Here is a 42,540-nt window from a genome sequence, read left to right as displayed (position 1 = left end):
CCGACACGCGGGCGGCCGGCACGTCGCTTGCGGCGGAATGCGCCGCCGGACTTCAAGACGAGATCAGGTCGAGATAGGCCTGGAAGGTCTTCGAGTGGTTGTTCTTGTACCACTCGGCGTTGATCTTTGCCTGCATCGCGGCGTTCGAGGGATCGGCAGGGTTCATGGCGCGCTGGTCTTGCGGGACCATGCTTTGTGCGGCCGGATTGGCCGGGCCGTTGCCCATCGCTGCCAGAAGCTTGATCTGACCCTCAGGCTGCTGCATCGACGCAATCGCCACGAACGCTTCCTTGCCGGCGGGGTTGCCTTTCGGCACGACCCAGAGGCCTGGCTGCAACAGGCCATCCTTGAAGGTATAGTCGACGCGCCCTTGAGTCTCGCGGCGCAGGATGTTGCCGCGGGTGTGCCAGAGCAAGCCCATCACGCATTCGCCGTCGCGCATCAAGCTTTGGCTTTCGGAGCCGCTGCTCCAGAACAGCAAGTCCTTCCGGATCGTGGCGATCTTCGCGAAGGCGCGCTTGACATCGAGCGGGTAGAGCTTGTCGAGCGGAACGCCGTCGGCGAGCAGCGCGAATTCCAGCATCCCTTGCGAGTCTTTGCGCATCATGCGCCGCCCCGGATACTTCTTCGTGTCGAAGAAGTCGGCCACCGTCGGCTGCTCCTTGATCTTGCTCTTGTCCCAGGCGAGAATCGTGCTGAACATGTAGTTCACGACGCCCTCGTCGTAGGCGAATTCCGGCAGGACCTTGGATTTGTCGACGATGCTGTAGTCGATCTTCTCCAGAGCCTTATGCGGCCCGAGCTCGGCGAGGGTGGTGATGCCCGCATCGCAGATATCCCAGGTGACATGCCCGGACTGGACCATCGTGAGGATCTTGCCGTTGAGCGCACCGCTGCCGTCGAGCACCATGCGGCCGCCTTGCGCGGCGAACGGTTTGACGAAGGCTTCGTCGAAAGCCTTTATCGCGTCACCGCCGAAGTTTACGACGACCACTTCCTTGCGGGCCTGCGCCTGAGCGGCCCGGCTGCCGGCCGCGAGAGCTGCGGGCGCGATGCCGAGCGCCAGCGCGGCGCGCAGCATGTCGCGACGAGAAAGGCCGTCGCGCCCGAGTTCGGATGCGACCTCAAGACAATCTTCGGCAAAGCTCTGTTTTTCCATGATGGTTCCCCTTTATTGTTGATGGCATTTTGCAGATGGCCGGGACCTAGCTTTCGGCAACCTGCATTCCTGCACGCGAGTCCCACCCGAGGGACAGCGTCTGGCCGATTGCAGGCGAAGATCCTGCATTCCAGGTCGGAACTGCGACGGCGATCGGTCCGAAATTTTGCGTTTCGACAACGAGCCGAAACTCTGAACCGAAGTAGTTCCACTCTGTCACCTTGCCGGTGAGGGTGTTGGCGGGATTATCGCCCGATCCTGAAATCGAGATTTTCTCGGGTCGCAGCGCGATGGCGATATCGCTGCCGACAGGGGGCACCGGGCCGCGGGCGCTCTGCGTGAAGCGCTCCTGGCCGTTGGCAAAGATGAAGCCGTCGGCCACGTGCGACTCGACCCGGCCGCGCAGGAAATTGCTCTTCCCGAGGAAGTCGGCAACGAATGTCGTCCTTGGCTGTTCGTAGACCTCCGTCGGGGAGCCATGCTGAATAAGCCTGCCGTCGCGCATGACCGCGATCCTGTCCGACATGGAGAGGGCCTCATCTTGGTCGTGAGTCACGTAAATGAACGTGAGACCGACCTTACGATGGAGGCGCTTCAATTCTTCCTGCAACTCGGCGCGAAGCTTCTTGTCGAGCGCGCTCAACGGCTCGTCGAGGAGCAGCAGGTGAGGGGTGAAAACCATGGCGCGCGCCAGCGCCACGCGTTGCTGCTGGCCTCCGGAAAGCTGCCGCGGGAGGCGGTCCATCTGAGTGGTCAGTTGCACCAGATCGAGCGCCGCCTTGACCTTCTCTTCGATCTCGGCGCGCGGTTTCTTGCGCACCTTCAACGGGAAGGCGACGTTCTCGAAGACGGTCAGATGAGGAAAGAGCGCATAGCCTTGAAAAACCATCCCGAAATTGCGGGCCTCCGGGGGCAGATGCGCGATGGGGCGGGAATCGAGGAAGATGTTTCCTCTGTCCGGTTGCACAAAACCGGCAATCATCATCAGAAGAGTTGTCTTGCCGGAACCCGAAGGACCAAGCAATGTCAAGAATTCGCCACGCTGAACCGTGAGCGACAAGTCATCGACCGCCTTGAAGGATCCAAAAACCTTCGTTGCATTTTCGATGCTTAGATTGCGGCTCGGATCCGCTGTCCTCATTGTAGAGCCAGCCCCTCTGCTTTATTTGCTCCAGTCCGGCGAACTCTTGGGAAGCCCGATGGGACGAGCGAAGGAGATACCGGCGTATATCTGAAGTCAAGTGCAAATTAGAAGTCGACTATAAAAAGCAACATCACTAGAATCGGAGGGAACATGTCGGACGTCTGGAGATCGCCGTGGCGGGCCTGAGGGGATTGAACAAACAGCTCCGCATCGAGCAGGTCCTCAATGCGGCCTCGGAACTCTTTGCCACGCAAGGCTATGAGGCGACGCATATCGAGGACATTGCGCGGGCCGCGCGCGTGTCACCGGGGACGATCTACAATTACTTTTTGACGAAGGCGAACATCCTGACGGCGCTGGCGGTCAGGCATGCCCGGCAATCGCTCCCGGCGCGGCGCGCACTGATCCGAAACCCGCCGGACGATCCGCTCGCCGCCGTCCAGGCTTTCGAGAAGCTCTTGGCCGATCAGGCCCTGAATACCCTCGGCCGGGAATGCTGGCGCGTGATCTTCGCTGCTCCTTATTCCCAGCCGGCAAGCCGGTTGCATCGGGCCGGGATCGTCTTCAACCGATTGATCCTCAGGCACTATGTCCAGATGCTGGCGGGCTTCCAGGATCGCGGCGCGATTGACGCGAAGGTGGAGATCAAGGAGTTGGCGGATCTGTTCACGGCGATCGGCACGCATCACTTCGGGCAATTCATTTCCAGCAACGCAATGACCGTCGAGGAGTTGAAGTCGGCAATCGAGAAGCATGTCTCGCTGATTTTCTCCGGGCTCCTCTCGCAGTCGCAAAAACCCGCGCGGAGGAACGGCACCCGCGCCGCGGTGATATCTCTCCCGCGCGGGGTAGCCTCCAAGCGAAAGCGTTGAGGCGCGCGTAGAAGAGCTACCGCCCGCTGGTCACCAGGTGGTCGACACGATCCGTCCAGAACGGGATGTCGTCGGTGCGCGGTGTCCAACTTCCGGTCGCAATCAGGCCCTCGATATGAGCCGCGATCTCGCGCATGGGAGCAAACCAAACGTCGCCCTTGGCCACCATATGCTCGATCAAGCGCACGATAGCGTCCGCGCGCGCCAAGCGTCCGGAAACGAACGGATGCCACACGGAAATCCAGAGGCCGCCATGAGTCCAGGCTCCGTCGAATTCCGCCTGGAAAACTTCCATCGCCCGTTGCGGAGACTGGATCGGCATCTGGCAGCCGAATTCCGGCATGTTCACGTACTGGATCCAGTCGTCGAGCGCGACATCCGAGGGGAGTTCCAGCAATGTTCCCCGCTTGGAGCGAAGGATGTAGGGCACGTCATCGCCCATGAGGGACGCATCGTAAGCGAAGCCCCGCTCGATCAAGAGATCCACCGTGTGCTCCGACAGGGCATAGGCGGGCGCGCGGTATCCGACGGGTCGCTCGCCGACGATTTTGTCGAAGGATTGCAGCGCCCGGTCGAGAACGCGTTCCTCGGCGTCGCGCGAGAGCGTATTGGGACGCTCGTGCAACCAGCCGTGATGCCCGATCTCATGACCTGCCGCGACGAGAGCCTCAACCGCATGGGGATAGGTCTCGATCGACCAACCCGGAATGAAAATCGTCTGGCGAAGATTGAAATGCTTCCAGATCTCGATGAGACGCGGGATCGCGACGAAAGGCCCGTACCGGAGAGCCGACGAGGTGGCGAGCCGGGATGCGGCGGCGTCGCGATGGTGAATGTGCAACAGGGACTCGACATCCATGTCGAACGAGAAGCAAACCGCACATCGTGCGCCGTTCGGCCAGGGTGGTGGATTGGCGATGAGAGACCGAAACATCATGAATTTGCCCTGTGTGTCTTCGTTCAGAGTTCAGTCCAGCACACACGAGCTCTCGATCGCGGCGGCGTGCAGGACGCTCGGTCATGTCCGCGTCGCGGCGATCTCGTGGTTTAGGAAGGCGCGTACTTTCGCGATCTCGATGCCGTGCGCAACGAAGCTCTGTCCGATTCCGCGAGCGAGGATGAAGGTGAGCGCGCCGGCTTTCACCTTCTTGTCCTGCGCCATCCCGTCGAGCAGTTCATCCACCGTGCCAAATCCGCCGGGTACATCCTGCAAACGGGTCGGCAAACCAACGGTAACGAGGTGACGTTCGACGCGCGTTGCGTCGTCGGCCGAGCAGAGCCCGAGAAAGGCCGAGAAACGGAAGGCGAGGCACATGCCGATGGCGACACCCTCGCCATGCACGAGCCGGGCCGAATCATATCGCGTGATTCGCTCGAGTGCGTGGCCGAAGGTGTGGCCGAGATTGAGGAGGGCCCGATCCCCTTCCTCGCGCTCGTCCCGCACCACGACCGCAGCCTTTGCGCGGCAGCTTTGAGCCACAGCTTCGTTGCGCTCGGGGCCGCCTGCGAACACGCCTTGCCAGTTGGCCTCGCACCAATCGAAGAAACCCGCATCGTCGATGAGGCCGTATTTGACCACCTCGGCGTAGCCGGCCCGCATCTCGCGGATAGGCAACGTGTCGAGCAGCGCGGTGTCGGCCAGGACGAGGCTCGGTTGATGGAAGGCGCCCACGAGATTCTTGCCGTGACGGGAATTGATGCCGGTCTTGCCGCCGACGGATGAGTCGACCTGGGATAGCAGGCTCGTCGGGACCTGGACAAACCGGACGCCTCGTCGCGCTACCGCGGCGGCGAACCCCGCCAGGTCGCCGACCACGCCGCCACCCAGCGCGATCACCAGATCACCGCGTTCGATGCGCGCTTCGAGCACGGCATCGCAAACCGTCTCAAGCGACGCATAGGATTTCGTCGCCTCGCCGGGCGCGACCGTGATGATGGATGCGCGCAATCCCCGCTGCTGCAAGGCGTCGGCCAATGCGCCTCCATAGAGCGCCCCCACATTGCTGTCGGTGACGATGGCGGCTGCGCGGGCGCCAAGCGCTGCAATGCGCGCGCCAGCCTCGCCGAGGAGGCCGCGTCCCACGAAAATGTCGTAGGCACGATCGCCGAGGGGCACGTGAACCGTGATGACAGGCGCGTCCGGCGCCCGAGCCGCTGCAATGGTCACGCGTTCGAACTCCGTGGTTGTTCAAGCCAGCGAGCGAGGGCATCGATGATATCGATCACGACACGATCGTGGGGGGCCTCGTGGGAATCGACCGTCAGATCCGCCGTGGCATAAACCGGGTGACGCGTCGCGATGAGCTGCCGCATCGTGCCTTCAGGATCGGGCGTCTGCAGCAGGGGTCGGGTGGCGCGTTTGCGCACCCGGCGCATGAGCACATCGAGATCGGCCCGAAGCCACACGGAGATGCCGTGCTGGGCAATCTGCAGCCGGGTCTCGTGGTTCATGAAGGCGCCGCCGCCGGTTGCCAGGACCATGGGTCCCTCCTGCAGCAGGCGAGCGATCACGCGGCGCTCGCCGTCGCGAAAATGGGCTTCGCCGTGAATGGCGAATATGTCGGCGATCGACATGCCGGCCGCGGTCTCGATCTCGTGATCGGCGTCGCGAAACAGCAAGCCGAGCTTCTGCGCCAGCCTGCGGCCCACGGTACTCTTTCCCGCACCCATGAGGCCGACGAGCACAAGGGATCGGGTGCCAAGGCGGGTCCTGATCGGGTCGCCGCCACGGCTGTCGTTATCCTGCTCGCCAGCTTCATCGAGCGGATTGAAGCGGCTGATATCGTTCATGGGACTGTCCTAACATGGAGGCGCGTTTCTGTCACAGAGGCTTGTGTTCGACATCGGCACCCGGCTTAGGACTTGCCTTGGCGGCGCATGCATGGTTGTAGCGAACAAAGCTTCACGAGGCGCCCGTGCCGACTTTATTCCGGTTCCTGTTGGTTGTTGCCGTTCTGGCCGCTCTCGGCTTCGCGGCGGTCTTTTCGCTGGCCACGATGGTCGATCCGGACCCGCGCGAGATTTCAACCCCTATTCCCGGCCACCGCCTGCCGTCGCCTTCGAGCCGATGAGGAGACGCATGTCATGACAGGCGCCCGGCACGCCGATTTGTTCATGGACATGCTCGCCTCCGAACGCGGGGCCTCGCGAAATACCCTCGACGCCTACCGCCGCGATCTCGAGGATTATCTCGATTACCTAACGGAACTCGGTGCCTCGCCCGACAAGGCCGACGCGGCGATGCTGCGAGGCTTCATGGGAAGCTTGGAGGAGAGGGGCCTGAAGGCGTCCTCGGCGGCGCGGCGATTGTCGGCGGTTCGTCAGTTCCACAAGTTTCTCTATGTGGAAGGCTATGCGCCGGTCGATCCGACGGCCGCGATCTCTGCCCCCAAACGGGGCCGGGTGCTGCCGAAAGTTCTGTCGGTCGATCAGGTTGATCGGCTTCTCCAGGTGGCTCAGGAAGCCGCAGTGCTGCCGAAAGCCTCGGCGCCTGAGCGCCTGCGTGCAGCGCGGATGGTCTGCCTGCTCGAACTTCTCTACGCGACAGGCCTTCGGGTTTCCGAGTTGATCGCGCTTCCCCGCAGTGCCGCGAGGACTCGCGAACGGTTTCTCGTGGTGCGCGGCAAGGGCGCCAAGGAACGTCTCGTTCCTCTGACAGAGGCGTCCCGTGACCGGGCGCGCGACTACCTGGCGCTTCTGGAGGAACAGGGAAAGGCAACGGGTCCGTGGCTGTTTCCCGCCGACAGTGAAAGCGGCCACCTCACGCGGCAGGCCTTTGCGCGCGACCTCAAGGCCGTTGCGTCAGCGGCCGGCCTGCGAGCCGATGCGGTGAGCCCGCACGTTCTGCGCCATGCCTTCGCAAGCCATCTGCTCCAGAATGGTGCGGATTTGCGCGTCGTGCAGGAATTACTCGGCCATTCCGACATTTCGACGACGCAGATCTACACCCACGTGCTCGACGAGCGCTTGAAAAGCATGGTGCGGGACCTCCATCCGATGGCAGACGGAAACAAATAGCCGGGGGCGCGATTTCAGCGCCGTTTCAAAAGAAACACGCCCTGTTCGCCGAGCATGTTCCAGGCCCACCATGGCAACGCCATGCGGACGGGTTTGCCGCCGGCATCAAGGGCCGCGGCCCGTTCCATCCGGGCGCCGACTTCCGCGCAGAGTTCGAGGAAGTCGCGGATGGTGCAGAAATGGATGTTGGGCGTGTCGTGCCACGAATACGGCATGTTGTCGGTCACCGGCATGCGGCCCTTGACCAGCAGGTCGAGGCGAACGCGCCAATGGCCGAAATTCGGAAACGACACGATCGCGCGGCGGCCGATGCGAAGGAGGTGCTCGAGCACCACCTTCGGCTGGCGGGTCGCCTGGATGGTCTGGGACAGGATGACGTAATCGAAGGCATCGTTCGGGTAGTCGGCGAGGTCGGTGTCGGCATCGCCCTGGATGACCGGCAATCCCTTGGCGAGGCACGCATTCACGCCTTCGCGGGAAATCTCGATGCCGCGCCCGTCAACGTTTTTTCGATCTCGCAGAAGCGCCAGGAGACTACCATCGCCGCACCCGACATCGAGCACGCGCGAGCCCGGCGCCACCATGTCGGCAAGCAGCAGGAAATCGAGGCGCGCCGGGGATATCTCGCTGTCCGGCAGGTTCATGAAAGACCCCTCGCGCGCGCCGCCGCGTCGATGAAGCCCCGCGCAGCGGAAAACATTTCCGGCTCGTCGAGCAGAAAGGCGTCATGGCCCTTGTCGCTCTCGATCTCGACGAAGCCTACGGAGGCCGCCGCCGCATTGAGCGCGTGCACGATGGCGCGCGAATCCGATGTCGGGAAAAGCCAGTCCGACGTGAATGAAATCACGCAGAACCGCGTCGCCGAACCCTTGAAGACACGGGCGAGAATGCCATCGTGCTCGGCCGCCAGATCGAAATAATCCATCGCCTTCGTCACGTAGAGATACGAATTGGCGTCGAAGCGTTCGACGAATTGCAGCCCCTGGTATCGCAGGTAGCTCTCGATCTGGAAGTCGGCGTCGAACGAAAACGTCGGAGCGCTGCGATCCTGGAAGTTCCGGCCGAATTTCCGGTGCAGAGCCAGTTCGGACAGATAGGTGATGTGGGCGCCCATCCGGGCGACGCCGAGGCCCTTGGAGGGGCGGGTGCCCTCATTCAGATAATTGCCCCCGCGCCAATCGGGATCTGCCATGATGGCCTGCCGGCCGACCTCGTGAAACGCGATGTTCTGCGCCGAATGCCGAGCCGCCGCGGCGATGGGCAGGGCTGAAAACACCCGGTCGGGATAGCTCGCGGCCCATTGCAGGACCTGCATGCCGCCCATGGACCCGCCGAGCACGCAAAACAGGCTCGCGATCCCCAGCCGGTCGATCAGCGCGGCCTGCGCCCGCACCATGTCGCGGATGGTCAGGACCGGAAAGTCGAGATTGTAGGGGTGGCCGGTCGCCGGGTTGATCGTCGCCGGGCCGGTGCTACCGGAGCAGCCGCCGATCACGTTGGCGCAGATGACGAAGAAACGATCGGTGTCGACCGGCTTGCCAGGTCCCACCATGGTGGTCCACCAGCCCGGTTTGCCCGTCACCGGGCTCACATTCGCCACGTGCTGATCGCCCGTGAGCGCATGGCAGATCAGGACGGCGTTGGACTTGGCGGTGTTGAGGGTGCCGTAGGTCTGGTAGGCGATCTGCCATGGTGCCAGCGCCATGCCGGCATCCATCACGAGCGGCTCATCGGCACCGAAACGTGCGACAGGACTCGACGGATCGTCGATCTGGCTGCGCGGTTCAAGGAACGAAGGGCTCTGAGACATCTGATCCGACGAACGAGTTCGGTCTTTCGAACAGCGGTAGTGCGGACCGGGCGGGAGGTCAACGAACATAAAGCCTCACGGCACCGGCAGACGACGGCCCGCAATCAGGGCTTGGCAGGCTTCTCCGACGCTGCGAAAAGAACGCCGCACGTGAGGAATGTCGCCTATGTCCGACAAGACACCCGCCGCCCCGCCCGCTCCGGCTCTCGCGGAACTGCGCCAGGAGATCGATCGCCTCGACGAGGGGATGCACCGCCTTCTCATGGAGCGCGGCCGGATCATCGATCGGCTGATTTCGGTCAAGAAGACCGGCGCTTCCGGTTCGGCCTTCCGGCCCGGCCGCGAGGCGTCGATGATGCGGGCGCTCGCCGAGCGCCATGAGGGCCTTCTGCCCCTCGACACCGTCGAGGGCATCTGGCGCGTCATCATCGCCACCTTCACCTATGTGCAGGCGCCGTATGCGGTACACGCGGACATCTCGGGCGGCGACGGGCCGATGCGCGATTCAGCGCGCTTCCATTTCGGGTTCACGGTGCCGTTCCTGAGCCACCCGAGTGCCGCCGCCGTGATCGACGCGGTCGCGGCCTCACGCGGCGATCTCGGCATCTTCCGGCTCGATCAGGGGGCGTCCAGCGGGGCGTGGTGGCGGATCCTCACCGAGCCCGACAGCCCCAAGATCATCGCGCGGCTGCCCTTCATCGAACGGCCCGGCCATCCGGCCGGCACCCCGGTTTTCGTGATTTCCAAACCGCTCGCCGACGCTGCGGTGCGGGATGTGGTGCTGTACGCGGCGCAGTTCGAACGCTGGCACAAGGGCGCCGGCGAAACGCTGAGGCGCCTCGGCGGCGAAGTGGTGGCGAGTGCCGCCGATGCCAGTGGACTCTCCGAACTGATCGCCATTCCGGGTGCGGTGGACGCCAAGGCGCTCCGGGCGGCCCTCATGGATGCGGGCGCCAGCCTCGACGAACTCGTCGAGGTTGGGGGCCATGCCGAACGTTTCCGGGTGAAATGAGCGCCAAGCTGCGCTAGATCACGATGCCCTAAGTTGCAGCATGATGTCGTCCGAAACCGCTACACACTTTTCGGCATCATGCGCTAGAGCCTTTCTGGCCACTCAAGAACTTTGCAGGAAACACTGATGGTTGCCCGTCCCGAACCCCGCCCCGGCATCATGCAGATCGAGGCCTATGTGCCCGGCAAGAGCGCTGCGTCGGGGGTGGCCAAGATCCACAAGCTGTCGTCGAACGAAACCCCGCTCGGGCCCTCCCCGAAGGCCATCGAGGCGATCCGGTCGTTCGAGCATCTGGAGCTTTACCCCGATGGATCGGCAACCCGCCTGCGCGAGGCGATCGCCGCCAAATACGGCCTCGATCCGGCTCGCATCCTATGCGGATCGGGCTCGGACGAGCTCTTGTCGTTGATCACCAGCACCTATGTGGGCGCCGGCGACGAGGGGATTTTCTCCGAACACGGATTCCTCGTCTATCGCATCGCGATCCTCGCCAATGGCGGCGTGCCGGTGGTGGCCAACGAGACCAATTACAGGGCCGACGTGGACGCCATGCTGGCGAAGGTGACGCCGAGGACCAAAATCGTCTTCCTGGCCAATCCCAACAACCCGACCGGAACCTACCTGCCGTTCGACGAGGTCAAGCGCCTGCATGCCGGCCTGCCGTCGCACGTGGTTCTCGTTCTCGACGCAGCCTACGCCGAATATGTCCGCCGCAACGATTACGAGGCGGGCCTCGAACTCGTCGCGACCGCGGATAACGTGGTGATGACGCGCACCTTCTCGAAAATCTACGGCCTCGCCAATATCCGCCTCGGCTGGATGGTCGGTCCCTCCCACATCGTCGATGCGGTCAACCGCGTGCGCGGTCCCTTCAACGTCAATGGACCCGCGATGGCAGCCGGGATCGCGGCGATCCAGGACGACGCTCATGTGGCGAACGCGGTGGTCCATAATGAGAAATGGCTCGCGTGGCTTACCCGCGAAATCGAGGCGCTCGGCCTCGAGGTGACGCCGAGCGTCGGCAATTTCCTGCTCATCCATTTCCCCAAGGATGCCGGCAGAACCGCCAAGGACGCCGACGCCTTCCTGACGGAACGCGGCCTCATTCTGCGCAGGGTCGATGCTTACGGGCTTTCCGGTGCATTGCGCCTGACGATCGGCAGCGAGGAAGCAAACCGGCTCGTCGTGGCGGCGTTGCGCGACTTCCTGAAAGGCGTGTGATGCCAAACCGTCTTGGTCCGCCGCTGGAAACCCCGCTCTTCGATCGCATCGCGCTGATCGGGCTGGGGCTGATCGGCTCATCCATCGCGCGTGCCGTGCGGCACCGCAACCTCGCCCGCACCATCGTGGCCATCGATCGCGACGACGCAACCTTGGCGCGCGTGCGCGAACTTCGGATTGCCGACGAGGTCACGTCGGACCTTGCGGCCGGGGTGCGCGGCGCCGATCTGGTGATCCTGTGCGTGCCCGTCGGCGCCTGCGAGACGGTGGCGAAGACGATGAAGGCGAGCTTGAAAGCCGGCGCCATCGTGTCCGATGTCGGCTCGGTCAAGGCCTCGGTGATCGCGCAGGTTCAGCCGCATCTACCGGACGGCGTATCGTTCGTGCCGGCGCATCCGGTGGCTGGGACCGAATATTCCGGGCCTGATGCGGGCTTTGCCACGCTGTTCCTCAAACGCTGGTGCATCCTCACGCCCCCCGAGGGGACGGACGAGGCGGCAATCGAGCGCATGCGCGATTTCTGGTCGGCGCTGGGCTCGGACGTCGAGGTGATGACCGCCCAGCACCATGACCTCGTGCTCGCCATTACCAGCCATGTGCCGCATCTCATCGCCTACAACATCGTCGGCACCGCCGCCGATCTCGAGACAGTGACGCAATCGGAAGTGATCAAGTTCTCGGCCGGTGGTTTTCGCGACTTCACGCGCATCGCGGCCTCCGATCCGACCATGTGGCGCGACGTCTTCCTTCACAACAAGGAGGCGGTTCTCGAAATGCTGGCGCGTCTCAACGAGGATATCGCGTTGCTGGCCCGGGCGATCCGCTGGGGTGAAGGCGACAAGCTGCACGATCTCTTCACGCGCACCCGGGCAATCCGTCGCGGCATCATTTCGCAAGGGCAGGAAACGCCGGAGCCAGATTTCGGCCGCCGGCGCGAAGATCCATAGGATCGGCTCAATAGAGCGGCGCGAACCTGACCCCGGGAACCACGAAAGGTCCCATGGCGAGCTTGCCGTTGTCCAATCGCAGCGGCGGCAGCGCGACGAGACTTGGTTGAGCCGCCGGCGCATCGCCGCGGGGCGCTTGGCCGAACAGGGCGCCCAGCAGGGCTCCGCCAAGGCGGCCCCCCACCACATTGCCGAGAAGTCCATCAAGCCCGGCCGCCGAGACCGTGAGTTGACCGGTCGGCCTGCGCAGGTCGTCGAGGCGGATGTCGCCCTTCGCTTCGGCGCGGCGCGCGCCCTTGGCAACCGACAGCATGATCACTTCAAGCGTCCCGCCGGCTATGCGCCAGCGTTCGAGCTCCTGATCGACCGGGCGGGCGCGGAAACCCTCGGCCTGCGTCACGGTCGCGTCGAGCGAGATGTCGGCAGGTTCCGCACCGCCGACGAGACGGTCGAGAACCGGGATCTGCGCCTCCGTGACCGAAAGCGCCACGTCATAGGCCTTGTCGGCGACCCGCGCCGGATCGGGGCGCACATGGATTTCCAGGTGGCGGCTGTTGCTGACGACGGCATCCTGGCCCAGTCCGGTCATGATGAAACGCGGCGCATCCGCGACGAGGGAGAACCGGTGCAGTCCGCGCGACGACGCGTGGATGCTGCTCTGCAGCAGGTCCCAGGAGCCTTCAAGGGTGGCGCGACCGTCGGAGACCCGAAGCGGGCCCGCGATTTCGGTGATGACGAAGGCGGGCTGGTAGACCTGCGACATGGAGGTGACACGCCCCAGGGACGCGGTGACCGGACCCTGCTTGAGGGTGAGCGAGCCGCAGGCCACCACGATGCGGAAGGGATAGCCGCCGATCTGGCGATCAGCGCATGCCCATTGCCGGCCTGCCCGCGTCTCGGTGGCAAGCCAGGCATCGAGGGAGTCGATCGCCCGGCCGCGGACCATCCACCACGCAACGCTCCAGGCGATGGCCACCAGCACAAGCAGGATGAAAGGCGTGTAGAGCCAGAAACGGCTGTTGCGGCGCTTGTAGGTCGTCGCGACCTCATCCATCCAGACTCTCCTGTTGTGTCGTCTCTTGGTAACTGCTAGCGCCCGATCCAGGCAAGGACAGGGCACGACCGAGGGGCAAGTCGCAGGACATGGAGCAGGGAGACGGCGATTTGTGGGTCTTTGGCTACGGCTCGCTCATGTGGCGGCCGGGCTTTCCTTATGTCGAGCGCAGCCACGCGCAACTCCATGGTTATCACCGCGCGCTCTGCATCCTGTCGCATGTGCACCGTGGCACGCCCGAAAAGCCCGGCCTCGTGCTCGGCCTCGATCGCGGTGGGCGTTGTCACGGCGTCGCGTTCCGCATCGCGGCTGTCGAGGCCGAGGCGACCATTCATTATCTGCGCGAAAGAGAGCAGGCGACGTCCGTTTATCTGGAGCGGCGTCTTTCCGTCCGGCTTCCTGATGGCCGTACCGTGCGCGCGCTATCCTACATCGCGGATCGGAAACACGCGCAGTATGCGGGCCGGCTCGATTTCGACGAGGTGTTGCGCCTGGTGCGCAGGGGTGTGGGCATTTCGGGCCAGAACCCGGATTATGTCCGCTCGACTTATGAGCATCTTCTCGGCATGGGCGTGGTGGATCCGCTGTTGCGGCGGATCACCGAGGTCCTGGCTGCTCCTGAGCCCTAACAGGCCGCCCTGTTGTCGTCCTGGTTCAGATCGGTAATGACGGCGCGGCGTTCCCGATCGTCATAGGCGAGCCGGTGCACATGCATTTCCGTGGCGCCGAGATGTTGAACCTTTGCAAGCCAGCCCGTCCGCGCCTCGTCGCCGGTTCGCGGCCCCACCGTGGTCATGTCGACGACGCTTGATGCCCCGCCGGCATCCCGCCTGACCGCGAGGATCACCGCGTCAGTGACCTCCATCAGTTCCGCGGCGCTAAGGGAATGCACGCCGACGATATAGCGCCGTCCGGATCGCCCGCGCCACGAACTCAAGGCCGGCGATGAACGAAGGCCCGCCGTGGCCCGCAACCGTTCCTCACGCACGCCAGCCCTCCGCGTTCGCTCGTTGCGGAGATCCCGCATCGCCATGGACCAAGACATGATTCGTTTGTTCGTCATTTGTTCCAAGGTAGGAATCGACGAACCGGGCGTCAAGAGCCGGCGCAGAGGCTTTGCCGGATCAGGCGGCGGAGGAATCGGGCGCGGTGCTGCCGGCGATCCGCGCGAGTTCGCTATGGCCCTCTGCCAAGAGCCGGTCGGAGGCGGTCTCGATCCGATCCTGCATTTCCTTGAAGAAGGCGTTGCGTGGCATGCCGGGCGGGATCACCTCGAGAATTTCGACGATGATCGTGCCGGGTCGGCGCAGGAATTTCCGGCGCGACCAGAAGAGGCCGGAATTGAGCGCGATGGGAAGGCAGGGCGCACCAAGGTGCTGATAAAGATGGCCAATCCCAAATTTGTAGGCCGGCGGTGCGCCCGCGGGCCGGCGCGTCCCTTCGGGGAAAATGAGGATCTGACGTCCCTTCTGGATCTCGCCCTTGGCTCGCGCCATCATCTGCAGGAGGGCCTGCGCCCCGCCCTTGCGGTTCACCGGAACCGAGCCGCCCTTCCACGTGTACCAGCCGAAAAACGGCAGCCACATCAGCTCTCGCTTGAGGATGAAGGCCGGGTCCTGAAACAAGGTCAGGAGCGCGAAAGTCTCCCAGACGGATTGGTGCTTTGATGCCACCAGAAGCCCGCCGGGCGGAATGCGCTCGAGGCCGCGGAACTCCACCTTGGTGCCGGCAATGACCCGCATGAGCCACATGGACGACCACGCCCAGAACTTCGCTCCGCGCATGAAAACGCGCCGCGGCAGCGGAAGGGCCGGCAGCAGGACGATCATCCAGAAGGCGAGGTTCAGATAGAACGCGATGTTGAACAGCAGGGAGCGGAGAATGAGCATGGTTCTTGATAAAAAAAGCGGGGCCTCATGCCCCGCGCCGGGTTTACTCTAAAGCATTCTCAGGAAAAGTGGACACCGGTTTTCCGTCCGGGAATGCGGCTCTTGAAGCATTCCCAGGAAAAGCGGACAGCGGTTTTCGGCTTGCTATTCCGCCACCGCGTGCTGGATCGGGCTTCCCATGATCTGGGCCACGGGCGAATCTTCCGGGTCTTCCTCGAACTGCGTGCGCAGCCAAACCGCGAGGAATTTGAGGTATTCGGAGAACAGCACGCGCGCGGTCGCCGGATTGTGCCACCACTCGTGCGGGTCGATGGTCGCGGCGACCGGATAGGGGATCTTCTGCATGTTCGGCAGGGCGTGGTTCAATTCCACCAGCGTGCGCGGCATGTGATAGTTCGACGTCACCACGATGAGGGCAGAGAAGTGGTTGCGCTCGGCCCAGCGACGGGTCTCGATGGCGTTGCCGATGGTATTGCGGGCCCGGTAATCCAGATCCACGCAGCATTCGAACAGCCGCCGCTGGCCCGGATTGAGCCGTGAGATCTCGTCGCGGCTGGTCTTTTCGTTGACGCCCGAAATCAGGAGGCGCTTGGCATAGCCCTGCGCCAGCAGGTCGATGGCATCCCCGATCCGTTGTGCTCCGCCGGTCATCGCCACGATGCCGTCCGCGCGGGTTTCCGGTTTCTGCTCGAAGCGATCGAGGCTGTAGACGAACACCAGGAAACCCAGAAAACCGATGACCAGGGAGGTCAGAAAGCCATAGAAACCACAGACCAGCATGTGCCGGATCATTGACCGCCTCATCGGAAGAACAGGCGATCCGGGCATCGTCCAGCCCCAACCCACGGCCTCTCTGCTGTCTGTGGCGCCGAAAATCGCCAGATTCTGCGTTTGCGAGGTCATCACTGCGGAAGATACTGCAAAATGAGGCACTGGAGAGGCAACCCCCTATCTGCATCCATCCTCAGCCATTACCGTTAAGAAATCGTCTCACGGTGAGCCGCGACACGATTCCGGTCACCAGCGCGACGACGAGCGCGATCAGAACGACCACCCCGTAGCCGCGCCACGAGATGCTGAAGGCACCGAACAGGGCCTCGATCTGGTCCCCTGTCGGGCTGGCCCGCCAGGATTTCGCCACCAGTCCCAAAATCGTCGTGAGAAGAAGCGCCGCCCCGGCCCCCGCCACGCTGCCGCGCAGGCCGAGATTGAAGAACCGGCGCTGGAACTCCTTGGCGATGAAGTCGTCGTTGGCACCCACAAAATGCAGCACGTCGACCACCTCGCGGTTACCCGCCATGGCGCCGCGGGTGGCGAAGGTCACGGCGAGGCCTGCCGCCACGAGCACCAGGGTAACGAGGACGACGCCGACTCCGATGATGGTGTTGGCCATGGTGGAGAGACGCGATACCCAAAGCGCATGATCGTCGAGGGTCGCGCCAGGGACCTGATCCTTGAGGGATTGCCGCAGCGGCGCAAAATCCGGCCGGGCTTCCTCCGCGAGCTTGATGACGATGAGGCGCGGGACGGGCAGGTCGTTGAAGTCGAGGCCGGTGCCGAGCCATGGCTCGAGCAGGCGCTCGGATTGCTGCTTGGTAAAGGGTTGCGCGCTCTCGACCCCCTTCGTCTGCCGGGCAAGTGCGACGGCACGGTCCACGTCGGCTTCGATCGAGCGTTGCGCATTGGGCCGAACCTGGATCGTCACCTCGCGGGCGATATCCGACCGCCATTGGGCCGAACTGGTGGCCACGAGCTCGGCCCCGCCGGCACAGAGCGCCGCCAGAAAGGTCAGAATGGCGATGACCGCCGCGAGAGCCTGGCCGCCGGCCGAGTCGACCGGAACGAGCGGCGCGTTGCGGCGAAGCGAGGTCGGCAAGGGTCGCTTCGCAGCCGCCGGTGCGGGTTTGTGGCGCGGCGCAATGCGCCTTTTGACCATACGGCTCATTCGTCGATGTGCAGCCGACCGTCGCCAAGCACGAGGCGGCGGACGTCGAGCTGGTCCATGAGGCTGAAGTCGTGGGTGGCGATGACCACCGAGGTTCCGAGCCGGTTGAGTTCGATGAAGAGGCGCAGCAGGCGTCGGGCAAGCGAAGGGTCGACGTTGCCGGTCGGCTCGTCGGCGAGCAGCAGGTCGGGCCGCACGATCAACGCCCGCGCAATGGCGGCGCGCTGCTTCTCGCCGCCCGACAGGACCGGCGGCAGCACGTGCATCCGGTCGCCGAGGCCAACCCAGCGCAGCAATTCCACCACCTCCGCCCGATAGGTCGCCTCCTCCTTGCCCTGCACCCGCAACGGCAGCGCCACGTTCTCATAGGTGGTGAGGTGGTCGAGCAGGCGGAAATCCTGGAACACGACGCCCATCCGGCGGCGCAGGCCGGTCAGGTTGTCCTTGGAGATGTCCGAGACGTCTTCGCCGAAGATCGAGATGAGGCCCCGGGTCGGTCGAACCGACATCAAGATCAACCGCAGCAGCGTCGTTTTGCCGGCGCCGGAGGGGCCGGTGAGAAACTGGAAGGAATTTGCCTCGATGGCGAATGTCAGATCGCGCAGGACCTCGGGCCCCATGCCGTAGCGCACGCCCACATTCTCGAGCTGCACGACCGGTGCGCCACCATAATCGTCAATGTCGTAGTCCGCTCTCACGCGCCGCGAGCCATCCTCTACGGGTTGAAATAAGGCGCCGCCAGATGCGTCGCCCGTGTGCGATTCGCCCGTTTATGGCGTATCCGCCTTAACAATCCGGTCATCATTCAGGCCGGCGGCGGCCGCGATGCTAGCGGATCTCCGCCGCCGGATGAACTGCTCTTGCGTGCTCTTGCGCGACTTTAAAGCCGCAGGGCCAGATGTCCGTTTGACTTCACTCGCGGGCCATGGTCGTGAATGAGACCTGTTTTCGCGGGCCGCGCTTCAGGTGGGCCCTCATTCTCTGGACGGACCGACGATGGCTGCCTCTCCCCGTATCCGTGTACTCTTCGACGAAAAGACGATCGCCAACCGCATCGAGGATCTGGCCCAGGATATTGCACGCGCGAAGCCCGAAAACCTGCTCGTCGTCGCGATCCTGAAGGGAAGCTTCATGTATGCGGCTGACCTGATCCGCGCGCTGCACCGGGCGGGGCTCGAGCCGCAGGTCGAATTCGTTCATCTTTCGAGCTATCTCGACGGCACGGTATCGTCCGGGCAGGTTGCGATCCTGCGGGACGTGGAAAGCGACGTGCGCGACCGCGACGTGCTGCTCGTCGACGATATTCTCGAATCCGGCCGCACCATCACCTTCGCCAAGGACCTGCTGATGGCGCGCGGCGCCAGGCGGGTCTTGACCACGGTTCTTCTCGAAAAGCCCGGCAAACGCGCGGTGTCCATCGAGGCGGAATTCGTCGGCTTCACCTGCCCCGATGTCTTCGTCGTGGGTTACGGCATGGACGTGTCGCATTCCTATCGCCAGCTGCCGTATGTGGGCGTTGTCGATCATCTCGACAGCGCGCCGGACCTGTTCGACCAACCCTGATCATCGGTCGAGGCGCCGCCTTCCACGGCCGATATAGATCGTTTCGCACCCGGAGATTCCCATGCCCTCATCGCCCCTACAATGGTCGAAGCGCAGTCTCACGGCGCAGGCCATGGGTCACGTGGATCCGGTCACGAAAGGCGTGGTGATGCCGATCCATGTCTCCACGACCTATATCCGCGACGAGGACAACGCCTATTCGTCGGGTTTCATCTACGGCCGCCCCGACAATGCCACGACGCGCGAGGCGGAGGGCGTGCTGGCGATGCTGGAGGACGCGGACGCGGGAGCGCTGCTGTTCTCATCCGGAATGGCGGCCGCCACGGCGGTGTTCCAGGCGCTGAACCCCGGCGATCATGTGGTGGCCTCGAAGGTCATGTACTGGGCTCTGCGCCACTGGCTCATGAGCGAGGCGACGCGCTGGGGGTTGAGCGTCGATTTCGTCGAAACGGACGACCTCGACGCGTTGCGCCGGGCGATCCTTCCAGGCCGGACCAAACTCGTCTGGGTCGAGACGCCCTCGAACCCGCTCTGGACGATCACCGACATCGCGGGCGCGGCCGAGATCGCCCATGCGGCGGGCGCTCGTCTGGCGGTCGATTCGACCACCGCTTCGCCCTTCCATACGCGGCCCTTGTCGCTTGGTGCCGACATTGTCATGCACGCCGCGACGAAGGTGCTGAATGGCCATTCGGACGTGGTGGCGGGCGTGCTCGCCGGCGCCAAGGCGGACGAGTTCTGGGGTCAGGTCGTCACCATCCGCAAAGGGCAGGGCGCGATCCTCGGGCCGTTCGAGGCCTATCTGCTGATGCGCGGTCTGCGCACGCTGCATCTGCGGGCCGGCGCTCAAGCCAGGAGCGCCATGGATCTCGCCGAGCGTCTATCCGCTCACCCCAAGATTGCCCGCGTGCTCTATCCCGGCCTGCCCCAGCATCCCGGCCACGATGTGGCGGCGCGGCAGATGGAGAACGGCTTCGGCTACATGCTGTCGGTGCAGGTGTCTGACGGGGAGGCTGCCGCCATTCGCACGGCGGCGCGGGTGCGGTTGTGGAAACGCGCCACCTCGCTTGGCGGCGTCGAAAGCCTGATCGAGCACCGGGCCTCGATCGAGGGTCCGGGCACGCCATGCCCGCCGGATCTGCTTCGGCTGTCGACGGGGATCGAGGATGTCGAGGACCTTTTCGGGGATCTCGACGCGGCTCTGCGCTCCGCTTAAGCGGCGACAATTGCGCTTGTCATAAAACTCGCGATGTTCTCTGTTATGCGAACGCTGTTTCATAAGAGGGACCACCAGCATGACGACCAAATTCACCCGCCGCCGGATCCTCCAAACAGGTGTGGCGGCTGCAGCCCTCACGGCCGTGCCGCAGGTCGGATGGGCTGCCGATCCGGTCGTCAAGCTGCGCATCCTGGAGACCACCGATCTCCACGTGAACATCCTGCCTTACGACTATTATCGCGATGCCGCCGACGACACGGTCGGTCTTGCGCGCACCGCCGCCATCGTCAAGGCAGCGCGTTCCGAGGCGAAGAACAGCCTGCTGTTCGATAACGGCGACCTCATTCAGGGCTCGCCCCTGGGCGATTTCGTCGCCTATCGCCGCGGCATGAAAAAGGGTGATGTCCACCCCATGGTCGCGGCCATGAACACGCTCGATTACGATTGCGGCACCCTCGGCAACCACGAATTCAATTACGGCCTCGACTTTCTGCAGAACTCCCTCGGAGCGGCGAAATTCCCGCTGGTTTGCGCCAACGTCATCAAGGCCGATGGCACGACCCTGCAAAAGCCCTGGCTCGTTCTCGACCGCGACGTCGTCGATGAGGCGGGCGCGACGCACAAGCTGAAGGTCGGCGTGATCGGCTTCCTGCCGCCCCAGATCGTCCAGTGGGACAAGGGGCATCTCGACGGCAAGGCCACCACGATCGATATCGTCGATGCGGCCGAGAAGCATGTTCCGGACATGAAGAAGGCCGGCGCCGACATCGTCGTGGCGCTCTGCCATTCGGGCATCGCGGGCGGGGACCGCAAGGGCGGCGAGGAGAACGCTGCTTTGCATCTCGCGAAGGTGGACGGGATCGACGTGATCCTCACCGGCCACCAGCACCTCACGTTCCCTGGCGGCAAGGAATTCAGCAACATTCCGGGCGTCGATGCGAAAGCCGGCACGCTGCATGGCAAGCCCGCCGTCATGGCGGGATTCTGGGGCAGCCATCTGGGGCAGGTCGATCTCGACCTGACGAAGGACGGCAGCCGCTGGAAGGTTGCGGGCTTCAAGACCGAAGCGCGTCCCATCTACGATCGCGTCGACCGCAAGGTCGTGCCGAAGGTCGCATCCGAGGCCGCGGTGATCGCCGCCGTACAGGCCGATCATGACGCCACGTTGAAATATGTGCGCGAGCCGGTCGGCACCACCGCGGTGCCGATCCATTCCTATTATTCGCTGGTTGCCGACGACGCGTCCGTCAAACTGGTGGCCGAGGCGCAGGCCTGGTACGTGGCCGATCTTCTCAAGACCACGCCGCATAAGGATCTGCCGCTGCTCTCCGCCGCCGCGCCCTTCAAGGCCGGCGGACGGGGTGGACCGAATTACTTCACGGAGATCAAGAAGGGCCCGCTCGCCATCAAGGACATGGCCGATATCTACATTTATCCGAACACCATTCGCGCCGTGAAAGTGACCGGCGCGCAGGTTCGCGAATGGCTCGAACGGTCGGCTGGAATCTACAACCAGATCGATGTGGCCAAGGGCGGCGAACAGGACATCATCAACGCCAAGTTCCCGGCCTATAATTTCGACGTCATCGCGGGCGTGCAGTACAAGATCGACCCGACCCAAGCCTCGCGTTACGACAATGACGGCAAGCTGGTTGCCCCGGACGCGCACCGCATCAAAGACCTGACCTATAACGGCAAGGCGGTTGCGGACGATCAGGTGTTTGTCGTCGCGACCAACAATTACCGCGCTGGCGGCGGCGGCAACTTTCCCGGCGCCGACGGCACCACGATCATTCTCGATGCGCCCGATCTCACCCGCGACGCCATCATGCGTTTCATTATCGAGCGCAAGGAAGTGTCGCCGAAGGCCGATGGTTCGTGGGCGCTCGTGACGCCGCCCGCAAACGTCACCGCAACATTCCTCACCGGCCCGAACGCCGCCGGCTATCAGCCGTCGGGCATCAAGGTCGAGAAGATGGGCGATGCGCCCGAAGGTTTCGTGAAATACCGCATCGTGGCTTGAGATCGGCACAGCGGAAAGGCAGCGACGGCCGGGCATCTCCCCGGCCGTTTTCTATTCGCCTCTACGGGGCGGCAACACCATCGGCGTCTCGATCTGCTCCGGCGCCGGCCCGAGCAGAGGACGCCTGCGTTTTGCCAGCATGATGGTGCCGTTCAGTTCGCCTCCGAACAGAAAGATCGCCCCGAGCGTATAGAGGAACACCAGCGCCACCATGGCGGTCGCGAGGCCCCCATAGGTGGAGGCGTAGGCGCCGGGATAGAACTCGAGATACCACCCGAATCCCAAGCCCCCAAGCAGCCACAGGAACAACGTCATGAGGACGCCCGGAAGGATCGACCCCCAGCTGCGACGGCCGGAGGGCACGTATTTGTAGGCGATCAACAGGCCGAACACGATGACGATCGTGGCAATGCCGATGCGCAGGAAGTCGATCAGACCGTCGAGGAATTGAAGCGCCGGAACCCAATGCAGCACGGCGCGCCACACGAACGGTCCGAGCACCACCAGAACGGCGAGCACGAGCATGACAAATGCACCGCCGATGACAAAGGCGATGGATTCAAGCCGCGTCACCCACCATGCGCGGGTCTCCCGGACCCCGTAGGCGCGGTTCAGCCCCAGGCGCAGAGCCTCCACGGCGCTGGAGGAGAAATACAGCGCAAGCACGAGACCCAGCGTCAGCACGTCACTCCGCCGCCCGGTCAAGATGGTGTGGATTTCGCCGGCGATGGGCTCGGCAACTTCCCGCGGCCATGCCTCCAAAATGAGGTCGGTCGCTTCATCGGCGAGCGAGCCGGCGCCGAACAGGCCCGCCAGGGCCGTCATCAGAATGAGGAACGGAAACAGCGAGGTCAGGACCGAGAGCGCGATATGGCTGGCGATCGCCCAGGCGTCGTGCACCAGAAAGCGGTTGATGGCGATCGAGAAGATTTCCAGCGTAAGGCGCAGGCGATTGAACAAGCAGGTCTCCGGCTCTGGACATGGCGAGCATGGTTCCAGACAAGTGAGCGAAGGGCCCCCGCTGTCAACCCACAGGGACTTCGATGAAATGCGGGCCGGAGCTTGCCGCGACAGGCGCGCGGGCGCCAAAAGCCTGTTAGGAAACGCAAGCTCCGGGGCTTTTCCCGATCACGCTCTCATCGGCATCCCATGACGTCCAATCTGCTCGCCCGTGTCGCTCCGCCTCTCTTCGTGCTCATCTGGGCGACGGGGTTCATCGTCGCGCGGATCGTGGCGCCGCACGCCGAGCCTCTGACATTCCTGCTGGTGCGCTATGTGCTGGCAATCGCCGTCCTGGTCGTGATCGTGATGCTCGCGCGGGTGCGGTGGCCACGGGACGCGCGAACCTGGCGCAACAGTCTAATTGCCGGAATCCTGCTGCACGGCTTCTATCTCGGCGGTGTGTTCTGGGCGGTCAAGCACGGGCTGCCGGCCGGCATCACGGCGCTCGTTGCGGGCCTGCAGCCGCTGGTGACCGGTCTGCTGGCGATGCCGCTGCTCGGCGAGCGAGTCTCGCCACGGCGATGGTTCGGCATCGGACTTGGATTTCTCGGCGCCGTGCTGGTCATCCTGCCGAAATTGGGTGTCGGCGCCCCGCCGGTGGCGCTCGGCGTCGCGGTGCTGGCCATGCTCTCCATCACCCTTGGCACCATCTGGCAGAAGCGCACGGCCGGCGCGCTCGACATGCGGGTCAATGCGGTCATCCAGTATCTGGGGGCCGCCGCCGTCACGGCCCCGGTCGTCCTGCTCACCGAGAGCGGCCACATGGACCTGTCATGGGCCTTGCTCGGTGGGCTCGCCTGGGCGGTGTTCGGGCTGTCGATCGGTGCGATCGGGCTGTTGCTCTATCTTATCCGCCACGGCGCGGTGACGGGCGTTGCGACCCTGCTTTATCTGGTTCCGCCGGTTGCGGCCGTCATGGCCTATCTGTTGTTCGGCGAGACATTGTCATGGGTCCAGATTGTCGGAATGGCTTGCGCGGCGCTCGGCGTTGCGATCGCCAGTCGCAGCTGAGACAAGCAAAAGCTCCAGAACCCGCCTGGAGCCTTTGAGGCCCGCTCTATTTGGTGATCTTGACCGATACCGGGTCGCTTGCGGGGAAGCTCTCCTCGTTGGCCTCATCGAGCTTGCGATCAAGACTCTCCTTCGAGTTCTCGGGGAGGGTCTTGTCCTTTTTCTCCTGCTTGATGTTCTGTTTTTCAACACGCTTCTTGTTATCTTGCATAAGGCATCTCCGTTGCGGCCCACTAAGGTCCGTTGCAACCCGTCAACGCCTCACAGGCGATCCCGATCCCTCGGATATGAAAACGGCGCGCCTTGGGAGCGCGCCGCTTTGGCTGTTCGAACGCCTTGAGCCCCTTACCGAGGCTGGCCTTGCTGGGTGTAGTTGTAATAATCGAATGGTAGTTCGGCGATCCGGAACCACGTGTATTCCTTCTCGCGGAAGGCATTCCACGATTCGTACATCTTCTTGAATTTCTCATTCGATGCCGCGATCTCGCCGTAGAGCTTGAACGCCTCCTTGTGGCTCGCATCGAGAACGTCCTTCGGAAACGCCCGCAATTGCGCGCCCTGGCTGACGAGGCGTCGCACCGCTTCGGCGTTCTCGGCATCGTATTTCATGATGCAGGTTGCGTTCGCCTCCGCGCAGGCGGCTTCGAGGATCGCCTTGTAGTTCGCCGGCAACGCGTTCCACTTTTCAAGGTTCACATAAAGCGAGGGCTGCGCCGACCCTTCCCAGAAGCCGGGATAGTAGTAATATTTCGCAACCTTCACGAAGCCGAGCTTCTCGTCGTCATAAGGGCCTGAGAATTCCACCGCGTCGAGCGTGCCGCGTTCAAGCGCCGGATAGATGTCGCCGCCGGCAAGCACCTGCGGCACCACGCCGAGCCGCTGCATGATCTGCCCGCCCATGCCGGCGATGCGGAATTTGAGGCCCTTCAGGTCGTTGACGGTGTTGATCTCTTTCCGGAACCAGCCGCCCATCTGCGCGCCGGTCTGGCCGGCCGGAAAGGTCATGACGTTGTAGTCCTTGAGGAACTCCCGGATCAGCGGAAGGCCGCCGCCGAAATGCATCCATGCATTGTGCTGTCGCACGTTCAGGCCCCACGGAACCGAGGTCTCGAACATGAAGGTCGGGTCCTTGCCGATGTAATAGCTCGACAAGGTGTAGCCGCACTCGACCGTGCCGCTCTGCACCGCATCGAGAACCTGCAGGCCCTGGACGATCTCACCGGCGGCGAAGACCTGGATCTGGAATTTGTTGTCGGTCGCCTCGGCGACGCGCTTGGCGATCTGAACGCCGGCGCCGAAGAGCGTGTCGAGGCTCTTGGGGTAGCTCGATGGCATGCGCCAGCGGATCTCGGGCGAGGATTGCGCCAGGGCGGGCGAAGCCACACCTGCGGCGGCAGCCAGCCCCGCGCCCTTGAGAACCGTTCTTCTATCCATGGCTGTTTCCTCATCTCAATATCAGGCCGTTTCGGCTCGGCGCCGAATAGAACCGAAGATGACCGGGATGTCATCTCACCTTCCGTCAGGACAGCTATGCCGTCATCTCGCTGGCACTCGTAAAAACGGCCGGGGCAGACCCGGCCGTTTTTGCAGAAGAAGCGCTCGATCAGGCGGTTAGATCTTGCGGATCAGCTTCCCCTTGGAGACGTCAACCATGGTTCCCGGTGCGGGAACGCGACGGCGGCTCTCCGCGCCGCCTTTCATCATCAGCGGCTTGGGGTCGGCGTCGGTGAATTCAGGACGGGATGCCGGGCTCTTGAGAATGGTCGTCGGCAGAATTCCGGCCACCTCCGCGTTGCTCAGGGTCAGGCTGACGTCGTCTGCGCTTCCACGGGATGGCACTTCGGCGAAACTGTGGATGCCGGCGGTCGAACCGCTTTTCACGCGACCATTGCCGGCATGGCTCATGTCCAGTTCGGGATCGAGTTTCCTGGAAGCCCCCATCAGGCCGGTGGCCTTCGCGGCCGCACGTTTGGCATCGCCTACAGTGTTGCGCGACGTGGGTTCCGTCACGAAGTCTTCGCCCGCGGCCACATTCGTCAGATCGTCGATGTCGTCGTCAATCTGCGGTTCGCGGATCTGACCTCGTTTGTCATGCGCCATGTTCGTTTCCTTTCTCGGGTTCAAGAGAGGGGAACGTATGCTCGGGAACGACGGTTCCCCACTCTTTGCGGCCAAAGGGGATATGGCCGGGATGCGCGCCCTGCCATATCCATCATGCTAGTTCAACCGCACGCCTTCGGGCGGAAGTTCCGCGTCGGCATCTGTGGGCATGTCGCCAATCATGAGGCCCGAAGGCCCCATCCGGACGTTGACCGTCTCGCCGTCCTTGATCGCGCCCGAGAGAATGGCCTCGGCCATCGGATCCTGCAGGTACTTCTGGATCACGCGCTTCAACGGACGCGCGCCGTAAGCCGGATCGTAGCCTCTCTCGGCGAGCCAGTCGCGCGCTTCTGGCTCGAGATCGAGGACAAGCTTGCGCTCGTCCAGAAGCTTCTGGAGCCGTCCGAGCTGGATATCGACGATCGCGCCCATCTCCGACCGCTTCAGACGATGGAACAGGATGATCTCGTCCACGCGGTTGAGGAATTCGGGCCGGAAATGCGACCGCACCACGCTCATCACTTCCGCCCTTACCGCGTCGGTATCTTCGTTCTCCTTTTGAGACACGAGGTATTCCGAACCGAGATTCGACGTCATGATGATGATCGTGTTGCGGAAATCGACCGTGCGGCCCTGCCCATCCGTGAGACGTCCGTCGTCGAGCACTTGCAGCAGGACGTTGAACACGTCCGGATGCGCCTTCTCGATTTCGTCGAACAGCACCACCTGATAAGGCCTGCGCCGCACCGCCTCGGTCAAGGCTCCGCCTTCCTCGTAGCCCACATAGCCGGGAGGGGCGCCGATGAGGCGGGAGACCGAATGCTTCTCCATGTATTCCGACATGTCGAGGCGAACCATCGCGCCCTCGTCGTCGAACAGGAAACCAGCCAGCGCCTTGGTCAACTCGGTCTTGCCGACGCCTGTCGGGCCCAGGAACATGAATGATCCCATCGGGCGGTTCGGATCCTGCAAGCCTGCGCGCGCGCGCCTGACGGCGGTCGCCACCGCGTGCACGGCCTCGCGCTGACCGACGACGCGTTTCCCCAACTCCTTCTCCATCTGGAGCAGTTTCTCGCGTTCGCCCTCCAGCATCCTCTCGACCGGCACGCCGGTCCAGCGCGACACGATTTGCGCCACGTGGTCCGCCGTCACGGCCTCTTCCATGATGCCGCCCGACCCGTTCTCCGCAGCCTCGGTCTGGGACAGCTCCTTTTCGAACTCGGGAATCACGCCGTAGGCGAGTTCGCCCGCGCGCTGGTACAGACCCTGACGCTGTGCGGAGGCCAATTCGTTGCGGGCTTCGTCGAGCTTCTTCTTCAGGTCCGCCGCCCGTCCGAGCTTCTCCTTCTCGGAGCGCCAGCGCATGGTGATGGCGGATGATTGCTCCTCGAGATCCACCAGTTCCTTCTCGAGCCGCAGGAGCCGCTCCCGGGATGCCGGATCGGTTTCCTTCTTGAGCGCCTCCGCCTCGATTTTCAGGCGAACGATCTCGCGGTCGATGGTGTCGAGTTCTTCGGGTTTCGAATCGACCTGCATGCGCAACCGCGCCGCCGCCTCATCGACAAGATCGATGGCCTTGTCGGGCAGGAAGCGGTCGGTGATGTAGCGGTTCGACAGGGTGGCGGCCGCAACGATCGCGCTGTCGGTGATGCGCACGCCGTGATGCTGCTCGTATTTTTCCTTCAGGCCGCGCAGGATCGACACGGTGTCTTCCACCGTGGGCTCGTCCACGAAGACCGGCTGGAAGCGGCGTGCCAATGCGGCGTCCTTTTCCACATGCTTGCGATACTCGTCGAGGGTCGTCGCGCCGACGCAATGTAACTCGCCGCGCGCGAGCGCTGGCTTCAGCAGGTTGGAGGCATCCATCGCCCCTTCGGTCTTGCCGGCGCCGACGAGCGTATGCATCTCATCGATGAAGAGGATGATGCCGCCGGCGGCGGCCGTCACTTCCTCCAGCACGCTTTTCAGGCGCTCCTCGAACTCGCCGCGGTATTTGGCACCGGCGATCAGCGAGCCCATGTCGAGGGCCAGCAATTGTTTGTCCTTGAGGCTTTCCGGCACGTCCTCGTTGACGATGCGCAGGGCGAGCCCCTCGATGATGGCGGTCTTGCCGACGCCGGGTTCGCCGATCAGCACGGGGTTGTTCTTGGTGCGGCGGGACAGGACCTGAATGGTGCGGCGGATCTCCTCGTCGCGACCGATCACCGGATCGAGTTTGCCCTCGCGGGCGGCCTCGGTGAGATCGCGCGCGTATTTTTTCAGCGCGTCATAGGCGTTTTCGGACGTCGCGGTGTCGGCCGTTCGACCCTTCCGGATCTCGTTGATGGCCGCGTTCAGCGCCTGCGGCGTCACGCCGGAATCGGCCAGGATCTTGCCCGCTTCCGAATCCTTGTCAGTGGCGAGGGCCAGCAGCATGCGCTCGACGGTGACGTAGGAATCGCCCGCCTTCTCGGCCATTTTCTCGACCGTATCGAAAAAGCGCATCAATTCGCGTGTTGCCTGCGGCTGGGACGCGGCCCCGGAAACCTTCGGCTGCTTGGCGAGCCATTGCTCGACCGCCGCGCGTGCCGTCGCTGAACGGCCGCCGGCACGGTCGATGAGACCGGCGCAAAGCCCTTCCGGGTCGTCGAGCAGCACCTTCAAAAGATGCCCCGGCGCAAGCTGCGGATGGCCTTCCCGCATGGCGAGATTTTGCGCCGCCTGCACGAAGCCTCGGGCGCGCTCGGTATATTTTTCGAAATTCATGATTCACCCCTTTCGGTGCCGGTTGCCCTCATCGAGGCACAACGGACCCTTGTGATGCCGGACCTCCTTGAGAAGCATCCGCTACAGGGAAGGTGGTGTGGCATATGTGACGCAACAAGGGGCGGAACGGCGTGTTTTCCCAGGCATTGACGGTATGCGCCGGGACCGATCCGGCGCTGTTACAGGAGTTCGCGCATGGCCCGAGATCCCCGTTCCGAAGCCGAAAAGGCCCGCGCTGACCTTGCCCGCAATGCGGAGCTTGGCATGGCGGTGCCGGAGAGCCCGCTTGAGCAGCACCCGTCGGTGACCCCGCGCACCTTCGGCGATACCGGGAAAGCCGGCCGCAGCCAGTCCGCCGACCAGGGTGTCGAAGCAGGCGGCGTGCGGCCGAAGACAAACCGTCCCGCCGAGGACGCCGACGCCCTTTCGCGTGCTGGGAAACCGAAGAAATAAGGCGCGATGTGAGGCTTGTCTCTCGTCCGGCGCGGATCTAACGAGGATAGATGAGCATCCGCATCGCCGCCCTCCACCGTTATCCCGTCAAAGGCCTCTCGCCGGAGAGGCTCGATCGCGCCACCCTCACCAGAGGCGATTATTTCCCGGGAGACCGGTTGTTCGCTGTCGAGAACGGGCCGTCCGGCTTCGATGCCGAGAATCCCGAGCACCAGCCGAAGATCAAGTTTCTCATGCTGATGCGCAATGAGAGCCTCGCCCGTCTCACCACGCGGTACCTCGATGACACCTCCACCCTGGTCATCCGCGAGGGTGATCGGGAAGTTGCGCGGGGCAATGTGGCAAGCAGGGAGGGCCGACTGGCGATCGAGGCCTTTTTCCGCCGGTTCATGCCGGCGGAGCTGCGCGGGCCGCCCAAGGTGCTCGCGGCCCCGGAGGGGTTCCGGTTCACCGATTTCCGGCGCGGTTTTGTCTCCCTAATCAACCTTGGCAGCGTGGCGGCTCTTGAGAAGGTGATCGGAGCGACGATTGATCCCCTGCGCTTCCGCGGCAACCTGCACGTGGAAGGCCTGCCCGCATGGGCCGAGCTCGACCTTGTGGGTCAGGTCCTGACCACGGCCTCCGGGATCCGCCTCAAGGTGACGAAGCGAATCCAGCGCTGCGCGGCAACCAACGTCGACCCGTCGACCGGACTTCGCGATCTCGCGATTCCAAATGCTCTGTTGGAGGCTTACGGCCATTTGGATTGCGGGATCTATGCCGAGGTCCTGGAGGGCGGAACGCTCGCGGAAGGCGAGAGCCTGGCGCTCGAACAGGCGGCTTTGCCGCTCGGCTGATAGTTCGAAACGGATCAGCCGAAAATAAAAAAAGGGAGAGCTCGGCTCTCCCCTTTGCTTGATATGGCTTCGCCCAGGCCTACTCGGCGGGCGTCTCGGCTTTGGGGGTCTCGACCGCCACATTGCCATCGGCCTCGGCCTCGTCCTGACGCGGCCGGCGGACCGCGCGACGGCGGGGGCGAACCTCAGCCTCGGCGCTCTCGGCCACCTTGGGCGCGGGCGCCTCGTCGATGTCGGTTGGCAGGGGCGTCCGCACCGGGTTGGTCAGGAAAGCCGGCAGCCCGACGGGCTCCCTCACATCCGCCTCGTCCGGTTGAACCTCACGCCGCGGCGGCCGTCCACGTGGCGCACGCTCCGCACGCGGCTCCGTACGCTCGGGCCGGTCCGGACGCTCGGTCCGCACGGGAAGATCCGCACGCTCGGGCCGTTCATTGCGCTCCGGCCGGTCATTGCGTTCGATTCGATCGTTGCGATCACGATCGAACTCGGCGCGGGGTTGGTCGTCGCGCTGGAATTCCGGGCGGGGGCCGCGGTCGCGCTGAAAACGCTCACGCCGCTCGCCGCGGTCCTGTCGGTCCCCACGATCCTGGCGGTCGCCGCCAGCGCTTTGCCGGTCGCCAGACCCTTGCCTGTCGCCGGGGCCCTGCCGATCGCCGCGATCTTGCCGATCGCCACGGTCCTGACGCGGCTCGCCGCGATCTTGGCGGTCGCCACGGTCCTGGCGATCGAAGCGCGGGCGCCGGTCACCTTCGCCCCGTGCCTCGAAAGGCTGCGGCTGGGAGGCCGGATCCGTATCGTCGCCGGTCCCCTGGCGCTGCTCGAAATTCTCTTCGTCACCCTCATCCTCGAACGAGCGCGGCTGGTAGCCGTATTGCTCGCGCAGGACCTCCTGCGCCGCTGCGATGATGCGGATGTAGTGCTCGGCGTGCTGGTAATAGTTCTCAGCCGCCACCGGATCGCCGCTGGAATGCGCGTCTCGGGCAAGCTGACTGTATTTTTCGGCGATATGCTGCGCGGTGCCGCGGATCTTCACGTCCGGGCCGTTCGATTCATAGCTGCGCGTCAGGGGATTCGGTCCCTTGTTGCCGCCGCCGTTATTGTTGTTCCGGCTACGACCGCGCATACGCCTGTTCTGTCCTGGTCTCATTCTGGTCAACGACCCTCGCTGGTTCTGCTATCCCACGCGATGCAAGGCAATGTTCATCGAACGGGCTTGTCGCCCACCGTTCGCGTGGCAACCGTCTGTCGTTCAGCCACGACTCGAAAAGTCTGGCCATCCTTCAGTGTCGGGTTCAGGTGATCGCGCCTGGCTGTTCAGTGTGCCCCTGCCAGCGCGATTGATAACGTTTGATCTTCCGGGGGCTTCCGTAACACGGGTTCCGCCGATTTGTTGAGACCGATCACGTCATCTGCCGCGAATCTAGCGGGTTCCGTGCCGTCCAACAAGCGATATTTCACTTTATCCTCGTTCGGATGGGAGGAGTTGTGTCATCCGATCATGTCGGTTTGAGGGCGACGCAACGGGGATTGCCGGCGAGATCCTTGGCAAATCGGACCACGGTGAAACCCGCCGTGGCCGCAAGGTCTCGCAGGGCGGGCTCCTGATCATAGCCGATTTCGAGCACCAGATGGCCCTCGGGAGAGAGCAGCCGGCGGGCCTCGGGCAGGATGATCCGGTAGGCTTCAAGGCCGTCCTCCCCGCCATCCAGCGCCAGACGGGGATCGTGCTCCCGCACCTCCGGTTCGAGGCGATCCACCACGCCGGTGGCAATATAGGGTGGGTTCGAGACGATCAGGTCGACACCCTGGGCAAGCGCGGCCCCCCAATCCGAAACCACGAAGAGGCTCCGGGACCAGACGCCGTTTCTGGTCGCGTTCAGCCGGGCCGTTCGTGCCGCGCCCGCCGAACGGTCGACCCCGATCCCGGTGGCGTGCGGCAGCTCGTGCAGGAGTGCGACCAGAAGACAGCCGGAACCGGTCCCCAGGTCGGCGATTCGCAAGCCGGTCTGGCGGCGGGCGACGAGATCAATGGCCGTCTCGACCACGGTCTCGGTATCCGCCCGGGGCACCAGCGTCTCGGGCGACAGGATGAACGGCAGACCCCAGAACTCGCGCTCCCCGAGAATCCGCGCGACCGGCTCATGGGACAGCCGGCGGGCTGTCCAGGCGGCCAGTCTCGAGGCTTGCTCCGCGGTGAGGCGCTCGAACGGTCGGGCGATGAGTTCGGCGGCGCTGATCGCAAGGGCCGCCAGAAGGAGCACGCGGGCCTCCAGGGCGGCGGTCTCGAAACCCGCGCCAGCAAGCTTTGCGCGCAGCCTTCTCAGCGCCTCGTCGCGGGTCGCTCCCTCAGGGGCCGAACCGTTCGGGTCACTGGCCCTGGGACTGGTCATGGCGTCGTGACGCCGCTGGTCACGCCGCCTGATCCTGGTCGGCCAACTGCGCCGCCTGGTAATCCGCCGTGAGCGCGTCGATCAATTCGTCGAGGGCATTTCCGGCCAGCACTTCCTCAAGCTTGTAGAGCGTCAGATTGATGCGATGGTCGGTGACGCGGCCTTGCGGAAAATTGTAGGTGCGGATGCGTTCGGAACGGTCGCCGGACCCCACCTGGGCCTTGCGGTCGGCGGCGCGCACTGCATCCTTGGCGCTGCGCTCCGCATCGTAGAGGCGGGCGCGCAGCAACGACATGGCGCGGGCGCGGTTCTTGTGCTGGGAGCGCTCGTCCTGAACGAAGATGACCATTCCGGTCGGCAGATGGGTGATGCGGATCGCCGATTCGGTCTTGTTCACGTGCTGGCCGCCCGCGCCCTGCGCACGCATGGTGTCGATCTTCAGGTCGGAATCGTTGATGGCGATATCGACCTCCTCGGCCTCCGGCAGGACCGCCACGGTGGCGGCCGAGGTGTGGATGCGTCCGGACGTCTCCGTGTCGGGAACCCGCTGAACCCGGTGCACGCCGCTCTCGAATTTCAGGCGGGCAAAGACGTTGCGGCCTTTGACCTCGGCGATGATTTCCTTGTAGCCGCCGGCGGTGCCTTCGCTCTCCGACACCATCTCGACCTTCCAGCCCTTCAGGTCGGCATAGCGCACATACATGCGAAAGAGATCACCCGCGAACAAAGCCGCCTCGTCGCCGCCGGTTCCGGCGCGGATTTCGAGGATGGCGCTCTTCTCATCCGCCTCATCGCGTGGCAGTAGCATGACGCGCAGGTCCTGCGCCGCGTTCGCGACCGCCTCCCGCGCCTCGGGCAGCTCGTCCTCGACGAGCGAGCGCATCTCCGGATCGGTGCCCGGATCCACCAGGAGCGCCTGCAGGCCGCGCAGGTTGTCCTCCATGGCGTGATAGGCCCTGATCGCGGCGACCACCCCATCCAGCTCGGCCAATTCACGCGACAGGGCCACGAACGTCTCAGGGTCCGGGCCGGCATTCAGCGTCGCCATGACGATGTCGTGGCGGGCCAGAATGGCGTGCAGGCGTTCTTGCGGAGGCGCGATCGACATCAGACCGGAATACCATGCTGTTTTGCGAAGCGGGCGAGGATCGGGCGCAGCGAATCGCCGCCCCCGTCGCGCTCCAGTTCATCACGGATCAGGGCGCCGACGCGGTCCGCATCGAGGGCCAGCAGCATCGCCTTGACGGGGCCGATCGAGGTCGGCGCCATGGACAATGACCGGAAACCCAAACCGATCAGCGCCATGGCCTCGAGGGGGCGTCCGCCGATCTCGCCGCAGACGGTGAGTTCGCAATCGGTGGCCGATGCCTTGTCGACGACCCGTTGGAGGGCCCGCAACATCGGTCCGCTTAAGGGATCGAAGCGATCCGCCACGCGGCGGTTCTCGCGGTCGATGGCGAAGAGGAACTGCATCAGGTCGTTGGACCCAATCGATAGAAAATCGGCGACCGTGCAGATTTCCTTGAGCTGGAACAGCAGCGAGGGCACTTCAAGCATGGCCCCGAGCTTGAGATCGGCCGGCAGCGGATAGCCGTGCCGGGACAGATGGACTTTCTCGCGCTCGACCAGGGCTTTGGCCCGCACGAATTCGTCGCAGGTCGCCACCATGGGAAACATGATCTTGAGCGCACGACCGCTGGCGGCCTTCAGGAGGGCGCGAATCTGCATCCGCAGCAGGCCCGGCCGATCGAGGCCGATGCGGATTGCACGCCAGCCGAGCGCCGGGTTCTCCTCCTCGACCGCCTGCATGTAGGGCAGGATCTTGTCGCCGCCGATGTCGAGGGTCCGGAAGGTCACGGGCAGGTCGCCTGCTGCCGCCACCACCGCGGAATAGAGGGCCTGCTGCTCGGTCGCGGTTGGCATCCGCTCCGAGATCATGAATTGCAATTCGGTGCGGAAGAGCCCGATTCCGCAAGCCCCCGTATCGTCCAGATGAGGCAGATCGACCAGCAATCCGGCATTGAGCTGGAGGTTGATTTTCGCCCCGTCCTTCGTGACGGCCGGCACGTCCCGCAGCTTGAGATATTGCTCCTGCCGCCGTGCGCGTAGGCGCGCTTTCTCGGCGTAGGCCGCCTCGACTTCGGCGCTCGGGCGGATCTGGACGTCGCCGGTCATGCCGTCGACGATGATCGCGTCGCCCTGTTCGATCAGCGAGGTGGCGTTGGCCACTTCGCTGACTGCGGGGATGCCGAGGGCCCGGGCAACGATCGCGATATGGCTGGTGGGGCCGCCTTCTTCCAGCACGAGCCCGCGCAGGCGCGAGCGATCGTAATCGAGCAGGGCCGCCGGGCCCATGGAGCGGGCCACCAGAATGGCATTGTCGGGCAGCGACGCCTTGGAGGCCACCATGTCGCGGCCGACGAGCCGGTGCAGCAGGCGATTGGCAAGATCGTCGAGATCGTGCAGGCGATCCCGCAGGTAGGGGTCCGTCTGGCGCAGCATGCGGGCCCGATTGTCCGACTGGACCCGCTCGACCGCCGCTTCCGCCGTGAGGCCGGAACCCACCGCCTCGCGCATGCGGCGGAGCCAGCCCTGGTCGTGAGCGAACATGCGGAACGTTTCCAGGACTTCCCGGTGCTCGCCGTGATGGGCGACGTCGCCACGCTCGATCAGCTCGTCGATGGAGGCCCGGACGTCCCCGATGGCCTCATCGAGGCGCTGGAGCTCGTCCTCCACATTCTCGGCGATCAGGTTCTTGAGCAGCACGCGGGGCTCGTGCAGCACCACGTAGCCAAGCCCGACGCCCTCCGCCAGCACGGTGCCCCGGTGCTGGAGCGGGCGCCGGAAGGCCGTCCCGGTTTCCACGGGCGCAAGCGCCTGCAACTCGCCGGAGGCAAGCATTTCGGCCAGCACCATGGCGGTGGTCTGAAGCGCCTCGAGCTCCTCGTCGGCATAAATCCGGTAGGTGCGGTTCTGCACCACGAGGACACCGAGGGTGTTGCCCGCGCGCAGCAGCGGCACGCCCAGGAAAGCGTGGTAGATCTCCTCGCCGGTTTCCGGCTTGTAGGAGAAGGCCGGGTGGCTCTGGGCATCGGACAGGGCGAGCGGCTCGGCCGTCGCGGCGATGAGGCCGACAAGACCCTCGCCCGCCCGCATGGTCGTCAGGTGCACGGCTTCCCGGTTGAGACCCTCGGTGGCAAACAGCTCGAGCACGCCGTCGCCGCGCATCACGTAGAGGGAGCACACCTCCGCAACCATGTTGGCGGCGATCAGAACCACGATCTTGTCGAGACGATCCTGCGCCCCGACCGGCTCCGCCATGATCTCGCGGAGGCGGCGCAGCAGAAGGCGCGGACCGCCGGGAGCGCTTGGCATGAGCTGTCGATCCCGTCCTTGTTTGAGCCGACAGAACCGTCCGGCGGCTCGGGAATGAGTGTCGCAGCCTTTGTGACAGACCGTCAATCAGGCTTGATCAAGGCCGTATAACGAGTGGAGTGTGCGGACGGCAAGCTCCGTGTAGGCCGAGTCGATCAGAACCGAGAACTTAATCTCCGAGGTGGTGATGGCGCGGATATTGATGCCCTTGTCGGCGAGCGCCTTGAAGGCGCGGGCCGCGACGCCCGCATGGCTGCGCATGCCGACCCCGATCGCCGAGACCTTGACCACGTCGGTGGCCCCCTGCAGGTCCTTGAACTCGATATCGTCGCGATGGGCGTTGAGGACCGCACAGGCACGCTCGTAATCGGCCGTCGGCACCGTGAAGGTGATATCGGTGGTCGTGGTGTCGTCCGACACGACCTGAATGATCATGTCCACGTTGATGTTGGCGTCCGCCAGCGGCACGAAGATCGAAGCCGCGATGCCGGGCTTGTCCGCAACATTCCGCAACGTAATCTGTGCCTCGTCGCGCGAATAGGCGATGCCGGTCACAACCTGCTGTTCCATGATGTCTTCCTCGTCGCAGATGAGGGTGCCGAGCTTCGGATCGGCTGGATCGTCGAAGCTTGAGCGCACATAGGTCGGAACCCGGTGCATCATGGCAAGCTCGACCGAGCGCACCTGAAGCACCTTGGCGCCGAGCGATGCCATTTCGAGCATCTCCTCATACGAAACCTTGTCGAGCCGCCGCGCCTTCGTGACGATGCGCGGGTCGGTGGTGTAGACGCCGTCCACGTCCGTATAGATATCGCATCTTTCGGCCTGGATGGCGGCGGCAATCGCCACGGCGCTGGTATCCGAACCGCCCCGCCCGAGCGTCGTGATTCGCTGCGTCGGCTGGTGCAGGCCTTGAAACCCGGACACGACCGCGACTTCGCGCTTGTCGGTGAAGCCCCGCAGAATGCTGGTGCCGTCGATGGCGGCGATTCGCGCCGAACCGTGGACTTCCGAAGTCAGGATCGGCACCTGCCAGCCCTGCCACGAGCGGGCATTCACGTTCATTTCCTGCAGGGCGAGCGCCAGAAGGCCGGACGTGACCTGCTCGCCCGAGGCGACGACCGCATCGTATTCCTTCGAATCATAGAGCGCCGAGGCGTCCTTGACGAAGGAGACAAGTTCGTTGGTCTTGCCGGACATGGCCGACACGACGACCGCCACATCGTAGCCGGCCTCGACCTCGCGTTTCACATGCCGGGCGACATTGCGAATACGCTCAACCGTGGCGACGGACGTGCCGCCGAACTTCATGACGAGACGAGGCATAAGCGAGGAAGCCAGACAGATAGAGCCAGACGGGATATCGATTTGCCTCTTCGCCAAGGCGGAGGCGGCGTATACATGACGGTGGGGTGGCGTGCTGTCAACGCCGGAACAAAAGAGCGGACCGAGGGGAAGTTTTCATGAGCGACAACGCCTCCAGCACCATCGACCCGGCCGAAGTCGCGCGCTTCGAGCGGATCGCGGAGACGTGGTGGGATCCCAAGGGTCCGATGAAGGTCCTGCACCGGTTCAACCCGGTCCGGCTCGCCTATATCCGCGACGAGGCCTGCCGGCGTTTCGGCCGGGACCCGCGGTCCGCGCGCTCGCTCGAAGGCCTTAGCATCCTCGATGTGGGCTGCGGCGGCGGCGTCCTGTCGGAGCCGCTGGCCCGGCTCGGCGCGCGTGTCACGGGCCTCGATCCGGCGCCGACCAACATTTCGGTCGCCCGGCTCCACGCGGAGCGGGCCGGCCTGACCGTCGATTACCGCAACGAGACGGTCGAATCGGTGGTGGCGAAGGGAGAGACCTTCGACATCGTGCTGGCCATGGAGGTGGTGGAGCACGTGGCCGACGTGCAGGCTTTCGTCAACGCCTGCGCCAAGGCGGTCAAACCTGGCGGCTACCTTGCCATGGCGACCCTCAACCGGACGGCCAAATCCTTTGCGTTCGCCATCGTCGGCGCCGAATACCTGCTCGGCTGGCTGCCCAAGGGCACCCACGAATGGGAGAAATTCGTCAGGCCGGACGAGCTGCACACGGCCCTTCACGTTGCGGGACTGATTGTCAGCGATGAAACCGGCGTCGCCTACAATCCGCTCACCGGCGCCTGGTCCCTATCGCGGGACATGGGCGTCAACTACATGCTGCTTGCCTCGCACCGGTAGGATCTCCCGCGGCGCGAAGCGCAGGATCAGCAATCCCGCGAGCGCCGACGCGATGGAGCCGGCCAGAACACCGATCTTGGTCGCGTCGTTCAAAGCGGGATTCTCCGGAAACGCCAATGCGCCGATGAAGAGGCTCATGGTGAAGCCGATGCCGCAAAGCAGCGCCACACCGTAACATTGAAGCCTCGTGGCACCGGCCGGCACATCGGCGATGTTGAACCGGATGGCGAGCATCGAGAACGCGAATACGCCCACCTGCTTGCCGACGAACAGGCCGAGTGCGATGCCGAGGGGCAGCGGGGCCAGAAGGGCGGAGGGCGTGAAGCCCGAAAACGAGACGCCGGCATTCGCAAACCCGAAGATCGGGATGATCGCGAACGCGACCCAACCCTGCAGGGCGTGCTCGAGGCGATGAAGCGGCGATGTCTCCGTCCGCGTCTTTTTGGGTTGGGCGTCGAGCGGAATCGTCAGCGCCAGCACGACGCCCGCGAGCGTCGCATGAATTCCTGATTTGAGGACGAGGACCCATAACACGGCGCCGATGATCAGATAGGGCAGGAGCGATGTCACCCCGAGCCGGTTGAGGGCAATGAGCGCCGCGATGCAGACGAGCGCGCCTCCGAGCATCGGGTACGAGAGGTCGCCCGCATAGAACAGCGCGATGATCACGATGGCGCCGAGATCGTCGAGGATCGCCAGTGCGGTCAGAAAGATCTTCAGCGAAGTGGGCACGCGCGATCCGAGAACCGCCAAGACACCGAGTGCGAAAGCAATGTCGGTGGCGGCCGGGATCGCCCATCCGCGCGCCAGTCCGGGATCGCGCCATGTCACCGCGAGGTAGACCAGCGCCGGCACCACCATACCGCCGAAGGCAGCGATACCCGGCAGAACTCGCCTGGGCCAGGTGGATAATTGACCGTCCAGGAATTCGCGCTTGATCTCGAGACCGACGAGCAGGAAGAACACGGCCATCAACGCGTCGTTGATCCAGTGCAGGACGCTGAGACCCAGCACGTAGGTGTTCAGCAGCGCGAAATAAAAGCCGGCGGCGGGCGAATTCGCCGCCACCAACGCGGCGACGGTGACGCCCATCAGAATGATGCCGCCCGCGGCTTCGCTGTCGAGGAAACGGCGCATGACGCTCATGCGCCGCTGCGGTGTTCTTGTGCCGTCTCGGCGTCTTTGATCCACTCGCGTCTCCTTCCCCGAGATCTTTACGGGACGGGCGCGACGGATGGAAGCCTTCGGGGACCTAGGCGTCCTCGATCACATGGAATCGATTTCAGCAGCCGGGAGGGTGACGGCGTCCGAAGGCCGCTTCACGGTTCAACTAGTTGCGGTCGTCCGGCACGATCGGCAGGGGCATGACTTCGATCCCCTCCTCCAGAAGCGCTCGCGCCTCCTCGCCATTGGCCTCGCCATAGATCGAGCGCTGGTCGGCCTCGCCGTAATGCATCTTGCGGGCCTCTTCGGCAAAACCCCGGCCGACATTTTCCGCGCTCGTCATCACATGCTCGCGCAAGGCTCTGACCATGGCGCGCAACTCCCTGTCCTTTTCCGAGAGGGCCGCGACGGGCTGGGGCTCGGGAGGCGCAGGCGCGACGGCCTTTTCACCACGGGTCAGAGACGGTGCCATGATCTGCTTCTCGACCTTTGCCGAATCGCAGAACGGGCACGTCACCAATCCACGCTTGCGCTGCGCCTCAAACGCATCGCTCGTGGGGAACCAGCTCTCGAACTCGTGGGCCTGCTCGCAGGCAAGCGCGTACTTGATCATGGGCCTGACATAAGGACTCGTTGGCTGCAGGCCAAGCTCCCGGCGCGCGGGGCTCACCGTGTTTTTACTGCGTCAGGCTCTTAACAGAGCCTCCAGTTCATCCCGCGCGTCCAGCGCATAGATGTCGTCGCAGCCGCCCACGTGGCGGTCGCCGATAAAGATCTGCGGGACGCTCGTGCGCCCTCCGGCCTTCTGAATCATCTCGGCGCGAAATTCGGGTTTGGCCTCGATGTCGATTTCCGTAAAGGACGCTCCCTTTTCGTCGAGAAGCCGTTTGGCGGCAGTGCAATAGGGGCACCAGTCCTTTGTGTAGATCGTGATGGACGGCATGTTTTGGAAATCTCCTTCGGCCGGACATATAGGATGGCTTCAACGTTCCGTCACGACCCGCGCGAAAGCCAAGATGTCGACCGAGGCAGCACCGCCCCGGAGCAGGGCGCGCGATGCCGCGTTGGCGGTGGCGCCGGTGGTGAGAACATCGTCGATCAGCAGCACCCGTTTGTCTTGGAGTCGTGCCCTAACATCATCGGAGACCCGAAAGGCGCCCTGCAGGTTCTGCTGCCGCTGCGCCTTCGTCAGCCCGACCTGCTGTCGCGTCCGCTTCACGCGGGAGAGAAGAAACGGATCGCAGGGCAGGCCGCTATCCCGCGCGACCACCGCCGCCAATGCCATCGCCTGATTGAACCGGCGCTGCCACAGGCGGAAACGATGGAGCGGCACGGGCACGATCACATCGGTATCGCCGAGGAGTTCGGCACCGGCGCGGGCCATCATGCTCCCGAGCGCGCGTGCCAGCTCCAGCCGGTCGCCATATTTCAGCCGATGAACGAGAGCGCTCGCGATGCCGTCATACTCGGCAACCGCCCGGGCGCGACCGAAGACCGGCGGATCGGCGAGGGCGGCGGGAGAATGCAGGGGCATCCCGAGATCGACGGAAAAAGGGGTTCCCAATCGCTCGCAATAAGGCCGGTCAATGAAACGGATCCCAGACCAGCAGGTGGCGCAAAGCGCGTGAGGCGCCCCGGTCGCGCCCTGGCAGGCGATGCAGGTCGGCGGATAGACCAAACCGAGCAGAAACCGGGACACGCCGCGCGCCACATCTGCCAGAGGAGCGAGACGCCGGCGCTGTGCGGGTTCGGGTGCGGTCATCAACCGAGTTTAACTTTATAACATGGTGGATGTGAAGGCGCCTTGATGCGGCAGCTTCCGCCCTCTTGGCGCTGCGCCGATTTCGCGCCATACCGCCTCCATGAGCAGCCCTGTCGTCTTCGATCGATCCCTCGTTCGCCGCCGCCTGCAGCGTGCCGTGCGCGCGGGCTACGCGGATTTCCTGCTGGTACGGGCGATCGCGGATCTGGAAGAACGTCTTTCAACCGTGGCGCGGCCGTTTCCGCTCATCCTCGATGTGGGAACACCGACCGGGGCCGCCGCCGAGGCTCTCGGCCGCACCGGCACCGTGGTCAGGCTGTCACCGGTGATGGAGCCGACGAGCGTGCTGGGGGATGAGGAGCATTTGCCGTTCAGCGGCGGGCGCTTCGATCTGGCGGTCTCATTGCTCGCGCTCCAGAGCGTCAACGACCTGCCCGGAAGTCTCATCCAGATCCGCCGCGCGTTGAAGCCCGATGGGCTATTCATGGGCGCACTTTTCGGCGGCGCGACGCTGACGGAGTTGCGGCAGGCCTTCACCCAGGCGGAGGCGGAACTCGAAGGCGGCGTCAGCCCTCGTGTCGCGCCCTTCGCGGATGTGCGGGATCTCGGCGGGTTGTTGCAGCGAGCGGGCTTTGCCCTGCCGGTGGCTGATTCCGAGGTGATCCGCGTGCGCTATGGCGATCCCTTCGCGCTCATGCGGGACCTGCGCCGGATGGGGCTGACCAATGCGCTCGCCGACCGCCGCAAGGTGCCGCTCCGGCGCGCAACGCTCCTGCGGGCCGCGGAAATCTACGCGGAGCGTTTCGCCGACCCGGATGGCCGCTTGCCCGCTACGTTCGAGATCATCTGGCTTTCGGGCTGGACCCCGCATGAGAGCCAGCAAAAGCCGCTCCGCCCCGGCTCCGCCAAGATGCGCCTCGCAGAGGCGCTCGGGGTTGCCGAAAAGCCCGCAGGCGAGAAGTCGAACGATCGCGATTCGACCGAATAGCTGTGCGGCGGCCTTGGGCCCGGCTCGCCAGCGCGCTATTTTCCCAGGAAGAACAGCGCGCCGCCTCAAGGGAGGTCCTATGAAAAAGCCGAATGCTGGTCACCCGATCACCATCGAGGACAATCCCAACCGCATTCGCGTCGTGCTGGGCGGTTTCATCATCGCGGAAACGACAGAGGCGCTCACTTTGCGCGAAGGGTCGCTGCCGCCGGTGCAATACATTCCGCGCAAGGACGTGCGCATGGATCAGCTCGATCCGACAAAGCACCACACGCATTGTCCCTATAAAGGCGACGCATCCTATTTCACGGCCTCGTCGGGCGGGATGGTCGTCGATAATGCGGTGTGGAGCTATGAGAGGCCGTTCGACAGCGTCTCGCGGATTGCCGGCTACCTGGCTTTCTATCCGGAGAAGGTGGACGCCATCGAGGAGTTTACCGATTAGGCCGAGAGCTTGTTGTGGAGCGGCTTCTGGTGTCCGTCTGGCTTTGGACGGAACTCTTTCTTGTAGGCATCCAGCCCCGCTGAGCTATTTGGGGAAAAGCAAGGTCAGGCCGGCGCGCAGCCCAAGACCTTTCGGTCCGGATTCCGGCGACATGGCATAGTAACGAGCGCCTACGAACAGGCTGATC

42 protein-coding genes and 1 pseudogene are annotated in these 42,540 nt (G+C 64.2%); 16 read left to right on the top strand and 27 right to left on the bottom strand.

The window, feature by feature from the left end:
• Nucleotides 1-52 precede the first annotated feature (52 nt).
• Both FEZ63_RS19605 and FEZ63_RS19600 read right to left on the bottom strand, forming a co-directional pair.
• The gene (locus FEZ63_RS19605; RefSeq protein ID WP_150947640.1) at nt 53-1,159 is read right to left on the bottom strand and encodes an ABC transporter substrate-binding protein; all 1,107 of its coding nucleotides are present in this window, start codon (nt 1,157-1,159) and stop codon (nt 53-55) included.
• 46 nt (nt 1,160-1,205) lie between these two features.
• The gene (locus FEZ63_RS19600) at nt 1,206-2,300 is read right to left on the bottom strand and encodes an ABC transporter ATP-binding protein (protein WP_150947638.1); all 1,095 of its coding nucleotides are present in this window, start codon (nt 2,298-2,300) and stop codon (nt 1,206-1,208) included.
• 176 nt (nt 2,301-2,476) lie between these two features.
• Here FEZ63_RS19600 and FEZ63_RS19595 point away from each other — a divergent pair, with 176 nt between their 5' ends.
• Nucleotides 2,477-3,175 (top strand): TetR/AcrR family transcriptional regulator, encoded by a 699-nt coding sequence (locus tag FEZ63_RS19595; protein WP_162419791.1) that lies wholly within the window; start codon nt 2,477-2,479, stop codon nt 3,173-3,175.
• Nucleotides 3,176-3,191: 16 nt separating this feature from the next.
• On the opposite strand, the gene FEZ63_RS19590 is transcribed toward FEZ63_RS19595, so the two are convergent.
• The 3 genes from FEZ63_RS19590 to FEZ63_RS19580 all read right to left on the bottom strand — a co-directional run bounded on the left by FEZ63_RS19590 (nt 3,192) and on the right by FEZ63_RS19580 (nt 5,965).
• Nucleotides 3,192-4,112 (bottom strand): polysaccharide deacetylase family protein, encoded by a 921-nt coding sequence (locus FEZ63_RS19590; protein ID WP_244622897.1) that lies wholly within the window; start codon nt 4,110-4,112, stop codon nt 3,192-3,194.
• An 81-nt stretch (nt 4,113-4,193) separates the two neighbouring features.
• On the bottom strand, nt 4,194-5,342 hold the full coding sequence (aroB, locus tag FEZ63_RS19585) for a 3-dehydroquinate synthase (RefSeq protein WP_244622896.1): 1,149 nt from the start codon (nt 5,340-5,342) through the stop codon (nt 4,194-4,196).
• Nucleotides 5,339-5,965, bottom strand: coding sequence for a shikimate kinase (locus tag FEZ63_RS19580; protein ID WP_150947634.1), 627 nt, complete (start codon nt 5,963-5,965; stop codon nt 5,339-5,341). Before FEZ63_RS19580 ends, aroB begins: the two co-directional genes overlap by 4 nt.
• A gap of 125 nt (nt 5,966-6,090) precedes the next feature.
• Between FEZ63_RS19580 and FEZ63_RS19575 the strand changes: the two genes are divergently transcribed.
• On the top strand, nt 6,091-6,246 hold the full coding sequence (locus FEZ63_RS19575; RefSeq protein ID WP_150947632.1) for a histidine kinase: 156 nt from the start codon (nt 6,091-6,093) through the stop codon (nt 6,244-6,246).
• Between the two features lie 13 nt (nt 6,247-6,259).
• A complete protein-coding gene (locus tag FEZ63_RS19570; protein ID WP_150947630.1) occupies nt 6,260-7,192 on the top strand; it encodes a site-specific tyrosine recombinase XerD in 933 nt (310 codons plus the stop codon).
• 14 nt (nt 7,193-7,206) lie between these two features.
• Here FEZ63_RS19570 and metW read toward each other — a convergent pair whose 3' ends face one another.
• The gene (gene metW, locus FEZ63_RS19565; RefSeq protein WP_150947628.1) at nt 7,207-7,836 is read right to left on the bottom strand and encodes a methionine biosynthesis protein MetW; all 630 of its coding nucleotides are present in this window, start codon (nt 7,834-7,836) and stop codon (nt 7,207-7,209) included.
• Nucleotides 7,833-9,002: a homoserine O-acetyltransferase MetX gene (metX, locus tag FEZ63_RS19560; protein ID WP_150947626.1), complete on the bottom strand. Its 1,170-nt coding sequence runs from the start codon at nt 9,000-9,002 to the stop codon at nt 7,833-7,835. The genes metW and metX overlap by 4 nt, the downstream gene beginning before the upstream one ends.
• 166 nt (nt 9,003-9,168) lie before the next feature.
• Here metX and FEZ63_RS19555 point away from each other — a divergent pair, with 166 nt between their 5' ends.
• From FEZ63_RS19555 to FEZ63_RS19545, 3 genes are all read left to right on the top strand, one after another.
• Nucleotides 9,169-10,014: a chorismate mutase gene (locus FEZ63_RS19555; RefSeq protein WP_150947624.1), complete on the top strand. Its 846-nt coding sequence runs from the start codon at nt 9,169-9,171 to the stop codon at nt 10,012-10,014.
• Nucleotides 10,015-10,140: 126 nt separating this feature from the next.
• Nucleotides 10,141-11,235 carry a histidinol-phosphate transaminase gene (gene hisC / locus FEZ63_RS19550; protein ID WP_150947622.1) on the top strand — a complete coding sequence of 365 codons (1,095 nt, stop codon included), beginning with the start codon at nt 10,141-10,143 and terminating at the stop codon, nt 11,233-11,235.
• On the top strand, nt 11,235-12,182 hold the full coding sequence (locus FEZ63_RS19545) for a prephenate/arogenate dehydrogenase family protein (RefSeq protein ID WP_150947620.1): 948 nt from the start codon (nt 11,235-11,237) through the stop codon (nt 12,180-12,182). Before hisC ends, FEZ63_RS19545 begins: the two co-directional genes overlap by 1 nt.
• Before the next feature lie 7 nt (nt 12,183-12,189).
• On the opposite strand, the gene FEZ63_RS19540 is transcribed toward FEZ63_RS19545, so the two are convergent.
• Nucleotides 12,190-13,236, bottom strand: a complete 1,047-nt coding sequence (locus FEZ63_RS19540; RefSeq protein WP_150947618.1) for a DUF2125 domain-containing protein — start codon at nt 13,234-13,236, stop codon at nt 12,190-12,192.
• 89 nt (nt 13,237-13,325) lie between these two features.
• Between FEZ63_RS19540 and FEZ63_RS19535 the strand changes: the two genes are divergently transcribed.
• Nucleotides 13,326-13,865: a gamma-glutamylcyclotransferase gene (locus FEZ63_RS19535; protein ID WP_150947617.1), complete on the top strand. Its 540-nt coding sequence runs from the start codon at nt 13,326-13,328 to the stop codon at nt 13,863-13,865.
• Here FEZ63_RS19535 and FEZ63_RS19530 read toward each other — a convergent pair.
• The 5 genes from FEZ63_RS19530 to FEZ63_RS19510 all read right to left on the bottom strand — a co-directional run bounded on the left by FEZ63_RS19530 (nt 13,862) and on the right by FEZ63_RS19510 (nt 17,690).
• The gene (locus FEZ63_RS19530; RefSeq protein ID WP_338042239.1) at nt 13,862-14,224 is read right to left on the bottom strand and encodes a hypothetical protein; all 363 of its coding nucleotides are present in this window, start codon (nt 14,222-14,224) and stop codon (nt 13,862-13,864) included. The genes FEZ63_RS19535 and FEZ63_RS19530 overlap by 4 nt on opposite strands.
• Nucleotides 14,225-14,360: 136 nt before the next feature.
• On the bottom strand, nt 14,361-15,125 hold the full coding sequence (locus FEZ63_RS19525) for a lysophospholipid acyltransferase family protein (RefSeq protein WP_150947613.1): 765 nt from the start codon (nt 15,123-15,125) through the stop codon (nt 14,361-14,363).
• 144 nt (nt 15,126-15,269) lie between these two features.
• Nucleotides 15,270-16,028 carry a YdcF family protein gene (locus FEZ63_RS19520; RefSeq protein ID WP_150947610.1) on the bottom strand — a complete coding sequence of 253 codons (759 nt, stop codon included), beginning with the start codon at nt 16,026-16,028 and terminating at the stop codon, nt 15,270-15,272.
• A 61-nt stretch (nt 16,029-16,089) separates the two neighbouring features.
• Entirely contained in the window at nt 16,090-17,061 is a 972-nt protein-coding gene (locus FEZ63_RS19515; RefSeq protein WP_150947609.1) for a cell division protein FtsX, read from the bottom strand.
• 5 nt (nt 17,062-17,066) lie between these two features.
• Complete coding sequence (locus tag FEZ63_RS19510; protein ID WP_338042240.1) at nt 17,067-17,690, bottom strand: cell division ATP-binding protein FtsE; 624 nt, start codon at nt 17,688-17,690, stop codon at nt 17,067-17,069.
• Between the two features lie 376 nt (nt 17,691-18,066).
• Between FEZ63_RS19510 and FEZ63_RS19505 the strand changes: the two are divergent.
• From FEZ63_RS19505 to FEZ63_RS19495, 3 genes and pseudogenes are all read left to right on the top strand, one after another.
• A pseudogene (locus FEZ63_RS19505) lies at nt 18,067-18,531 on the top strand (phosphoribosyltransferase); the annotation flags it as partial.
• A 163-nt stretch (nt 18,532-18,694) separates the two neighbouring features.
• Nucleotides 18,695-19,849: a trans-sulfuration enzyme family protein gene (locus tag FEZ63_RS19500; protein WP_150947607.1), complete on the top strand. Its 1,155-nt coding sequence runs from the start codon at nt 18,695-18,697 to the stop codon at nt 19,847-19,849.
• 79 nt (nt 19,850-19,928) lie between these two features.
• Complete coding sequence (locus FEZ63_RS19495) at nt 19,929-21,875, top strand: bifunctional 2',3'-cyclic-nucleotide 2'-phosphodiesterase/3'-nucleotidase (RefSeq protein WP_150947606.1); 1,947 nt, start codon at nt 19,929-19,931, stop codon at nt 21,873-21,875.
• A 51-nt stretch (nt 21,876-21,926) separates the two neighbouring features.
• On the opposite strand, the gene FEZ63_RS19490 is transcribed toward FEZ63_RS19495, so the two are convergent.
• A complete protein-coding gene (locus FEZ63_RS19490) occupies nt 21,927-22,835 on the bottom strand; it encodes a YihY/virulence factor BrkB family protein (protein WP_150947605.1) in 909 nt (302 codons plus the stop codon).
• Between the two features lie 189 nt (nt 22,836-23,024).
• Between FEZ63_RS19490 and FEZ63_RS19485 the strand changes: the two genes are divergently transcribed.
• Nucleotides 23,025-23,888, top strand: coding sequence for a DMT family transporter (locus FEZ63_RS19485; protein WP_150947603.1), 864 nt, complete (start codon nt 23,025-23,027; stop codon nt 23,886-23,888).
• A 46-nt stretch (nt 23,889-23,934) separates the two neighbouring features.
• On the opposite strand, the gene FEZ63_RS25235 is transcribed toward FEZ63_RS19485, so the two are convergent.
• The 4 genes from FEZ63_RS25235 to clpB all read right to left on the bottom strand — a co-directional run bounded on the left by FEZ63_RS25235 (nt 23,935) and on the right by clpB (nt 28,733).
• A complete protein-coding gene (locus FEZ63_RS25235; protein ID WP_201274213.1) occupies nt 23,935-24,099 on the bottom strand; it encodes a hypothetical protein in 165 nt (54 codons plus the stop codon).
• A gap of 134 nt (nt 24,100-24,233) precedes the next feature.
• A complete protein-coding gene (locus FEZ63_RS19480; protein WP_150947602.1) occupies nt 24,234-25,322 on the bottom strand; it encodes a TRAP transporter substrate-binding protein in 1,089 nt (362 codons plus the stop codon).
• A gap of 177 nt (nt 25,323-25,499) precedes the next feature.
• Nucleotides 25,500-25,988, bottom strand: a complete 489-nt coding sequence (locus tag FEZ63_RS19475) for a hypothetical protein (protein ID WP_150947600.1) — start codon at nt 25,986-25,988, stop codon at nt 25,500-25,502.
• Nucleotides 25,989-26,105: 117 nt separating this feature from the next.
• Complete coding sequence (gene clpB / locus FEZ63_RS19470; protein WP_150947598.1) at nt 26,106-28,733, bottom strand: ATP-dependent chaperone ClpB; 2,628 nt, start codon at nt 28,731-28,733, stop codon at nt 26,106-26,108.
• Nucleotides 28,734-28,928: 195 nt separating this feature from the next.
• Here clpB and FEZ63_RS19465 point away from each other — a divergent pair, with 195 nt between their 5' ends.
• Together FEZ63_RS19465 and FEZ63_RS19460 are read left to right on the top strand one after the other, a co-directional pair.
• Nucleotides 28,929-29,186, top strand: a complete 258-nt coding sequence (locus FEZ63_RS19465) for a hypothetical protein (RefSeq protein WP_150947596.1) — start codon at nt 28,929-28,931, stop codon at nt 29,184-29,186.
• Between the two features lie 50 nt (nt 29,187-29,236).
• Nucleotides 29,237-30,022, top strand: coding sequence for an MOSC domain-containing protein (locus FEZ63_RS19460; protein WP_150947594.1), 786 nt, complete (start codon nt 29,237-29,239; stop codon nt 30,020-30,022).
• A 79-nt stretch (nt 30,023-30,101) separates the two neighbouring features.
• On the opposite strand, the gene FEZ63_RS19455 is transcribed toward FEZ63_RS19460, so the two are convergent.
• The 5 genes from FEZ63_RS19455 to FEZ63_RS19435 form a co-directional block, all read right to left on the bottom strand.
• Nucleotides 30,102-31,145, bottom strand: coding sequence for a DUF4167 domain-containing protein (locus FEZ63_RS19455; protein ID WP_150947592.1), 1,044 nt, complete (start codon nt 31,143-31,145; stop codon nt 30,102-30,104).
• A 373-nt stretch (nt 31,146-31,518) separates the two neighbouring features.
• Nucleotides 31,519-32,412, bottom strand: a complete 894-nt coding sequence (gene prmC, locus FEZ63_RS19450; protein ID WP_150947590.1) for a peptide chain release factor N(5)-glutamine methyltransferase — start codon at nt 32,410-32,412, stop codon at nt 31,519-31,521.
• Nucleotides 32,413-32,431: 19 nt separating this feature from the next.
• On the bottom strand, nt 32,432-33,520 hold the full coding sequence (prfA, locus tag FEZ63_RS19445) for a peptide chain release factor 1 (RefSeq protein ID WP_150947588.1): 1,089 nt from the start codon (nt 33,518-33,520) through the stop codon (nt 32,432-32,434).
• Complete coding sequence (gene ptsP, locus FEZ63_RS19440; RefSeq protein WP_150947586.1) at nt 33,520-35,787, bottom strand: phosphoenolpyruvate--protein phosphotransferase; 2,268 nt, start codon at nt 35,785-35,787, stop codon at nt 33,520-33,522. The genes prfA and ptsP overlap by 1 nt, the downstream gene beginning before the upstream one ends.
• 87 nt (nt 35,788-35,874) lie before the next feature.
• Nucleotides 35,875-37,113: an aspartate kinase gene (locus FEZ63_RS19435; protein WP_150947584.1), complete on the bottom strand. Its 1,239-nt coding sequence runs from the start codon at nt 37,111-37,113 to the stop codon at nt 35,875-35,877.
• 137 nt (nt 37,114-37,250) lie between these two features.
• On the opposite strand from FEZ63_RS19435, the gene ubiG reads away from it, so the two are divergent.
• On the top strand, nt 37,251-37,994 hold the full coding sequence (gene ubiG, locus FEZ63_RS19430; protein ID WP_150947582.1) for a bifunctional 2-polyprenyl-6-hydroxyphenol methylase/3-demethylubiquinol 3-O-methyltransferase UbiG: 744 nt from the start codon (nt 37,251-37,253) through the stop codon (nt 37,992-37,994).
• Here the strand turns inward: ubiG and nhaA are convergent.
• The 4 genes from nhaA to FEZ63_RS19410 form a co-directional block, all read right to left on the bottom strand.
• Nucleotides 37,944-39,140, bottom strand: a complete 1,197-nt coding sequence (nhaA, locus tag FEZ63_RS19425; RefSeq protein WP_150947643.1) for a Na+/H+ antiporter NhaA — start codon at nt 39,138-39,140, stop codon at nt 37,944-37,946. The two genes, ubiG and nhaA, sit on opposite strands and share 51 nt — an antisense overlap.
• Nucleotides 39,141-39,324: 184 nt before the next feature.
• A complete protein-coding gene (locus tag FEZ63_RS19420) occupies nt 39,325-39,771 on the bottom strand; it encodes a DUF1178 family protein (RefSeq protein WP_150947580.1) in 447 nt (148 codons plus the stop codon).
• A gap of 72 nt (nt 39,772-39,843) precedes the next feature.
• The gene (gene grxC / locus FEZ63_RS19415) at nt 39,844-40,101 is read right to left on the bottom strand and encodes a glutaredoxin 3 (protein ID WP_150947579.1); all 258 of its coding nucleotides are present in this window, start codon (nt 40,099-40,101) and stop codon (nt 39,844-39,846) included.
• Nucleotides 40,102-40,140: 39 nt separating this feature from the next.
• Nucleotides 40,141-40,920, bottom strand: a complete 780-nt coding sequence (locus FEZ63_RS19410; protein ID WP_150947577.1) for a ComF family protein — start codon at nt 40,918-40,920, stop codon at nt 40,141-40,143.
• A 100-nt stretch (nt 40,921-41,020) separates the two neighbouring features.
• Here FEZ63_RS19410 and FEZ63_RS19405 point away from each other — a divergent pair, with 100 nt between their 5' ends.
• Together FEZ63_RS19405 and FEZ63_RS19400 are read left to right on the top strand one after the other, a co-directional pair.
• The gene (locus tag FEZ63_RS19405; RefSeq protein WP_150947574.1) at nt 41,021-41,908 is read left to right on the top strand and encodes a methyltransferase domain-containing protein; all 888 of its coding nucleotides are present in this window, start codon (nt 41,021-41,023) and stop codon (nt 41,906-41,908) included.
• A gap of 79 nt (nt 41,909-41,987) precedes the next feature.
• Nucleotides 41,988-42,353, top strand: a complete 366-nt coding sequence (locus FEZ63_RS19400; RefSeq protein WP_150947572.1) for a DUF427 domain-containing protein — start codon at nt 41,988-41,990, stop codon at nt 42,351-42,353.
• Nucleotides 42,354-42,540: the final 187 nt, after the last annotated feature.

The organism is Microvirga brassicacearum (assembly GCF_008757455.1).
Lineage (GTDB): Bacteria > Pseudomonadota > Alphaproteobacteria > Rhizobiales > Beijerinckiaceae > Microvirga > Microvirga brassicacearum.
The sequence above is the reverse complement of the archived record's forward strand: the minus strand, read 5'-3'. Positions and strand labels throughout refer to the sequence as shown.

Excerpts from the sequence above, each read along its gene's own strand:
- FEZ63_RS19605 (WP_150947640.1), bottom strand. The coding sequence starts at position 1,159 with ATGGAAAAACAGAGCTTTGCCGAAGATTGTCTTGAGGTCGCATCCGAA.
- FEZ63_RS19600 (WP_150947638.1), bottom strand. The coding sequence starts at position 2,300 with ATGAGGACAGCGGATCCGAGCCGCAATCTAAGCATCGAAAATGCAACG.
- FEZ63_RS19590 (WP_244622897.1), bottom strand. The coding sequence starts at position 4,112 with ATGATGTTTCGGTCTCTCATCGCCAATCCACCACCCTGGCCGAACGGC.
- FEZ63_RS19580 (WP_150947634.1), bottom strand. The coding sequence starts at position 5,965 with ATGAACGATATCAGCCGCTTCAATCCGCTCGATGAAGCTGGCGAGCAG.
- FEZ63_RS19570 (WP_150947630.1), top strand. The coding sequence starts at position 6,260 with ATGACAGGCGCCCGGCACGCCGATTTGTTCATGGACATGCTCGCCTCC.
- metW (WP_150947628.1), bottom strand. The coding sequence starts at position 7,836 with ATGAACCTGCCGGACAGCGAGATATCCCCGGCGCGCCTCGATTTCCTG.
- metX (WP_150947626.1), bottom strand. The coding sequence starts at position 9,002 with ATGTCTCAGAGCCCTTCGTTCCTTGAACCGCGCAGCCAGATCGACGAT.
- FEZ63_RS19555 (WP_150947624.1), top strand. The coding sequence starts at position 9,169 with ATGTCCGACAAGACACCCGCCGCCCCGCCCGCTCCGGCTCTCGCGGAA.
- hisC (WP_150947622.1), top strand. The coding sequence starts at position 10,141 with ATGGTTGCCCGTCCCGAACCCCGCCCCGGCATCATGCAGATCGAGGCC.
- FEZ63_RS19545 (WP_150947620.1), top strand. The coding sequence starts at position 11,235 with ATGCCAAACCGTCTTGGTCCGCCGCTGGAAACCCCGCTCTTCGATCGC.
- FEZ63_RS19540 (WP_150947618.1), bottom strand. The coding sequence starts at position 13,236 with ATGGATGAGGTCGCGACGACCTACAAGCGCCGCAACAGCCGTTTCTGG.
- FEZ63_RS19535 (WP_150947617.1), top strand. The coding sequence starts at position 13,326 with ATGGAGCAGGGAGACGGCGATTTGTGGGTCTTTGGCTACGGCTCGCTC.
- FEZ63_RS19525 (WP_150947613.1), bottom strand. The coding sequence starts at position 15,125 with ATGCTCATTCTCCGCTCCCTGCTGTTCAACATCGCGTTCTATCTGAAC.
- FEZ63_RS19520 (WP_150947610.1), bottom strand. The coding sequence starts at position 16,028 with ATGACCTCGCAAACGCAGAATCTGGCGATTTTCGGCGCCACAGACAGC.
- FEZ63_RS19515 (WP_150947609.1), bottom strand. The coding sequence starts at position 17,061 with ATGGTCAAAAGGCGCATTGCGCCGCGCCACAAACCCGCACCGGCGGCT.
- FEZ63_RS19510 (WP_338042240.1), bottom strand. The coding sequence starts at position 17,690 with ATGGGGCCCGAGGTCCTGCGCGATCTGACATTCGCCATCGAGGCAAAT.
- FEZ63_RS19500 (WP_150947607.1), top strand. The coding sequence starts at position 18,695 with ATGCCCTCATCGCCCCTACAATGGTCGAAGCGCAGTCTCACGGCGCAG.
- FEZ63_RS19495 (WP_150947606.1), top strand. The coding sequence starts at position 19,929 with ATGACGACCAAATTCACCCGCCGCCGGATCCTCCAAACAGGTGTGGCG.
- FEZ63_RS19485 (WP_150947603.1), top strand. The coding sequence starts at position 23,025 with ATGACGTCCAATCTGCTCGCCCGTGTCGCTCCGCCTCTCTTCGTGCTC.
- FEZ63_RS25235 (WP_201274213.1), bottom strand. The coding sequence starts at position 24,099 with ATGCAAGATAACAAGAAGCGTGTTGAAAAACAGAACATCAAGCAGGAG.
- FEZ63_RS19480 (WP_150947602.1), bottom strand. The coding sequence starts at position 25,322 with ATGGATAGAAGAACGGTTCTCAAGGGCGCGGGGCTGGCTGCCGCCGCA.
- FEZ63_RS19475 (WP_150947600.1), bottom strand. The coding sequence starts at position 25,988 with ATGGCGCATGACAAACGAGGTCAGATCCGCGAACCGCAGATTGACGAC.
- clpB (WP_150947598.1), bottom strand. The coding sequence starts at position 28,733 with ATGAATTTCGAAAAATATACCGAGCGCGCCCGAGGCTTCGTGCAGGCG.
- FEZ63_RS19465 (WP_150947596.1), top strand. The coding sequence starts at position 28,929 with ATGGCCCGAGATCCCCGTTCCGAAGCCGAAAAGGCCCGCGCTGACCTT.
- FEZ63_RS19460 (WP_150947594.1), top strand. The coding sequence starts at position 29,237 with ATGAGCATCCGCATCGCCGCCCTCCACCGTTATCCCGTCAAAGGCCTC.
- FEZ63_RS19455 (WP_150947592.1), bottom strand. The coding sequence starts at position 31,145 with ATGCGCGGTCGTAGCCGGAACAACAATAACGGCGGCGGCAACAAGGGA.
- prmC (WP_150947590.1), bottom strand. The coding sequence starts at position 32,412 with ATGACCAGTCCCAGGGCCAGTGACCCGAACGGTTCGGCCCCTGAGGGA.
- prfA (WP_150947588.1), bottom strand. The coding sequence starts at position 33,520 with ATGTCGATCGCGCCTCCGCAAGAACGCCTGCACGCCATTCTGGCCCGC.
- ptsP (WP_150947586.1), bottom strand. The coding sequence starts at position 35,787 with ATGCCAAGCGCTCCCGGCGGTCCGCGCCTTCTGCTGCGCCGCCTCCGC.
- FEZ63_RS19435 (WP_150947584.1), bottom strand. The coding sequence starts at position 37,113 with ATGCCTCGTCTCGTCATGAAGTTCGGCGGCACGTCCGTCGCCACGGTT.
- ubiG (WP_150947582.1), top strand. The coding sequence starts at position 37,251 with ATGAGCGACAACGCCTCCAGCACCATCGACCCGGCCGAAGTCGCGCGC.
- nhaA (WP_150947643.1), bottom strand. The coding sequence starts at position 39,140 with ATGAGCGTCATGCGCCGTTTCCTCGACAGCGAAGCCGCGGGCGGCATC.
- FEZ63_RS19420 (WP_150947580.1), bottom strand. The coding sequence starts at position 39,771 with ATGATCAAGTACGCGCTTGCCTGCGAGCAGGCCCACGAGTTCGAGAGC.
- grxC (WP_150947579.1), bottom strand. The coding sequence starts at position 40,101 with ATGCCGTCCATCACGATCTACACAAAGGACTGGTGCCCCTATTGCACT.
- FEZ63_RS19410 (WP_150947577.1), bottom strand. The coding sequence starts at position 40,920 with ATGACCGCACCCGAACCCGCACAGCGCCGGCGTCTCGCTCCTCTGGCA.
- FEZ63_RS19405 (WP_150947574.1), top strand. The coding sequence starts at position 41,021 with ATGAGCAGCCCTGTCGTCTTCGATCGATCCCTCGTTCGCCGCCGCCTG.
- FEZ63_RS19400 (WP_150947572.1), top strand. The coding sequence starts at position 41,988 with ATGAAAAAGCCGAATGCTGGTCACCCGATCACCATCGAGGACAATCCC.